Annotated in this window: 49 protein-coding genes and 1 tRNA gene (1 of these 50 running past the window's edge); 29 read left to right on the top strand and 21 right to left on the bottom strand. The window is 58.3% G+C overall.

What is annotated here, in order from left to right:
* The 4 genes from HMPREF2847_RS09350 to mptB all read right to left on the bottom strand — a co-directional run.
* Nucleotides 1–39 carry the beginning of a COX15/CtaA family protein gene (locus HMPREF2847_RS09350; protein WP_070547102.1) on the bottom strand. The gene continues 975 nt to the left of window position 1, outside the view, so only the first 39 of its 1,014 coding nucleotides appear in the window; its start codon is at nucleotides 37–39; its stop codon lies beyond the left edge, outside the window.
* Nucleotides 40–132: 93 nt separating this feature from the next.
* Entirely contained in the window at nucleotides 133–936 is an 804-nt protein-coding gene (locus HMPREF2847_RS09345) for an ABC transporter permease (RefSeq protein ID WP_070852239.1), read from the bottom strand.
* The gene (locus tag HMPREF2847_RS09340) at nucleotides 936–1,904 is read right to left on the bottom strand and encodes an ABC transporter ATP-binding protein (protein WP_070852238.1); all 969 of its coding nucleotides are present in this window, start codon (nucleotides 1,902–1,904) and stop codon (nucleotides 936–938) included. The genes HMPREF2847_RS09345 and HMPREF2847_RS09340 overlap by 1 nt, the downstream gene beginning before the upstream one ends.
* Before the next feature lie 25 nt (nucleotides 1,905–1,929).
* A complete protein-coding gene (mptB, locus tag HMPREF2847_RS09335; protein WP_070852237.1) occupies nucleotides 1,930–3,669 on the bottom strand; it encodes a polyprenol phosphomannose-dependent alpha 1,6 mannosyltransferase MptB in 1,740 nt (579 codons plus the stop codon).
* 186 nt (nucleotides 3,670–3,855) lie between these two features.
* Between mptB and HMPREF2847_RS09330 the strand changes: the two genes are divergently transcribed.
* The 7 genes from HMPREF2847_RS09330 (at nucleotide 3,856) to HMPREF2847_RS09300 (ending at nucleotide 10,309) form a co-directional block, all read left to right on the top strand.
* Nucleotides 3,856–4,554 (top strand): helix-turn-helix transcriptional regulator, encoded by a 699-nt coding sequence (locus HMPREF2847_RS09330; RefSeq protein WP_070852236.1) that lies wholly within the window; start codon nucleotides 3,856–3,858, stop codon nucleotides 4,552–4,554.
* Nucleotides 4,551–6,017 carry a Fe-S cluster assembly protein SufB gene (gene sufB, locus HMPREF2847_RS09325; protein ID WP_049170616.1) on the top strand — a complete coding sequence of 489 codons (1,467 nt, stop codon included), beginning with the start codon at nucleotides 4,551–4,553 and terminating at the stop codon, nucleotides 6,015–6,017. Before HMPREF2847_RS09330 ends, sufB begins: the two co-directional genes overlap by 4 nt.
* A gap of 5 nt (nucleotides 6,018–6,022) precedes the next feature.
* Nucleotides 6,023–7,213, top strand: a complete 1,191-nt coding sequence (gene sufD / locus HMPREF2847_RS09320; protein ID WP_070852235.1) for a Fe-S cluster assembly protein SufD — start codon at nucleotides 6,023–6,025, stop codon at nucleotides 7,211–7,213.
* A gap of 95 nt (nucleotides 7,214–7,308) precedes the next feature.
* Nucleotides 7,309–8,070 (top strand): Fe-S cluster assembly ATPase SufC, encoded by a 762-nt coding sequence (sufC, locus tag HMPREF2847_RS09315; RefSeq protein WP_070852234.1) that lies wholly within the window; start codon nucleotides 7,309–7,311, stop codon nucleotides 8,068–8,070.
* Nucleotides 8,063–9,316, top strand: coding sequence for a cysteine desulfurase (locus HMPREF2847_RS09310; protein WP_070852233.1), 1,254 nt, complete (start codon nucleotides 8,063–8,065; stop codon nucleotides 9,314–9,316). Before sufC ends, HMPREF2847_RS09310 begins: the two co-directional genes overlap by 8 nt.
* Nucleotides 9,317–9,336: 20 nt before the next feature.
* Nucleotides 9,337–9,852 (top strand): Fe-S cluster assembly sulfur transfer protein SufU, encoded by a 516-nt coding sequence (gene sufU / locus HMPREF2847_RS09305; protein ID WP_070852232.1) that lies wholly within the window; start codon nucleotides 9,337–9,339, stop codon nucleotides 9,850–9,852.
* Nucleotides 9,845–10,309 (top strand): metal-sulfur cluster assembly factor, encoded by a 465-nt coding sequence (locus tag HMPREF2847_RS09300; RefSeq protein ID WP_038625394.1) that lies wholly within the window; start codon nucleotides 9,845–9,847, stop codon nucleotides 10,307–10,309. Before sufU ends, HMPREF2847_RS09300 begins: the two co-directional genes overlap by 8 nt.
* A gap of 374 nt (nucleotides 10,310–10,683) precedes the next feature.
* Here the strand turns inward: HMPREF2847_RS09300 and HMPREF2847_RS09295 are convergent, their stop codons facing one another.
* Together HMPREF2847_RS09295 and HMPREF2847_RS09290 are read right to left on the bottom strand one after the other, a co-directional pair.
* Complete coding sequence (locus tag HMPREF2847_RS09295; protein ID WP_070852231.1) at nucleotides 10,684–12,147, bottom strand: amino acid permease; 1,464 nt, start codon at nucleotides 12,145–12,147, stop codon at nucleotides 10,684–10,686.
* A gap of 98 nt (nucleotides 12,148–12,245) precedes the next feature.
* Complete coding sequence (locus HMPREF2847_RS09290) at nucleotides 12,246–13,454, bottom strand: lycopene cyclase family protein (protein WP_070852230.1); 1,209 nt, start codon at nucleotides 13,452–13,454, stop codon at nucleotides 12,246–12,248.
* Between the two features lie 20 nt (nucleotides 13,455–13,474).
* Here HMPREF2847_RS09290 and HMPREF2847_RS09285 point away from each other — a divergent pair, with 20 nt between their 5' ends.
* Entirely contained in the window at nucleotides 13,475–15,106 is a 1,632-nt protein-coding gene (locus tag HMPREF2847_RS09285; protein ID WP_070852229.1) for an ABC-F family ATP-binding cassette domain-containing protein, read from the top strand.
* Here HMPREF2847_RS09285 and HMPREF2847_RS09280 read toward each other — a convergent pair.
* The 6 genes from HMPREF2847_RS09280 to acnA form a co-directional block, all read right to left on the bottom strand.
* On the bottom strand, nucleotides 15,103–15,861 hold the full coding sequence (locus HMPREF2847_RS09280; protein ID WP_224786551.1) for a response regulator transcription factor: 759 nt from the start codon (nucleotides 15,859–15,861) through the stop codon (nucleotides 15,103–15,105). The genes HMPREF2847_RS09285 and HMPREF2847_RS09280 overlap by 4 nt on opposite strands.
* A complete protein-coding gene (locus tag HMPREF2847_RS09275) occupies nucleotides 15,854–18,130 on the bottom strand; it encodes a sensor histidine kinase (protein ID WP_070852228.1) in 2,277 nt (758 codons plus the stop codon). The genes HMPREF2847_RS09280 and HMPREF2847_RS09275 overlap by 8 nt, the downstream gene beginning before the upstream one ends.
* A 45-nt stretch (nucleotides 18,131–18,175) precedes the next feature.
* Nucleotides 18,176–18,922: a glutamine amidotransferase gene (locus HMPREF2847_RS09270; protein WP_083327362.1), complete on the bottom strand. Its 747-nt coding sequence runs from the start codon at nucleotides 18,920–18,922 to the stop codon at nucleotides 18,176–18,178.
* A 48-nt stretch (nucleotides 18,923–18,970) separates the two neighbouring features.
* The gene (locus HMPREF2847_RS09265) at nucleotides 18,971–19,720 is read right to left on the bottom strand and encodes a glutamine amidotransferase-related protein (protein WP_070852227.1); all 750 of its coding nucleotides are present in this window, start codon (nucleotides 19,718–19,720) and stop codon (nucleotides 18,971–18,973) included.
* 142 nt (nucleotides 19,721–19,862) lie between these two features.
* On the bottom strand, nucleotides 19,863–20,429 hold the full coding sequence (locus HMPREF2847_RS09260; RefSeq protein WP_038625405.1) for a TetR/AcrR family transcriptional regulator: 567 nt from the start codon (nucleotides 20,427–20,429) through the stop codon (nucleotides 19,863–19,865).
* Nucleotides 20,430–20,652: 223 nt separating this feature from the next.
* Entirely contained in the window at nucleotides 20,653–23,439 is a 2,787-nt protein-coding gene (gene acnA / locus HMPREF2847_RS09255; RefSeq protein ID WP_083327373.1) for an aconitate hydratase AcnA, read from the bottom strand.
* 367 nt (nucleotides 23,440–23,806) lie between these two features.
* On the opposite strand from acnA, the gene HMPREF2847_RS09250 reads away from it, so the two are divergent.
* The 6 genes from HMPREF2847_RS09250 to HMPREF2847_RS09225 all read left to right on the top strand — a co-directional run bounded on the left by HMPREF2847_RS09250 (nucleotide 23,807) and on the right by HMPREF2847_RS09225 (nucleotide 30,752).
* Nucleotides 23,807–24,316, top strand: a complete 510-nt coding sequence (locus tag HMPREF2847_RS09250; protein ID WP_038625409.1) for an Rv1476 family membrane protein — start codon at nucleotides 23,807–23,809, stop codon at nucleotides 24,314–24,316.
* A gap of 629 nt (nucleotides 24,317–24,945) precedes the next feature.
* A complete protein-coding gene (locus HMPREF2847_RS09245; RefSeq protein WP_070852225.1) occupies nucleotides 24,946–26,565 on the top strand; it encodes a DIP1281 family NlpC/P60 protein in 1,620 nt (539 codons plus the stop codon).
* 54 nt (nucleotides 26,566–26,619) lie between these two features.
* The gene (locus HMPREF2847_RS09240; protein ID WP_049181028.1) at nucleotides 26,620–27,624 is read left to right on the top strand and encodes an AAA family ATPase; all 1,005 of its coding nucleotides are present in this window, start codon (nucleotides 26,620–26,622) and stop codon (nucleotides 27,622–27,624) included.
* Nucleotides 27,624–28,472 (top strand): DUF58 domain-containing protein, encoded by an 849-nt coding sequence (locus HMPREF2847_RS09235; protein WP_070560307.1) that lies wholly within the window; start codon nucleotides 27,624–27,626, stop codon nucleotides 28,470–28,472. Before HMPREF2847_RS09240 ends, HMPREF2847_RS09235 begins: the two co-directional genes overlap by 1 nt.
* 112 nt (nucleotides 28,473–28,584) lie before the next feature.
* On the top strand, nucleotides 28,585–29,577 hold the full coding sequence (locus tag HMPREF2847_RS09230; RefSeq protein ID WP_049190713.1) for a VWA domain-containing protein: 993 nt from the start codon (nucleotides 28,585–28,587) through the stop codon (nucleotides 29,575–29,577).
* A 116-nt stretch (nucleotides 29,578–29,693) separates the two neighbouring features.
* Nucleotides 29,694–30,752 carry a ferrochelatase gene (locus HMPREF2847_RS09225; RefSeq protein ID WP_070852224.1) on the top strand — a complete coding sequence of 353 codons (1,059 nt, stop codon included), beginning with the start codon at nucleotides 29,694–29,696 and terminating at the stop codon, nucleotides 30,750–30,752.
* A gap of 40 nt (nucleotides 30,753–30,792) precedes the next feature.
* Here the strand turns inward: HMPREF2847_RS09225 and HMPREF2847_RS09220 are convergent, their stop codons facing one another.
* Nucleotides 30,793–31,650 (bottom strand): hypothetical protein, encoded by an 858-nt coding sequence (locus HMPREF2847_RS09220; RefSeq protein ID WP_049181031.1) that lies wholly within the window; start codon nucleotides 31,648–31,650, stop codon nucleotides 30,793–30,795.
* A 65-nt stretch (nucleotides 31,651–31,715) separates the two neighbouring features.
* Here HMPREF2847_RS09220 and HMPREF2847_RS09215 point away from each other — a divergent pair, with 65 nt between their 5' ends.
* The 3 genes from HMPREF2847_RS09215 (at nucleotide 31,716) to HMPREF2847_RS09205 (ending at nucleotide 34,542) form a co-directional block, all read left to right on the top strand.
* Complete coding sequence (locus HMPREF2847_RS09215; protein ID WP_070549519.1) at nucleotides 31,716–32,570, top strand: DUF3097 domain-containing protein; 855 nt, start codon at nucleotides 31,716–31,718, stop codon at nucleotides 32,568–32,570.
* Between the two features lie 60 nt (nucleotides 32,571–32,630).
* Nucleotides 32,631–33,068: an NfeD family protein gene (locus HMPREF2847_RS09210; RefSeq protein ID WP_070852223.1), complete on the top strand. Its 438-nt coding sequence runs from the start codon at nucleotides 32,631–32,633 to the stop codon at nucleotides 33,066–33,068.
* Between the two features lie 91 nt (nucleotides 33,069–33,159).
* Nucleotides 33,160–34,542 (top strand): SPFH domain-containing protein, encoded by a 1,383-nt coding sequence (locus HMPREF2847_RS09205; RefSeq protein WP_070852222.1) that lies wholly within the window; start codon nucleotides 33,160–33,162, stop codon nucleotides 34,540–34,542.
* Between the two features lie 4 nt (nucleotides 34,543–34,546).
* Here the strand turns inward: HMPREF2847_RS09205 and HMPREF2847_RS09200 are convergent, their stop codons facing one another.
* On the bottom strand, nucleotides 34,547–35,119 hold the full coding sequence (locus HMPREF2847_RS09200) for a DNA-binding protein (protein WP_070852221.1): 573 nt from the start codon (nucleotides 35,117–35,119) through the stop codon (nucleotides 34,547–34,549).
* Between the two features lie 128 nt (nucleotides 35,120–35,247).
* The gene (locus tag HMPREF2847_RS09195) at nucleotides 35,248–35,919 is read right to left on the bottom strand and encodes a TVP38/TMEM64 family protein (RefSeq protein ID WP_070852220.1); all 672 of its coding nucleotides are present in this window, start codon (nucleotides 35,917–35,919) and stop codon (nucleotides 35,248–35,250) included.
* Between the two features lie 387 nt (nucleotides 35,920–36,306).
* Here HMPREF2847_RS09195 and HMPREF2847_RS09190 point away from each other — a divergent pair, with 387 nt between their 5' ends.
* From HMPREF2847_RS09190 to meaB, 3 genes are all read left to right on the top strand, one after another.
* The gene (locus HMPREF2847_RS09190) at nucleotides 36,307–38,199 is read left to right on the top strand and encodes a methylmalonyl-CoA mutase family protein (protein WP_070852219.1); all 1,893 of its coding nucleotides are present in this window, start codon (nucleotides 36,307–36,309) and stop codon (nucleotides 38,197–38,199) included.
* Nucleotides 38,200–38,207: 8 nt separating this feature from the next.
* Entirely contained in the window at nucleotides 38,208–40,427 is a 2,220-nt protein-coding gene (gene scpA, locus HMPREF2847_RS09185) for a methylmalonyl-CoA mutase (protein WP_070852218.1), read from the top strand.
* A gap of 66 nt (nucleotides 40,428–40,493) precedes the next feature.
* Entirely contained in the window at nucleotides 40,494–41,606 is a 1,113-nt protein-coding gene (gene meaB, locus HMPREF2847_RS09180) for a methylmalonyl Co-A mutase-associated GTPase MeaB (protein WP_038625439.1), read from the top strand.
* Between the two features lie 157 nt (nucleotides 41,607–41,763).
* Here the strand turns inward: meaB and HMPREF2847_RS09175 are convergent, their stop codons facing one another.
* Nucleotides 41,764–42,096, bottom strand: a complete 333-nt coding sequence (locus HMPREF2847_RS09175) for an ArsR/SmtB family transcription factor (protein WP_070852217.1) — start codon at nucleotides 42,094–42,096, stop codon at nucleotides 41,764–41,766.
* Between the two features lie 189 nt (nucleotides 42,097–42,285).
* Here HMPREF2847_RS09175 and cls point away from each other — a divergent pair, with 189 nt between their 5' ends.
* Complete coding sequence (gene cls / locus HMPREF2847_RS09170; protein ID WP_083327361.1) at nucleotides 42,286–43,779, top strand: cardiolipin synthase; 1,494 nt, start codon at nucleotides 42,286–42,288, stop codon at nucleotides 43,777–43,779.
* Nucleotides 43,780–43,858: 79 nt separating this feature from the next.
* On the opposite strand, the gene HMPREF2847_RS09165 is transcribed toward cls, so the two are convergent.
* Nucleotides 43,859–43,944, bottom strand: a tRNA-Leu gene (locus tag HMPREF2847_RS09165).
* A gap of 226 nt (nucleotides 43,945–44,170) precedes the next feature.
* Between HMPREF2847_RS09165 and HMPREF2847_RS09160 the strand changes: the two genes are divergently transcribed.
* Complete coding sequence (locus HMPREF2847_RS09160; RefSeq protein ID WP_070852216.1) at nucleotides 44,171–44,755, top strand: YbhB/YbcL family Raf kinase inhibitor-like protein; 585 nt, start codon at nucleotides 44,171–44,173, stop codon at nucleotides 44,753–44,755.
* 138 nt (nucleotides 44,756–44,893) lie between these two features.
* On the opposite strand, the gene HMPREF2847_RS09155 is transcribed toward HMPREF2847_RS09160, so the two are convergent.
* The 3 genes from HMPREF2847_RS09155 to HMPREF2847_RS09145 form a co-directional block, all read right to left on the bottom strand.
* Nucleotides 44,894–45,994 carry a quinone-dependent dihydroorotate dehydrogenase gene (locus tag HMPREF2847_RS09155; RefSeq protein ID WP_070852215.1) on the bottom strand — a complete coding sequence of 367 codons (1,101 nt, stop codon included), beginning with the start codon at nucleotides 45,992–45,994 and terminating at the stop codon, nucleotides 44,894–44,896.
* On the bottom strand, nucleotides 45,995–47,158 hold the full coding sequence (locus HMPREF2847_RS09150; protein ID WP_187401057.1) for a hypothetical protein: 1,164 nt from the start codon (nucleotides 47,156–47,158) through the stop codon (nucleotides 45,995–45,997).
* 108 nt (nucleotides 47,159–47,266) lie between these two features.
* Nucleotides 47,267–48,202 carry an aldo/keto reductase gene (locus HMPREF2847_RS09145; RefSeq protein WP_070432142.1) on the bottom strand — a complete coding sequence of 312 codons (936 nt, stop codon included), beginning with the start codon at nucleotides 48,200–48,202 and terminating at the stop codon, nucleotides 47,267–47,269.
* A 132-nt stretch (nucleotides 48,203–48,334) separates the two neighbouring features.
* On the opposite strand from HMPREF2847_RS09145, the gene HMPREF2847_RS09140 reads away from it, so the two are divergent.
* The 4 genes from HMPREF2847_RS09140 to metH are packed head-to-tail and all read left to right on the top strand — an operon-like array spanning nucleotide 48,335 to nucleotide 54,709.
* Entirely contained in the window at nucleotides 48,335–49,216 is an 882-nt protein-coding gene (locus HMPREF2847_RS09140) for an undecaprenyl-diphosphate phosphatase (protein WP_040361409.1), read from the top strand.
* Between the two features lie 18 nt (nucleotides 49,217–49,234).
* On the top strand, nucleotides 49,235–50,590 hold the full coding sequence (mshC, locus tag HMPREF2847_RS09135; RefSeq protein WP_070852213.1) for a cysteine--1-D-myo-inosityl 2-amino-2-deoxy-alpha-D-glucopyranoside ligase: 1,356 nt from the start codon (nucleotides 49,235–49,237) through the stop codon (nucleotides 50,588–50,590).
* A gap of 2 nt (nucleotides 50,591–50,592) precedes the next feature.
* Complete coding sequence (locus HMPREF2847_RS09130) at nucleotides 50,593–51,000, top strand: hypothetical protein (protein WP_070852212.1); 408 nt, start codon at nucleotides 50,593–50,595, stop codon at nucleotides 50,998–51,000.
* A 49-nt stretch (nucleotides 51,001–51,049) separates the two neighbouring features.
* Entirely contained in the window at nucleotides 51,050–54,709 is a 3,660-nt protein-coding gene (gene metH / locus HMPREF2847_RS09125; RefSeq protein WP_070852211.1) for a methionine synthase, read from the top strand.
* A gap of 7 nt (nucleotides 54,710–54,716) precedes the next feature.
* On the opposite strand, the gene HMPREF2847_RS09120 is transcribed toward metH, so the two are convergent.
* Nucleotides 54,717–55,622: a thioesterase family protein gene (locus HMPREF2847_RS09120; protein ID WP_070767488.1), complete on the bottom strand. Its 906-nt coding sequence runs from the start codon at nucleotides 55,620–55,622 to the stop codon at nucleotides 54,717–54,719.
* Nucleotides 55,623–55,778: 156 nt separating this feature from the next.
* Between HMPREF2847_RS09120 and HMPREF2847_RS09115 the strand changes: the two genes are divergently transcribed.
* From HMPREF2847_RS09115 to hisG, 3 genes are read left to right on the top strand one after another with little or no spacing between them, the layout of a single operon-like run.
* The gene (locus HMPREF2847_RS09115; RefSeq protein ID WP_083327360.1) at nucleotides 55,779–56,462 is read left to right on the top strand and encodes an HAD family hydrolase; all 684 of its coding nucleotides are present in this window, start codon (nucleotides 55,779–55,781) and stop codon (nucleotides 56,460–56,462) included.
* A gap of 22 nt (nucleotides 56,463–56,484) precedes the next feature.
* Complete coding sequence (locus HMPREF2847_RS09110; RefSeq protein WP_005510825.1) at nucleotides 56,485–56,748, top strand: phosphoribosyl-ATP diphosphatase; 264 nt, start codon at nucleotides 56,485–56,487, stop codon at nucleotides 56,746–56,748.
* 14 nt (nucleotides 56,749–56,762) lie between these two features.
* Nucleotides 56,763–57,608: an ATP phosphoribosyltransferase gene (gene hisG, locus HMPREF2847_RS09105; protein ID WP_070767490.1), complete on the top strand. Its 846-nt coding sequence runs from the start codon at nucleotides 56,763–56,765 to the stop codon at nucleotides 57,606–57,608.
* The last annotated feature ends 63 nt before the right edge of the window (nucleotides 57,609–57,671 follow it).

Below are 57,671 nucleotides of genomic sequence, written 5' to 3'. Positions count from 1 at the left end.
CAAAAACGATAGGGGCAAACTTCGATCTGCAGTATTCACATTAAGAAATTCTACCCATGCTGGCGGAAAATGGTAAAAAGCGAAACCCCTGCGTTGGGCTGCGCTTTTCTATGCAGATTCCCCGATAGATTCCTAGTCATTCGGCATATCAAAACGGAACCAGCGGACCGCCAGTGCAGCGCCAAGGACACCCCACACGATCAGCACCCCGACAGCTGACCAATGGACGGACATGGCCAATGCCGCGGAGATCACGTCGGTAAGCGCGACGGACGGCAAGAGGTGCAGCAGTACAGAGCTGATGCCATCTAGCGACGGTGCGACGGCCACATAAGTAGTAGCACCAATAAGGAGGAACCAGATCAGGTTGGCGAGACCTAGGATTAGCTCGGCCCCCAACGTGCCGCCCATGAGCAAGCCCAATGAAGTAAAAACGAACGTTCCCAGAAGCATCCCCACATAAGCCAACAGCCAGCCGCCAATCGAGAGCTCTGCGCCAAGAGCGAGCCCCACGAGGCTGAACAGTATGTATTGCAACGTGACAGTAGTGCAGACCGACACAATCTTGCCTGCAATAATGCCCCACGGTGGCACGCCTGAGGCACCGATGCGCTTCAGGGCTCCGTAACGACGGTCAAAGCCCACGGCAATTGCCTGCCCCGTAAACCCTGCAGACATGACGGAAATCGCCAGCACCATGGGGAAGATGCGCTCGAGCGGATCATCGAGTTCCAACACAGGCACCATCACCAGGCCGATGAGCATCGCCAACGGGATAATGATGGTGAGGAGCATTTGCTCACCGTGCCGCCAGAAGAGCTTCGTCTCCAACCACGCCTGCGACATGACCAACGTTGCCATGTCCGAACGCTGCGGCGCCGGGGCGAAAGTGTCCTTAGCAAAGCGGGAGGCATCAGACCTCGGTGCGGTAGTCATTAGCTCCTCATCTCCGTTCCAGTGATCTGCAAGAAGACATCTTCAAGCGATTGTGTCGCCTTATTCAACGAGGTGATCAACACCTCTTGTCGCTCGCAACTCTGCGCCAAGACAGTCAGGGCGCGCGGTGAAGCCTCACCAATCAGTGAGAACTCTCCACCGCCAGAACGCTGCAGACGCTGCGAAAGACCAGACTCGCTAAAGCTGCGGTTAACCTCTTCGAAGTCAAGGCTGCCTCGAACGCTGACCTTCATAGCAGTGCTTGACGACGTCCCATGGAGCGCCGATGCGCCTGCGCTAGTGATTTCCTCGGTGGTGCCGGCCACAACTAAATGGCCTCGGTCGATAATCGCAACGTCGTCGGCAAGCGATTCAGCCTCGTCCATCAGATGCGTTGTCAGGACTACGGTGACTCCATCCCGGCGCAGCGACGAGATGAGATCCCAGACGGCTAGACGGGACTGGGCATCGAGGCCTGCTGTCGGCTCGTCGAGGAACACCAGCTCCGGACGTCCGACCAGGGCGCATGCGAGCGACAGTCGCTGCTGCTGACCACCCGAGAGCCTGCGGTAGTTCGTCTTACGATGGCGTTCTAGGCCTACGACTTCAAGGAGCCAATCAGTGTCCAGTGGATTTGCGGAGTAACTGGCAACGAGGTTCAGCATTTCGCCAACGCGAACACCGGGGTAGGCACCTCCGCCCTGGAGCATGATGCCAATGCGGCTGCGCAGTGCTGTGGTTTGAGTGACCGGGTCGAGATCGAGAATGCGAATTCGCCCTTCATCCGGCTTGATGAAGCCCTCACACATTTCAACGGTTGTGGTCTTACCAGCGCCGTTGGGGCCGAGAAGCGCAAGAACCCTACCTCGATCCAGGGAAAGCGAAAGGTCTGATACAGCCTCAACGTCATCGAATTTCTTCGTTACGTTCTCAAGGCGCAGAGCAGGAGAATTGGCAGCGTTATTCACGGTTAGTCAGTCTAATCTCACAGTTTTAATGAAGGCGAAATACCTTAGATCGCGTCGAGTACGCCAAGATGACGAGCATGACTGCGACGAAGAATACCAACGCCAGTAGGTAAATCTGAGCGACGGTGCCCGGAGGCAACCCCAGGCCGCGTGGTAGTACTACAAAACTGAAAATTGCCGAGTACAGAACCACGGCAATGCGAAATTGTACCCGGTTGGCCCAAGCGGACAGCGGCACGATGGCCCATAGCAGGTACCAGGGGTGCACGACGGGGAAGAGGATTACTAGAGCGAACATCGCCAGGCCGTAGCCGCCGAGCGGGTGAATGCGACCACGGAACGTCGCTAACAGCATGCGTAGGAGCCAGGCAGCCACTAGCGCTACACCAATGCCGCGGGTAAACAGCAAAGCACTGTCGCTGATATCGCCGAGCCCCAGGAGCCTCCCGAAGAAACCAGCGATGATCCCGAGCAGGGTAGTTAGCGACATCCAACTGCGCACCGTCGCGGCGCCACCTTGCGCGGTGATCCAACCAAAGCCCAGACCAGTTCCTAAGGAAACAACGACTGCCGTGACGACGGTTATTGCGCCCGTCACTACTGCGGAAAGAGCAACGGCCTTCCAGGTGCTGCCGAATTTTCTGGCCAGCCACATGCCGGCAAAGCCGAGCGCCACGAAACCGGTAACTTTAACCATTCCGGCGAGGCTGATGAGCACAATACCGCCTACATACAGTGCCCATGATCTTCCTCGGCTTTGGTTCTCGTGTCCGATTGGTCCGGGTTCTGGCAGCTCATCGGGCTCCATCGATTGCGCAGGACCGTGGATAGCGCGTAGACACAGCTCGAGGCCAACGAGCAGGAGTGCAAGCAGCAGGGCCTCGTTGTGGATACCCCCCACCAGGTGCAGCAATACCAGCGGATTGAGCGTGCCCAGCCATAGGGTGAACTGAGAGCTAACTCCGCAGCGGCGACCAAGCTGCACCAGCGCCCAGGACACCACGAGAAGCGAAACGATGGCGACGAGTCGGTGTAGAAAGACGGAAGCAATCACCCCGTCGCTGGTTATCTTGGCGATACCCCATGCCACTGCGAGGGCTGTGGGGCCGTATGGGCTCGGAGAGTGCGACCAAATCAATGGCACCGATCGGGCCAGTGGGTCGTTGGCTCCCAATAGGTCCACAGGTCCTGCGAGATAGGGATCCATACCCCGCTCCACAATTGCAGCCTGCGCCAAATAGGAGTAGATATCCTGCGTAAACAGGGGAGCGGTAAACACCAAGGGCAATACCCATGCGGCGTAGGTGCGTATGAGCATCGGAGTGGTCACCGCGGTGACGCGAGTCCGCGCACCGGCCAGAACGAAAGCTCCGACACCCAACCAGGCTGTGACTAACATGCCAATCCCCACGAAGGTGACGATTGTCGTTGCCACCAACATTCGACCGAGGATTAGACCGAGTGGTGTACCCCAAAACTCATTTCCAACCACCGGTGTCGCGCCTGCGCCAATCCCGGCGACCATAATAAACACCGACCCGAGAGCACCCAGCCAACGCAGCCAGGTGAAGCGTCGGAGTTCGCGGTAATTGATGCGGTGTTGGAGCGGCTGTTCTGAGCCTTGGTGGAGGGTTGCCGACCTGGAACCGGCCAGACCAATTTTCGGAATGGCGTCACGCACCCCGAGAGCATCGTCGAAGGTGGACGAGCGGCGCAAGGCGGGTCGGTTAGTTTTCACAAGGTCACATAGTAGACGATTCGACACGCCGAAAGGGCGTTCTAATCAGCGACGTTGCATTGATATTTAAATGCGTTGGACTTTATGCACCAATTACGACACAATTGTGTTGTCTAATACACCAGCGGCGCAAGTGGGATATTTGCCTCGCTGAGCCACCTAGACACCTTTTTATAATCCAGCAGTCCAATCGCAGGAGGTGACTCACCAGTCATGGCTGATCGGAAGCCGACCGTCAATGACGGTGATACGCGCAAGCGCATTCTCCAATTGCTTCTGGAACACAACCCGGCGTCCGCGACTTCTATCGCTGACACCCTGGGACTATCCGCTGCAGGAGTCCGTCGCCATATTGACATTCTGGTGGACGAAGGTCTCGCCGAAACCGCTCCGGCACCCAGTACTGGCCCCCGGGGTCGAGGCAGGCCAGCAAAGTCCTACCGCCTGACAGACCGGGGCCGCGCTAGATTCGGACACGCTTACGACGATCTTGCTAGCGCAGCTCTGACCGCACTGCGCAAGGCCGGCGGTGAGCAGGCAGTTGCCCAGTTTGCCCGTCAGCGCATTGATGACATTCTGCTCGGCGTCACCCCTGTGGGGCAGAACGCGGAGAAGGAAGAGGTCGTAGAGGCCGTCGTCGATGCTTTCCGACGGGCCGGATACGCGGCAACTATCAACCAGAACACTGGCGGCGTGCAGATTTGCCAGCACCATTGCCCAATTAGCCACGTAGCCTCCGAGTTTCCGGAGCTCTGCGCGGCGGAGCATGAAGCCGTTAGTAAATTATTAGGGCAGCACACCCAACCGTTGGCGACTATCGCTGATGGAAACGGTATCTGCACCACAAATATCCCACTCACTCCCGTAACAAAGACACTTACTGAATTGCCACATGAAAGGAGCGGACAATGACCCTCGCCCATGAGAACTCCACCGACGTGGCTGAATCCACGAAGGCTGCCACTCCGCAGACTGACGAAGAGATTATTGAGTCCATTGGTGCCTACCAGTTCGGTTGGCACGACCCGGATACCGCTGGCGCTTCCGCGAAGCGCGGCCTATCTGAAGCGGTCGTTCGCGATATCTCGGCTAAGAAGAACGAGCCTGAGTGGATGCTTGAGCGTCGCTTGAAGGCTCTGGAAATCTTCGACCGCAAGCCGCTGCCCACCTGGGGCGCGGATTTGTCGGGCATCGACTTCGACAACATTAAGTACTTCGTTCGCTCCACCGAGAAGCAGGCCCAGACCTGGGAAGACCTTCCGGAGGATATTAAGAACACCTACGACAAGCTCGGCATTCCGGAAGCGGAGAAGCAGCGCTTGGTCGCCGGTGTCGCCGCTCAGTACGAATCTGAGGTTGTCTACCACCAGATTCGCGAGGATTTGGAGAGCCAGGGCGTTATCTTCCTGGACACCGATACTGCGCTGAAGGAACACCCGGAGCTATTCAAGGAGTACTTCGGCACCGTTATTCCTGCTGGCGACAACAAGTTCTCTGCGCTTAACACCGCAGTGTGGTCGGGCGGTTCCTTCATTTACGTCCCAAAGGGCGTCCACGTGGACATCCCGCTGCAGGCATACTTCCGTATCAACACGGAAAACATGGGACAGTTCGAGCGCACGCTCATTATTGTCGACGAGGATGCCTACGTGCACTACGTCGAGGGCTGTACCGCTCCGATTTACAAGTCTGACTCGCTGCACTCGGCTGTTGTGGAGATCATCGTGAAGAAGGGCGGCCGCTGCCGCTACACCACAATTCAGAACTGGTCGAACAACGTCTACAACCTGGTTACCAAGCGCACCAAGTGCGAAGAGGGTGCAACCATGGAGTGGATTGACGGCAACATCGGTTCCAAGGTCACCATGAAGTACCCGGCAGTGTGGATGACTGGTCCGCACGCCAAGGGCGAGGTGCTGTCCGTTGCTATGGCTGGCGAGGACCAGTTCCAGGACACCGGCGCCAAGATGGTGCACATGGCTCCGCACACGAGCTCCAACATCGTGTCCAAGTCCGTGGCCCGCAACGGTGGCCGCGCTGCCTACCGCGGTCTGGTGCAGGTCAACAAGGGCGCTAAGCACTCACACTCCAACGTCGAGTGTGACGCACTGCTGGTCGACACGATTTCGCGCTCGGACACGTACCCGTACGTGGATGTCCGCGAGGACGACGTCACCCTCGGCCACGAGGCAACGGTTTCCAAGGTCTCTGACGATCAGCTTTTCTACCTGATGAGCCGCGGCATCGAAGAAGAAGATGCAATGGCCATGGTCGTGCGTGGCTTTGTCGAGCCCATTGCCAAGGAGCTCCCGATGGAATACGCCCTCGAGCTCAACCGCCTCATTGAACTGCAGATGGAAGGTTCGGTCGGTTAATACCTATGACTACGACGATTAACAACGAAAACCAGGCTGCTCATAGCCGCCGCGTGCTGGCGAACAAGGGCGACGTTTTCTCATCTTTCAACGTGGAGGACTTCTCCGTGCCGCATGGCAAGGATGAGGAGTGGAAGTTCACACCGCTGCGCAAACTTCGCGGTCTCCACAACGGCACCGCCGCCGATCCGGTTGCAGCCTCGATTTCGGTCGAGACTGCCGGTCAGGATGGTGTCGCTGTGGACGTCGTCAAGCGTGACGACGAACGCCTTGGCCGCGCCGGTACCCCGACGGATCGCGTGGCAGCACAGGCGTACTCCAACTTCGACGATGCACACATCGTGACCTTCGCGAAGAATTCGGTTTCCAAGGAACCGGTCGTCATTGACATCGATGGCCCGGGCGAGGACAACGTTTCCTATGGCCATATCGTCATTGATGTGCAGTCCCACGCCGAGGCCGTCTGCGTGATTAACTACCGTGGCAGCGGCACGTTCGCGGACAACATTGAGTTCGTAATCGGCGACGGCGCCAAGCTGAGCGTCGTGACCATGGTGAACTGGAACGAAGATGCAGTTCACGGCTCTGCTCACCATATTCGCGTCGGCCGTGATGCCACGCTGCGCCACACCGTCGCGACCTTCGGTGGCGAGGTTGTCCGTATCGTTCCGCGCGTTGCATTCACTGCTCCGGGCGGCGACGTCGACCTGCTGGGCGTGTACTTCGCCGATGGCGGTCAGTACTTCGAAAACCGCATGCTGGTAGACCACGCTGTGCCGAACTGCCGCTCCAACGTCATGTACAAGGGCGCGCTGCAGGGCGAGCCGAATGTCGCTCATCGTGAGGCCCGCACCGCGTGGGTGGGAGACGTGCTCATTCGTGCAGAGGCCACGGGCACCGATACCTATGAGCTGAACCGCAATCTGCTACTCACCGAGGGCGCGCGTGCCGACGCAGTTCCGAACTTGGAAATCGAAACCGGTGAAATCGCTGGTGCTGGTCACGCTGCTACCGTTGGTCGCTTCGACGAGGAACAGCTGTTCTACCTGCTCTCCCGCGGTATCCCCGAAATGGCAGCCCGCCGTCTGGTGGTTCGCGGCTTCTTCAGCGAGGTCATCAACCTGATTCCGGTCGAGTCCGTTCGCGAGAAGCTTGAGCAACTCGTTGACGAAGAGCTCAACACCGCTGGCTTCTAACCGCTTATCTTCTTTCTCACCCTATTTCCGCCCTGTCACCCCGGTAGCACCGGGGGAGCAGGCCACTTACACCGATTAAAGGAAAAGATTTCACTATGAGCACTTTGGAAATCCGTAACCTCCACGCGCAGGTGCTGCCGACCGACGAGTCCGCTGAGCCCAAGGAGATTTTGAAGGGCGTCAACCTGACGATCAACTCTGGCGAGACCCACGCTGTGATGGGGCCGAACGGCTCCGGTAAGTCCACCCTGAGCTACACCATCGCAGGTCACCCGCGTTACGAAGTCACCGAAGGCGAGATCCTGCTCGACGGCGAGAACGTGCTGGAGATGAGCGTCGATGAGCGCGCTCGGGCTGGCCTCTTCCTGGCGATGCAGTACCCGGTTGAGGTCACCGGCGTGTCCATGTCCAACTTCTTGCGCTCTGCAGCAACCGCTGTCCGTGGCGAAGCTCCGAAGCTGCGCCACTGGGTCAAGGAGGTCCGTGAGGCAATGGCTGACCTGGAGATCGATTCGTCGTTCTCCGAGCGCTCCGTAAACGAGGGGTTCTCCGGTGGCGAGAAGAAGCGTCACGAGATTCTGCAGCTCGACCTACTGAAGCCGAAGTTCGCCATCCTGGACGAGACCGACTCCGGCCTTGACGTCGACGCTCTGCGCGTCGTCTCCGACGGCATTAACCGCTACCAGAACGAAAACGACGGCGGCATCCTGATCATTACTCACTACCAGCGCATCCTGAACTACGTGAAGCCGGACTTCGTCCACGTCTTCCACGATGGTCGCTTCATCACCTCCGGTGGCCCGGAGCTCGCAGACGAGCTGGAAGAGCACGGCTACGAGAAGTTCATCAATGCCTAACGCCGAACTACTCAGCCCATCACTCCGCGAGGACTTTCCGATTCTGTCGCGCACTGTCCGTGACGGAAAGCGGCTGGTCTACCTGGACTCCGGAGCGACCTCGCAGCGCCCGAAACAGGTCATCGATGCTGAGGTGGAGTTTCTAACCCACCACAATGCCCCGGTGCACCGCGGTGCCTACGAGATTGCTGAGGAGGCCACGGACGCCTACGAAGATGCCCGCGAAGCCATTGCAGGCTTCATCGGCGCTGACTACGACGAACTGGTCTTCACCAAGAACGCCACCGAAGCGTTGAACACAGTGGCATTCGTGCTTGGCGACGACCGCGCAGGTCAGTACCAGGTCGGCGAAGGTGACGAGATTGTCGTCACTGAGCTGGAGCATCACGCGAATTTGGTGCCGTGGCAGGAGCTGGCTCGTCGCACTGGTGCCACACTGCGTTGGTATGGCGTGACTGAGGACGGCCGCATTGACATGGACTCGCTGGAACTCAGCGAAAAGACCAAGGTTGTGGCCTTTACCCATCAGTCAAACGTCACCGGTGCAGTCACCGATGTGAAGGAGATGGTGCGCCGTGCTCGCGAAGTCGGCGCGCTGGTAGTCCTCGATGCCTGCCAGTCGGTGCCGCATATGCCTGTCGACGTCAAGGATCTCGATGTGGACTTCCTGGCGTTCTCCGGCCACAAGATGCTCGGCCCCAACGGGGTCGGTGCGCTCTACGCTCGCCGGGAACTGCTGGAGGCACTGCCACCGTTCCTCACTGGCGGCTCGATGATTGAGGTCGTCACCATGGAGAAGACCACCTTCACAGCGCCTCCGCAGCGCTTTGAGGCGGGAACCATGATGACTTCTCAGGTCGTCGGCCTTGGTGCTGCGGTGAAGTACTTGGATGCCATCGGTATGGATAAGGTGGCGGCTCATGAGCACCGCCTGACCGCGCTCGCGCTGGAAAAGCTGCAGGAAATTGACGGCGTGACCATCATCGGTCCGACTACCCCAGAACAGCGTGGCTCTGCCGTGTCCTTTAAGGTCGAGGGCATTCACCCGCACGATCTTGGCCAGGTTCTCGACGACCAGGGCGTGTGCATCCGCGTCGGACACCATTGCGCGTGGCCGATTCACCAGATTCTCAATGCACAGTCGACCGCCCGGGCATCCTTCTACATCTACAACACGGAAGAGGACGTTCAGGCGCTTGCCGACGCAGTGCGCCACGCCCAGAAGTTCTTCGGTGTCACCCCGTAACTTTAAGAAAGGAGAGGGACATGAAGCTCGAGCAGATGTACCAGGAAGTCATCCTGGATCACTACAAGCATCCGCAGCACGCGGGTTTGCGGGAGCCTTTCAACGCGGAAGTGCACCATGTCAACCCGTCGTGTGGCGATGAACTCACGCTTCGCGTCACCCTGAACGACGACCTCACCGTCGTCAATGACGTCTCCTATGACGCCGTGGGCTGTTCTATCTCACAGGCCTCCACCTCAGTTATGGCTGAGGAGATTGTCGGCAAGACTGTCGACGAGGCCATGGCCAAACTCACCGAGTTCGAGAAGATGGTCACGTCCCGCGGCAAGATTGAAGGCGACGAGGACATTATCGGCGATGGCATTGCCTTCGCTGGTGTCTCTAAGTACCCTGCCCGCGTGAAGTGCGCACTTCTCGGTTGGAAAGCTTTCCAGGCCGCAACCGCTGAGGCTCTGGCCAACGCCGCTGAAGGCAACGGCGTTGGTACCGCGACTGTAACTGTTACCGCTGACGAGGAAGGCCACCAACATGACTGAACCAAACGCTATTGACGCCACCTCGCCCGCACAGCCTGACGCTGTCGACGAGGACACCATGACCACTGGCGCTCCAATCGATGAGGGGGATGCGTACGAGTCCATCACCGTCCCGCCGGCGCCGGAGCAGACCGAAGCCGATAACAAGCTCGCCATCCAGGTTGAAGAGGCTATGTACGAGGTTGTTGACCCGGAGCTCGGAGTCAACGTCGTGGACCTGGGCCTGGTTTATGACATCTGGATTGAAGAAGGCGACATTGCCGCTATCTTCATGACACTCACGTCCCCGGCCTGCCCGCTGACCGATATGCTCACCGACCAGACTGCCTCTGAGGTCATGAAGGTCGAGGGTATCCGCGACTTCCGCCTCAACTGGGTCTGGTCCCCGGCATGGGGCCCACACATGATTACCGAGGAAGGCCGCGAGCAAATGCGCGCTCTCGGCTTCTCGGTCTAGACGATCAGTGACAGCGGTGATTAGGGAACCGCTACGTTAAAAGTGCTTGGCGACGAGCTCCTGGCTCGGTCAGCTAGGCACTTTTTCGTTTGTTTCTGAGTTACTGACTGCGTTTATGTCAAATATGGCCCGAAAAATTGCCTGAAAGCGTCATAAACTCGCACAGTTTCACATGTGCAGCCCGTATTCTCACGTGTGGCCCATATTTTTTTTAGGGTTGTCCGATTTAGAGTTAAAAAGCGACCCCACCTGGCGCTAAAAGAGTGCCAAGCGGGGTCGCTATTGTCTTCGACTGCTAATCCGAGTCGTGAGAGTTCGATGCGAGATGCATTAGCTATTCACAACTATTCACAACTATTCACAGCCATTCGCAGCTATTCGCGACTCATGTCTGCGGTGGCCGGGTCAACGAGCTTAGAGCCCGTGGCCTTCTTATGGATGAACCACAGCAGGACGAAGACCGGAATACCCAGGTACGGAGTGAGGATAGCGAAGATATTCTCGCCAGTGCGAATCGGGTCAAGTGCCTGTCCGGCCACCACAAAGAAGCACATAATCAGTGCCAGCACAGCACCTGCGGGGAAAAAGTTCGCCTTGTAGGGAAGCGAATCCAACGGGATATTCTGGGCCTTCAGACACTTGCGGAAGCGGTAGTGGCTGAAAGAGATACCAAACCAGGTGATAAAACCCGCGAGCGCAGAGAGCGTCAGCAAGAAGGTGTACGCCGCACCATCGCCTACCAATGAAGTAATGAAGCCAGCCATACCGATGACAGCGGTGGCGATCAGAGCGCGCAGCGGAACGCCGTGCCCGGAAAGCTTGCCGAAGTAACGCGGAGCCTGTCCCTGGCGAGCCAGGGAAAACAGCATACGAGTGGACACATACATACCGGAGTTACCCGCAGACAACACCGAAGTCAGAATGACGGCGTTCATCAGGCCAGCGGCAATCGCGATACCTGCGCGTTCAAAGACCAGAGTGAACGGTGAAATGGAAATGTTGTCCTCAGCCGCGTTCAGAAGATTCGGGTCAGTGTACGCAATAAGGAAACCAATAACAGCGATGGCACCGATGTAGAACAGCAGAATACGCCAGAAGATAGTACGAATCGCGCGGGGAATTGTGCGCTCAGGATCCTCAGCCTCACCTGCTGCTACACCAACCATCTCGGTGCCCTGGAAGGAATAGCCGGCTACGACGAAAACGGCCAGCAGTCCCATTCCGCCGTTGACGAATGGGGCATCGCCCGTGGTCCAGTTTTCAAAGCCGGGGGAGGACCCACCCAAGATGCCGAAAATCATGCCGACACCAAGAACGAGGAAGACGATAACGGTAATGACCTTGATGGTCGCAAACCAGAACTCACCCTCGCCGAATGCACGTGCGGACAGGGCATTCAGCCCGAATAGAATCGCGAGGAAGAGCGCGGACCAGACGATTGAAGGCACATCCGGGAACCAATAGCGCATCACCAGTGCAGCAGCGACGAGCTCTGCGGCCACAGTAATCGCCCAGTTAAACCAGTAGTTCCAGCCCATGGCAAAGCCGAAGGATTCTGAGACGTATCGGCGACCGTACTCCTGGAAGGAACCGGGCACTGGCAGGTAGGCGGCCATCTCGCCGAGAGACTGCATAACCAGCCACACCATGATGCCGATAAGGGCGTAAGCGATGAGCGCACCGCCTGGACCGGCCTGCGAAATGGTCGCACCGGAGGCAACAAACAGGCCCGTGCCAATGGCACCGCCAATGGCAATCATGTTCAGGTGGCGAGCTCTCAGCCTGCGCTGAAGCTTATGGTTGTGTGAGGAATTCTCCTCAGATTGCGTCGAAGTCATTCACTTATCATAAGCGTTTCCACTCCGGTGAATGCAAAAACCACACCGCTTTAATTGTTGGTATCACCCCACAAATCGGCTGATGAATATGCTCCCCGTCAACGATTTCTCCATCTCCCAGGTCCCCGCATAAACCCTGCGATGAGCTTTCCGCACGTTCGCGGACTCTTTTTCAGCAAAGGCACTGCCACTTTCGCCATAGCGCGAAGCGTCGTCAGTGGGGATGTCCCTATCAAATAGGCAAACACGTCCTTCTCCGGCAACGAAAAGAACGCCCGAAAAAACGCACCCGTCTGTCGTGCATCGAACCCCAGCAGCGCCGCGAGTCCACGTTCGCGTAGCCATCGCTGCAATCGCATGCTTAACGACGTCCCCAGCGTCCGGCTTCCCTTCTTTTCCATATCGGCCAAGAAGCGGTCGACATCTTCGATAACCGAACCCACCGAGTAACCAGTGGCAGGATGCATCCAACCACCAGCAAAGCCGAAGAGAGTGCCCATGGATGGTCCACTGTGCGTGAAGTTACCGCGGCGAGAGGGAAAGTTTGCCAGTAGGGGAAAGGACACCACTTCTTCGTCAATGGCCAGATCTTCCGAGAGCTCCAGGGACTTCAACCGTGCTTTTTGGCGTCTCCGCAACAGCTCTAGAAGTACGGAGTCATCGGCCTTACCGCCGGTGCCGACTGCCGCACCGGTTTCGTCGAGATGCCCGGCAACCATAGGAGTCGGAGTAGCGAGGATGGTCTCTTCAATGAGGAAGGTCCTGTCATCCAAGAAAATGCGATAGGAGAAACTAGCCGGCTCTGTCTCTGGGGCATTCAGGTCTGCTGGAGTGAAGTCTATGAGGACTGCGCGGCGGTGGGCGCTAGGGACGTCGTCAAGCGAAAAGATGTGCCCGATGGCGAGCTGCCGTACCTGCCCACCTCGCCCGGCTGCGGCGTGTGTGCGCCCGGTGGTGACAATCGTGATGTCCGTACCCGAGGTTTCGGAATCGGTGAGCACGCGGCGTTCGATGCGGAAACCGCCAAGTGTTTGCAGGCAGTCCTTGTTAACAACGCCGTAAGCGCGGGTGAGCCGACGTTCGGTGCCGTCGACAAGAATGACGCTGGGTTGAAAAGTGGCGGCGAGGAAATCGCTGGGCAACCAGTCGGGGAGTTGGTCGCACCAGAGACCAATCGTCGAGGGCAGTGTGCCACCGGCGGGGTCGTAAGCAGTGACGTCCCAGCCGCGAGCGGATGCGCGGTGGGCGGCGATTCTTCCGGCGGGCCCGAGGCCGACGACGGAGGCGGTCACGGGAAATGAAGTCATAACTGGTAGGCTACTCGTTCGTGATTGTGACCCATGACCTTGAAGTCCGAGTCGGCGCCCGTACCCTGCTCACTGCGCCGGGTGAGCAGCTGCGCGTCCAGCCGGGAGACCGGATTGGACTCGTCGGGCGAAATGGTGCTGGCAAAACGACGACTATGCGTATCCTCTCCGGCGAAACTGAGCCCTACGGTGGCTCCGTAGTGCGCTCTGGCTCGATTGGTTACCTGCCACAGGACTCACGCGAAGGCAACATCGACATCTCCGCCCGCGACCGTGTGCTGTCGGCGCGAGGCCTTGACCAAATCCGCCGGAGCATGGATCGCCAGCAGGAGATCATGGAGACCGCGACCACTGACACGAAGCGCGATGCGGCGATTCGGAAGTTTTCGCGTCTCGAGGAGCGCTACCACGATCTCGGCGGCTACGAGGCGAACGCTGAGGCAGCCCGCATTTGCGACGCGCTGGGGTTGCCGGAGCGTATACTCGACCAGCCTCTGAAGACGCTCTCGGGTGGTCAGCGCCGCCGTGTCGAACTTGCTCAGATTCTCTTCGCCGCTACCGAAGGCTCAGGCAAGTCCGCCACGATACTGCTTCTCGACGAGCCGACGAACCACCTCGATGCGGATTCGATTACCTGGCTCCGCGAATTCCTCAGCAAGCATGAGGGCGGCTTGATTATGATCTCGCACGATGTCGAGCTGCTCGAGGCCGTGTGTAACAAAGTCTGGTTCCTCGACGCGGTGCGCGCCGAAGCTGATGTGTACAACATGGGCTGGAAGAACTACCTGTCGGCACGCGCGACCGATGAGGCTCGACGTCGCCGCGAGTTCGCTAACGCGGAGAAGAAGGCCAGCGCACTGCGCAAGCAGGCCGAGAAGCTAGGTGCGAAGGCGACGAAAGCCCGTGCGGCCAAGCAGATGGTGGCTCGTGCTGAGCGTATGATGGATAGTCTCGACGAGGTCCGCGTCGAGGACAAGGTCGCCCACATTTCCTTCCCAGAGCCGGCGCCCTGTGGCAAGACTCCACTCAACGCCACGGGACTGACCAAGATGTATGGCTCGTTGGAAGTCTTCGCCGGTGTGGATCTTGCGATTGACAAGGGTTCCCGCGTGGTTGTCCTCGGTTTCAACGGTGCTGGTAAGACGACGCTACTGAAGCTACTCGCCGGTGTGGAGCGCACCGATGGCGAAGGCGGCATCGTCTCCGGCCACGGCCTGCGCATCGGCTACTTCGCCCAGGAACATGACACGATTGACCCGGACAAGACTGTCTGGGAAAACACCGTCTACGCCTGCCCTGACGTCAACGAGCCGGAACTGCGGAGCCTACTCGGTGCCTTTATGTTCTCCGGCGATAAGCTGCAGCAGCCAGCGGGTACCCTCTCCGGTGGTGAGAAGACACGTCTAGCGCTGGCGACGCTGGTTAGCTCCCGCGCAAACGTCCTGCTTCTCGACGAGCCCACTAACAACCTCGACCCTCAGTCCCGCGAACAGGTGCTCGACGCACTGCGTACATACACCGGGGCCGTCGTACTGGTTACCCACGATCCAGGTGCGGTCAAGGCGTTAGAGCCCGAGCGCGTCATCGTGCTTCCCGACGGCACGGAAGACCTCTGGAGTGACGACTACATGGAAATCGTCGAGCTGGCTTAAGACGGATCCATTGGCCCAGGCAGGTAACCGTCCTGCTGGGCGAGCCTATACATCTCCGACTTGTTAAGGCTGTTCTCGGCCCGGCCAGCTGCCGCATACTTGGCTCGAATGCGGCCCAAGTAGTCCAACACGGTGTTCGGTGTCAGCCCTGTCATCGACGCGACTCGCTTCGTCGACTCACCGGAGGCGTAGAGCTCGAGTACCTCACGCTGGCGTTCTGACAAATCGACAGAATCGAGCAGGGGATCAGAGTCAACTACCGATGCCCATTCCGTAGTCAGCGCGCCCTTGCCAAGCGCCGCCAGCCGTACTGCAGACACGACTGTCTCCGGGGTTTCCGATTTCTGAACAACCCCCATCACTCCGGTACGCACTGCCTTTCGGACAAGGTATGGGCTTTCAGCTGACGAGAGAATGAGCACATGGTCGGTGACCAATTCCAGCGAGAGCACGTTCTGCGCTGGATCTGAATTATCCGCCAGCCGCAGATCCAGCACGACCACATCCAGGCGATCATCAGTGCCCACATCAGCCAGTAGTGCCGGCACAGTTTGATAACAGCCGACGAGCTCAAAGTCTGGCTCTGCAGACAGCAGGGTTTCGAGCCCCTGCAGCGTCAAGGCATGATCATCAATCGCAGCAACGCGAAGCAAACGATCCGACTGCACGCTGTAATCTCCGATGTTGTCGGAGTCAATTGCAGCCGAGACGTCGATGGAAGCATTGCTCATTCCCGCAATGTTCTCCCTAGTCACGTGACATCACTATCCTCTCACCGGCTTCATCAAACCTTTGCACTCCATTGTCATCAGAAATGGATGCAAATGCACGTCTGCCCGGGGGCAATAGACGAATTGTTACCGATCCTTCTTCGGCGTTATCGATCGCTTCGAGGAAGCTCGGCATCAACTTAGCCACCGCGGAATCATCGTCGACAAGCGGAATACGGCGCACATCGGTGCTACCGGAAACGGCCTGCGTGTGATTGCGGTCATCGAGGAGCCGGACATGAACGCCTCTGGCCCGCGCGTCCCACACAGCTTGGTGAAGTGACCCGACATTTAGATGTGGCGAACGTAGAACGTCTCGGAGAAGCTGCTCTGTGAGACGCGCACGCAACTGCAATCGCGGGGTCGGTTTATCCAAAACTGCAGCGGCGCTAAATATGGGACCGACCCGACGCTGCAGCCATTCGTAGTTGCTCTGGCTGCTGATTTCGTACTCTTTGGCAGCACCGGCAGCGTACAGCGCACGATTATAATCCTGAATAGACTGCGGAACGGTACGCATAAAGAAGCGGACCATGATGGACGTCAAAATTCCAGCGACCAGCATCACGGAGCGAACTAGCAGGTCGACTCCAGAGATACTGATGTGGGTGGAATCCGAGGGGGCGAAGGGGAAGAACTTGAGTATCTCCACCAGGATTGCGCCACCGAGCACTGAATTCAGTGCAACCCAGGGTCGGCCGCGGATGGCGAGCAATGCAGACGCAAAAGAAATTAAGCTAAAGTGCCAGAAATACGACCATTCCAAATTGTTTGGAATGGGCTGGTAAAGGCCAACCCCAGCTAATACAACAATTGCGACACCAATTACAAATGCGCGATTCAACGGCAATTGTGAATGGCGGCCATACATAATCAGCCCGAGAAGACCGATCGCTAATGCCAGACTGATTTGCCCTGCGGTGATAAATAATTGTCCATTACTGACTAGAACCATGAACAATACACCGACGATTGCGCCGTAGAACTGCCAGGAAAAAACAATTGACATTCCCATGAGGTCATACAGCGATGTCGTATGAGCCGAGGAATCGACTACATCTTCCTCTTCTACAGGAGAGGTATTACCGTGCCATTTGAGAATAACCTGAGTACCTTTCCCAGGCTTTGATTTAACGAGGGCATCTCCACCGCGGAGGGCCTCCATTCGCCCTTTAACGCTCAACCGAATACCTGCACGATGCGGGTCAATTCCCTCGGGGTCGAACCCGCTGCCATCGTCACGAAAATCAATGGAGACCTCGCCAGAGTCAACACGAATGTGGCACTTCTTTTCCGCCGTAGTACCTGCATGACGCTTGGCATTATTTGCCACCTCAGTTGCAGCTAATAGGAACGTGTTAGCAACTTCTCCTGGGAGACGAACTGGACCGCCTTCTTCGCTGGTATCTAGCGTTACCGAAATGTCAGAGCTCACCGACAGCAATTGCGCCCGTACAGCCTCCGCAAAAGTTCGACCGCTTACTGTTTGCCGAGGCGAGAAAAACAGCCCAGTCTGCTCGTCTAGCGAGAAGTCAATCTTAGAGCCCTTACCAATTGCAGACAGTGCGGCTAATACATAGTCATGAACATAGGCGTTGAAGCTACTCATTGCCTCTCCGCGGACACGCATACGCTCCGCTCTCTCATTGACCTTCCGAGAATTCTCGTAGGTGTAGTCAATAAGCCTTGCGACGGGTTGTGCAGAGCCCGCGATAATCACAAATGGAAAAGTGTTGATGAGATTGAATCCGACATCCGACAACATGTCGAGCCAAAAAGTGTGCCCCAGCAACCATGAATTAATGACGGCAATCAGTCCGGGAACAAATACCATCACGGACAAACTGATGTGGAGTGGCACCGTCAGCGCAAATGCAGCGAGGGCCAAACCTGAAAATGGGCTATACCAGAGTGCATTTCCAATGGAGTTATGAGGCAGATCCCAATAGGTTGAAACCAACATCAGGAAAACCAACATGATGTACATCGGTACACGCAGTGCGGCAATAAGGCCTCGCCGCGTATTATTGACCACCGCCCAAATCAGCAACATATCGCTGAGAATGAATATGAGCAGTGATGCAAAAGGGAACCAGTGGCTCATAAAGTTTTCTAAGGGGACAGAACGAATAGCCGATTCAATCTGCCACAAAAATCCGGTGACGGCAATAATAATCGCACCGGATCGCAGCACAGACATTTCAATTGATGGTGACTGTCCGGCAAGTGCCGAATCGGGATTCCACCTCTCCATGCGACAATCACATTCCTTTTGCTTATTGCCACTAGATAAAACTAATCAGCCTCTACAAGCGGTATGAAGCCGGACGAAATTCTGAAGAATTCGTCCACTTCGTGCAACATCCAACTGCCGCGCGGCCGATACCGCTTCAAGATCTGTTCCTGGTAAATAGTATCCCTGATTGGCGTAAATCAGGAGACGCTGGGCAAACGTGTTGGCATCTAATTCCGGGTGGAACTGCGTCGCATATGCATTGTGGCCCAACCGGAACATCTGCACTGGACAGTCCTTTCCAGTTGCCAGCAATGTAGCGTCGCCAGGAAGCTCTTCGATGGCCTCCTTGTGGCCTACGATGGCGTGAAAACGGGCTGGCAAACCTTCAAGAATTGGGTCTGTTTCTCCATCCGGCGTTGCAGCTACTTCGATTACAGCTGCCTGCTCCCCGTGCTTGCGGGAGACCCGGCCATGACCAGCAGTACCGAGCAGGCCGACACCATAACAAGCTCCGAAGAAGGGGAAATCTCGCTCGAGCACTTCTGCCAGCAAATCCTCAAACCAGGTCTCGACCTCCTTTTGTAGATAGCTCTTATCGTCGTCGGAGGCGTTAAAGGGACCTCCGCCAACGATTACTCCTGAGTAGTTATCAAGATTTAGATTGGCCGGACGAGACTGTTCCAGGCGAATTTGATGCAACTTTGCCGGCGCCAACCCACATCTCCTGGCAAATGAGAGATGTTCTGCGTGAGCTGCGGCATCTTCGCCGCGCGTGGAAAGCAAGAGGAAGGGCTTGGCGGAGGTAGACATATGTGGGAAAAGAATTTCGTAAAAAAGGGGAGCTGGAAGGGACAGAGATTACTGCACCATTAGCATGCTCGGATTGGCAGCATGCGTACATACGTGCATAAATCGGGGGATGATTGACGCAACGGCCTGGAGGTTTACATCAGATACCTTTAGTCGAATCGCGTCGACTTCCTCCGGGTCAAAGTAACCGACGTCGGTGTAGAAAGACATTCTGCGGAGCAGTCCGTTAGCATTCATCTCCGGATGAAATTGGGTAACCCAGTTATTCGACCCGATCGAGTACATCTGCACCGGACAGGTTGGGCCTGTGGCAAGCAAAGTTGCATGATTGGGAAGCTCCGCAACGGATTCCTTGTGGCCAGTCAACGCATAAAAAGCCGGAGGTAACACCGAAGCTATTGGATCCTGAGTAGCAGCTTCGGTGAGCTCTACCCGGGTAGAACCCGCTACTTCGCCGTGACGCAGGTTAACCAAACCACCCGAAGTAAAGGCCGTGTAGCTAGCGCCGTAGCAGATAAGCAGTGCGGGGACAGGACTCCTAAGTACGTCGTAAAGCACATCGTGCGAATACTTCTGCAGACCCGAATGCTCTAGGTCGGTGACGTTAAATGGGCTGCCACCGACGAATACTCCGTCATAGGAGGTCAGGTCGGGTAACTTAGCGCCGACAGCGTCGATGGTAAACAGATCCAACTGGCTGGGCTCAAGCCCGGTGGAATCCAGAAAGTCCTGGTACTCGGCTTGCCCCGCGCCATCTGCGGGGCGGAGCGCCACCAACAAAAACTTACCCACACTCATAAATAGACAGCTTAGTCCATATTTAGTGAAATCTATGCATCTTCACCGGTCAAACGAGATAAATCCACGATAGAAAGCCGAAACCCGCTCCCGTTTTAGGGGAGCGGGTGGTACGGAACGCTTTCAGGCCTAGCCTAAGTGGCTAGTCCTTGCGCCGTAAGCTGTCTTCAACTAAATCAAGCACGGAATCCAATTCGTCGACAGTGCGACCAGATGCCAGACGAACGATGATGCCATCGAGCATCAGCTCGAGAAAAAGCTGCATCGTGCGAACCGAATAATCCGACCGTAGAGAGCCGGATGAAGATGTCTGGGTCAATCGGTGGGCAACAGCGTCATCCAATTGATCCTGATGGCCCAACCATTGGCCCTTAAACTCCGGGTCGCTGCGAAGGCGACGGGCAATCTCAAGGCGAGTTCCCAGCCAGCCATGCTTGTCTGGGTTCGCCACGATATCACGCATTACTTCCACTAATCCGGAAGACTCCGCGACTTCCGCCATATTTGCGGCATCTTCTTCGGCCAATGCTAAGAACAGACCTTCTTTGGATCCGAAGTGATGGAAAATAGCACCGCGAGACTTACCGGTAGTGGCCTCCAAACGAGAGACCGTTGCGCCGTCGTAGCCGAATTCTGCAAAGCACTGCCGCGCGCCGTCGAGAATTTCGTGCCGCCGTTGAGCTAAATCCTGGTTACTCACTTTTGGCATAAGGAAACTCTTTTCTTGCCGGCGACGCCCAGGGGGCATATTTCACTGCATGACGTGGCAACGCCGTTCCTATACGTCCCAAGCCTCATTTTGGTTGGGGTAGAGAAACCCGAGGCCGGCAGGGCGCTAGTCCGTGGGGTATGAATCCGCGGGCTAGCGCAACCTACCGGCCTCTAGAAGCGCTGCTTACAACAAGCCCTAGCGCGCACGAGTCAAAGGGAAACTAGTTGCCCTTGATCATGTTGCGCAGGACGTACTGCAGAATACCGCCGTGGCGGTAGTACTCAGCCTCACCAGGGGTATCGATGCGGACCACAGCGTCGAAGTCGAAGGACTCGCCGTTTTCCTTGGTAACCGTGACCTTGACGGTCTTCGGAGTGGAACCGTTGTTCAGCTCCTCCAGACCGGCAATGTCGAAGGTCTCAGTGCCATCGATGCCCAGGGACTTCCACGACTCACCCTCCGGGAACTGCAGCGGGACAACGCCCATACCGATGAGGTTCGAGCGGTGAATACGCTCGAAGGACTCAGCGATGACAGCCTTGACGCCCAGCAGCAGGGTACCCTTAGCTGCCCAGTCACGGGAGGAACCGGTGCCGTATTCCTTACCACCAACAACGACCAGCGGAGTGCCAGCCTCCTTGTAGTTCATGGCAGCGTCGTAGATGAATGCCTGCGGGCCACCCTCCTGGGTGAAGTCGCGAGTGTAACCACCGGTGACGCCGTCAAGCAGCTGGTTCTGCAGACGGATGTTAGCGAAGGTACCGCGAACCATGACCTCGTGGTTACCACGACGAGAACCCAGGGAGTTGTAGTCCTTGCGCTCAACGCCCATGGAGTCGAGGTACTGAGCAGCCGGGGTGCCCGGCTTAATGGAGGATGCCGGGGAAATGTGGTCGGTGGTCACCGAGTCACCCAGAGCTGCGAGGACGCGAGCACCCTTGATGTCGGAAACCGGTGCCGGCTCCATTTCCATCTCGTCAAAGTACGGTGCCTTGCGGATGTAGGAAGACTTGTCGTCCCAAGCGAAGGTCTTACCCTCCGGGGTCGGCAGGTTCTGCCAGCGCTCGTCACCAGCAAAGACGTCCTTGTAGTCCTCGTCGTAGAGCTCGGAGGAGATGGAAGCCTCGATGGTGGCCTCAATCTCTTCAGTGGACGGCCAAATATCACGCAGGAAGATGTCGTTGCCCTCTGCGTCCTGCCCCAGAGCGTCGGTCTCGAAGTCGAAGTCCATGGTACCGGCAATAGCGTAAGCGATAACCAGGATCGGGGAGGCCAGGTAGTTCATCTTCACGTCAGGGGAGATGCGGCCTTCGAAGTTACGGTTACCGGACAGAACTGCGGTAGCAGCCAGGTCGGCCTCGTTGATGGCAGAGGAAATCTCAGCCGGCAGCGGACCGGAGTTACCGATACAGGTTGCACAACCGAAGCCGGACAGGTAGAAGCCCAGAGCCTCGAGATCCTTCCACAGGTCAGCGCGCTTGAAGTAGCCGTTGACAACCTGGGAACCCGGAGCACAAATGGTCTTGACCCACGGCTTTGCATGCAGGCCCTTCTCGACAGCCTTACGTGCCAACAGACCAGCGCCAACCATGACCGACGGGTTGGAGGTGTTGGTACAAGAAGTGATGGAAGCGATGGCGACCATACCGTGGTCGAGCGTGTACTCGCCGCCCTTCGGGGAAGTGACGGTAATTGGGGAGCTCGGGCGACCTTCAGCGCTGTCAGCAGCGGACTCGCCGTGACCCTCGCGGGACTCGTTGTAGTCTGCAGCCAGCTCGGAAGTCGGTGCGGAAGCCTTGACAGCGCCCTTGATCTCGCCGTCGGAGTAGTTGTGCAGGTCCTTACGGAACTGTTCCTTGGCGGAAGCCAGCTCGATGCGGTCCTGCGGACGCTTTGGACCAGCGATGGACGGAACGACGGTGGACAGGTCCAGCTCGAGGTACTCGGAGTACTCAGCCTCCGGAGTGTTCTCGTCCAACCACATACCCTGAGCCTTGGCGTAAGCCTCGACGCGCTCCAGGGTCTCCTTGTCGCGGCCGGTCAGGGCCAGGTACTTGACGGTCTCATCGTCGATCGGGAAGATTGCGGCGGTGGAACCAAACTCCGGCGACATGTTACCGATGGTCGCACGGTTGGCCAGCGGCAGCTTGGAGACGCCAGCGCCGTAGAACTCTACGAACTTGCCGACGACGCCGTGCTGGCGCAGCATGTCGGTAACGGTGAGCACAACGTCGGTTGCGGTAACGCCCGGCTGAATGTCGCCAGTCAGCTTAAAGCCAACGACGCGCGGAATGAGCATGGAAATCGGCTGGCCGAGCATTGCAGCCTCAGCCTCAATACCACCAACACCCCAGCCCAGGATGCCCAGGCCGTTCTGCATGGTCGTGTGGGAGTCAGTACCAACACAGGTGTCCGGGTATGCCAGGCCGTTGTTCTCGAAGACAACGCGAGCCAGGTACTCGATGTTGACTTGGTGGACAATACCGGTTCCCGGAGGAACAACGCGGAAGTTGGAGAATGCACCAGTACCCCAGCGGAGGAACTTGTAGCGCTCATCATTGCGCTGGTACTCAATCTCGACGTTCTTAGCCAGAGCGTCTTCGCTACCGAAGGCCTCGATGATGACCGAGTGGTCGATGACCATCTCGGCCGGGTTCAGCGGGTTAACCTGATCCGGGTCGCCGCCGAGAGTCTTAACAGCCTCACGCATGGTAGCCAGGTCAACAACACAGGCGACGCCAGTGAAGTCCTGCATAATAACGCGAGCAGGGGTGAACTGAATCTCGATCGACGGATCAGCGGAAGGAACCCAGTTGGCGACAGCCTTGATGTGCTCCTCAGTGATGTTGGCGCCATCTTCGTTGCGCAGCAGGTTCTCACCGAGAACCTTCAACGAGTAAGGCAGCTTCTCCATACCCGGCACAGCATCAAGAGCGAAGTAGTCATAAGACTTGTCTCCGACCTCAAGCTTGCGCAGGGCGTTGAAAGAGTTCTTGCTTTCAGCCACAGTCAGCTCCATTTCTATTCGGGTGAATTGTCGCCTTAGCTGAAGAGACCGGCACTCGAATTTCGGCCCTCCACAAGGCATAGGTGCGATCACGCCGCCCCTTATCAACCAATTAAAGCAATAATCACGATGCGGGGCACACGAGCCCACGCACACGTTTTTAAGGAAGCGTTACCGTCCTTGCATCAACAATAACAGTACGAACGTTCTGTATGTAGATTACCCGCGGCGCGCCGAGTCAAGCTACCCCCGTTCACGTCCAAGACAGGCCATTATAGAGGGGACAAACGAAGCAGCATCTCCGCCAAATTGGGGCGCGTGGAAACCATTCTCACGCAAAACAGGAGCACGATACGGAAGGCAGTTAATGCATACGCCAGCAGATTCACAGGCAGCGAAAGAAACCGTCGAAAAGGCGGTCGCTCAGCTACGCACCGACAACATCGTGACAAATAACCCACAGCTCCGAGAAGCGGTCCAGCCAATTGTCGACGATGCCGCAAATCGGGGGGTTCCCAATTTCAATATCATCTACCTGGATAGCGAGAAGATTTACCCCGTTTCCGAACAAAAGAATACGGACATCTTTTCCTTTGCCCGCCAAGTGGCAGACCAAGTCGGCGGAACCACTGTTGTGCGCACGCCAGGCAATGTGGCCACCGCATCTGCCGATTTTCCCCGCGCAGCTATTGAACGCGCCGACCACGCAATGATGGAGACCCCGCGAGACTATCCGGCGGGCCTAGATGCCTACTTGCACGAACTTACTAACTACGTCGTTCCATGGACTCTTTACAGCCTGATCGCAGGCGTAGTTATCGTCGCACTCTTCGTTGGACTGACGTTCTACTGGCTACGTACACGCCCAACCACCTAAGGGGTCGCTTTACGACGGGCATTGAAGCTTATCAGCCCCACCGAGTAGATTCACCGCCCCGGTTTTCCATCCCCAGGCAAGAGATAGGGTAAGTGCCCCACAAACTGGTAGCAGCGAAGAAACCAGGCTCCACCTAAATTGGATAACACTGTTGCAGTCATCGTAATGATGTCAACGACTTTACATAGGTCAAGCATCATCGCTTGACCTTTTTTCATGCGCGTTACCCCGAATAACTACCTGCAATGCTTCGGCACGCCGACAGGCTATCGAATAGTGACATAATTCACACGCAAAACTAGGGTCCGACATAACCGCAGGCCACGACGTATAACGAAACGGTTACGAAGCAGGGGACGGTTGGTAATTTTGTTACTTATGTTTTTTTAGAGCTTTTTGACCCGTAAAGTGCTCCGTGATGCCAATAGTGGACTCAAGGGTCCAGTATTGACCAAAGAAAACTCGCGGGAGCGCCGCTGTTGCTTTTGGCTCCGGTTTCGGTTCGTCATTTTTCGAAGTTCCACCCAAGACCTGGAGGCAACAACGTGAAGATATCCAACGATGGGGAAGTCGCTGGTGTCGGACCTGAGGCGTGAACGCACCCATAGGAGAAATGTAGGAGTAACGCGGTGCCGAGTAATCGCAAAGTCCGTTCATCATATTGGACTCGTCCAATTGCCGGTATTATCACGGCGGGTCTTTTGGCGACGAACACCCAGGTTGCAGTTGCACAGCCACTAAATCCGAGTGACGCCCAGATTCGCCAAGCGCGCGAGGCGGCCTCTAACGCCGAGTCGTACTTGCAGTCCCTGGTCGCCGAGGTGACTTCTAGCGAGCGTCGAGTATCTGACCTCGAGCTACGCATGGGCACTCTCCGCGAGGATGTCAACAAGGCCATGGTGGACCTTGAAAACGCCCGGGATGCCGCTAACCGTGCACGCGACGCGGTCAACGAGGCTCGCGCTCAGCTCGACCATTCTCGTACTGAGCTCGCTAGTGCACAAAAGCAGTTCGACGAACTGGCACGGACAATCATGCGCCAGGGACGTTCCAGCGGCTCGATTCTTGAGGGCGCGCGAGACGCATCCGATGCTATTAATCGCCTGTCCGCGTTGCGTCGCGAAGCCGACCGTCAAGAGCAGACCGTTGACTCTCTGGATAAGAATCGAACTGAGGCTGCCAACCAGGAGTCGGCACTTCGCAAGAAGAGTGACGAGGCTCAGCAGGCGGAGGCCACCGCAAACCAGCGAAACACCGATGCTCAGAACGCTTACTCCGAGGCAAACCAGGAGCTTCAAAAGGAGCAAGTTGATTACCAGCAGGCGCAGGTTGACCGCGACGCCGCAAAGGCATCTTTGGACGCAGCTCGTAACGCGGTCAACGAGCTGAATTCCCAGCGCCAGAATTATGAGAACGAGCAGGCCCGCAAGGAAGCGGAAGACGCCGCTGCCAAGAAGGCCGCTGAAGAAGCTGCAGCTAAGACTCGTGCCGAGGCCCAGGCGAACCAGACCGAAGAGGATTCCTCGTCTGAGTCCACAGATGAAAGCAATAGCTCGACTGGTTCTAACAGCTCTACCGACTCGACTGGCTCCACCGGCTCGACAGGTTCTAACAGCTCCACTGGTTCTACGAGCTCCACGGGTTCTAACAGCTCCACTGGCTCGACTGGCTCCACCAGTTCCTCTGAGACGACCGAATCTACCGGCTCCTCTGAGTCCACCGAGACTTCGGAATCGTCTAGCACCGGCAGCTCGTCGTCAAGCGGCACCCCAGCACAGACTGTGGCGCCGAAGAATCCGGAGACCGGTCAGAGCACCTCGGGTTCTTCCAGCCAGAAGGTTGAGACTGTCATCGCACGCGCGATGGGGCAGCTCGGTGTCCCATACGCATGGGGTGGTGGCAACGCCAACGGCCCTACCAAGGGAATCCGTGACGGCGGAGTAGCTGACTCCCACGGCGACTACAACAAGATTGGTTTCGACTGCTCGGGACTGACTCTGTACGCCTACGCGGCTGTTGGCATTGACCTACCTCACTACACCGGCTACCAGTACCAGCGCGGAAAGCACTACCCGGCATCTCAGATGAAGCGTGGTGACCTGCTGTTCTGGGGCCCGAATGGTCACGGCCACGTCGCTATCTACCTGGGCGATGGCAAGATGATTGAGGCACCACAGTCCGGTTCTGTGGTTAAGATCTCGCCAGTCCGTTATAACGGAATGACACCGAACGTTGTCCGCCTCGTCTAGTTTCTAACGACGTGTTCTACAGGTCGGGCGACCGACCTAAAGAAGGGTTTCTCTGTGACCTACCCAACGCCCACTGACCACACGGACCTCGAGCGCGCATACGCGGAGCTGGGGAAGGTTGTGGTTGGCCAGGAGCACCTGATCAAGCAGCTCTTTATCGCTATGCTCGCAGGAGGTCATGTCCTGCTCGAAGGTGTTCCGGGTGTTGCGAAAACTCTGGCAGTGTCTACTTTTGCCAAAGTGATGGGTGGTTCCTACTCCCGCATCCAGTTCACTCCGGATTTGGTGCCATCGGATATTGTCGGCACCCGAATTTTCCGCCAGGACACCTCGGAGTTCATTGTCGAGCCCGGCCCGGTCATGTCCAATATCGTGCTCGCTGATGAAATCAACCGCGCACCGGCGAAGGTGCAGTCGGCACTGCTGGAAGTCATGGCAGAGCACCAGGTGTCCATCGCAGGGGAGTCCACGCCAGTACCGGAGCCGTTTTTGGTCCTGGCCACGCAAAACCCAATTGAAAACCAGGGTGTCTACCCACTGCCGGAGGCTCAGCGGGATCGTTTTCTATTCAAGGTCCTCGTGGGTTACCCCACTCCGGCGGAAGAGCGGGAGATTGTCTACCGCATGGGAGCCACCCCTCCAGTCGCGCAGCAGATTCTCACCCCAGAGAGTGTCCGGGAACTGCAGCGCGCTACCCGCGAAGTCTTTGTCCACCACACACTGATTGACTACATCGTGGCCGTCATCGAACTCACCCGTAATCCGATGCGGGCGGAATTGAAGGATGTCGACCGCTGGCTTTCCTATGGCGCATCGCCGCGTGCAACTCTTGGTGCTGTCGCGGCTGCCCGCGCCCACGCGCTGTTTTCCGGTCGCGACTATGTCGTGCCGGACGATGTGGTCTCCGTGCTTCCCGACGTGCTGCGTCACCGCCTGGTCCTGTCCTATGAGGGCCTGGCCGATGGCGTTACTCCCGAACGGATTATCGACATCGTGTTGTCTCACGTGCGCCTTCCCCAGGGCGCGGGCACTGGCTCCGATGAGGGCACTGCCTCCTAATGTCAGCTCGTGAAGACGATCTTGCACGCGTCCTGGCGTACTTAGAGCTAACTGTTACGCGTAAGCTCAACGGGCTTTTGCGCGGCAGCTTTCTTTCCACCGCTACTGGAGATGGCTCTGAGCCGCTTGGCTCCCGCGAATATGTCATCGGCGATGATGTTCGCCAGATGAACTGGGCAGTGACAGCCCGTACTGGAGTGCCTCACGTTCGCACCTCCGAGGCCGAGCGCGAGCTGGAGTGCTGGATCGTCGCCGAACCCGCCGCACGTTTGTCCACGGGCTTGGCCGATACCACCAAACGACATCTGCTCACCGCCGCTGCCGGCGCGGTAACGATGCTTAACGACGCCCCGGGGTCCCGAACTGGATTAATCGCCGGTGGCACTCCAGTGCCCGCGGGCCAGGGCCGTGCCCACAGCTTGATGCTGCTCAAGCACTTGGCTGACGCGACCGCTGAGCACAATCTCGCCGCGGATATTGACACAGTAATGACCCAGGCTCCGCGCGCTGGATTATTGGTTGTCATCTCGGACTTCCTTGGATCACTCGATTGGGCGCGACCGCTGCGCGTTGCCTCGGCCTCGACAGAGATTATGGCAATCCGCCTGGTCGATCCAGCCGATGAAGCCTTACCCGGCGATGGCCCGGTGGTCATGGCGGATTCAGCAACTGGTGAAACCATTGAACTCAACATCAACGACAAAACCCGCGCCGAGTACGCAGCTCAGGCTAGTGCCCACCACGAGCGTGTAATCAATGAACTGCGCAAATGCCGTGCTCGCGTTATTACCTTGCGTACGGATTCCGATTGGGTACTGGATTTTGCCCGACAAATTGGCCAACATTAGCGTCTGAGTAACCGCTTGTTAGTGCTATTTTTAGGCCACCGACTAACCGGCTATAGCCACTGGTTTATACGCGACTGTTTAGGCGACTGGATGTGAGGAAACTGATACCGCGATGACGTTCCTAAACTCAACTTTTGCGCACCCAGGTTGGCTGCTCGCGCTCGCTCTGCCTCTCGTGGCAGCCGTGGCCTATTGGATCAGCACTAAGCAGCGAAAGCAACGTGCCATTGCCTTTGGCAACTTCACCATCGTTGGGTCACTGGGGAATAAGTCGTCGGCACGCCTACGCCATGTCGTGGCTATCAGTGCGCTGTTGTCTCTAGTTCTGGTCATCATTTCGTTGGCCGGCCCGATTTCGGAGACCAAAGTCGCCCGCAACCGAGCGACGGTCATGCTGGTAGTCGACGTTTCGCTGTCCATGTCGGCCACGGATGTTGCGCCCGACCGCATCACTGCCGCTAAAGAAGCCGGCCAAGAGTTCGTGGAGAACCTTCCCGACGACCTCAATATCGGCCTGGTGACGTTCTCTGGCCGCGCTCGCACTGCGGTCAGCCCGACTACCAACCATGACACCGTGAATCGAGCCCTTCAGGCTGCTGAGTTAGATCAAGCGACTGCTACCGGTGATGCCATCGCTGCCGCGCTCGATGCCATCAATCAGTTCAGCGACTCAGTCCAGGGCGGGGGAGAAGGCGCCCCACCAGCGACAATTGTGCTGCTTTCCGACGGCAAACAGACCGTCCCGCAAGAGCTCGACGATCCCCGCGGCGCGTATACCGCCGCCGCCGAAGCCGCCAAGGCCGGGGTGCCTGTCAACACGATTTCGTTCGGTACCGCGCAAGGCGCAATCACGGTTCAGGGCGAGTTAATTCCAGTGCCTAACGACGACGATTCGCTGCGAGAAATCGCACGTCGTACAAAAGGTGAGTTCTTCAGCGCCGGTTCCCTCGAGCAGCTCCGGGATGCATATGGCTCGCTGGAGGATGATATCGGTTACGAACTCAAGCGGGCCGAGAATCCGAGGCCCTATCTGATTGCAGCCTTCGCGATGCTGCTAGTGACCGTGGGCTCACTGCTGGTGACCAATCGTCGAATTCCGCAATAGGGCCGGGTTAGGGTGCCGTCGTAAAGCAATTGGATGGAACCCAGCAGGCAGGAGACCATGGGCATTGAGCAGTCGTCTTATGGTGTCCTCAGACTGCGCTACTAACATGGTTGCCTATGTCTTCTGATAATTTTGACGCTATTTTGTTGTTGTCTTTCGGAGGTCCCGAAAAGATGGCCGATGTGCGTCCCTTCCTGGAGAATGTCACCCGCGGCCGCGGAATTCCGCCGGAGAGGTTGGACGAGGTCGGTGCTCACTATGCGCACTTCGGCGGCAAGTCCCCGCTCAACGATTTAAACCGCGAAATTGTCTCCAACCTTAAGGCTGAGCTCACTCGCCGTGGCTATGACTTGCCTGTTTATTTCGGCAATCGCAATTGGCATCCGATGGCTGAAGACACCGCGGCAAAGATGGCTGATGACGGCGTTAAGCGAGCGCTCGTTTTCGCCACTAGCGCCTGGGGCGGATACTCCGGCTGCCGCCAGTATCACGAAGACATTGCTCAGATGCGCGAATCTCTGGGCGACCGTGCTTTTGACATGGAGAAAATTCGGAGCTTCTACGATCATCCGCTCTTTATAGAAGCCTATGCAGATGCCGTGCGTGAGGCGTTTGCCAAGCTACCGGATGACCGTCGTGACGAGACCCGGCTTATTTTCACCGCTCACTCTATTCCGGTCTCTGCGGACAAGGCATCTGGACCGGTAGAGCTCGGCGGAAATCTTTACTCTCGCCAGGTCAACGAAGCAGCGCGGCTCGTCGCCGATGCAGTCGGTATCACCAACTTTGACGTCGTTTGGCAGTCCCGCTCTGGCCCGGAGCACGTGCCGTGGTTGGAGCCTGACATCGTCGACCACGTTGAAGCGGAGGTCACCCAAGGCCTTCGATCCGCAGTAGTGTGCCCGATTGGCTTCATCTCGGACCATGTTGAGGTCGCCTGGGATTTGGATGCTGAGCTACAGGATGAAATGGCTCATCACGACATAGTCATCGAGCGTGTCGCAACACCTGGCCCGACGGCTACTTTCACTGACATGCTCGTGGAGCTCATCGAAGAGCGCATCGCAGATGCCGAACCCCGCCGCCTGGGAAGTGAACCGCTACTCGGCTCGGCCTGCAACGGCGCCCCCTGCGCCGCATCCTGTTGCACCCCGGCAAAGCGCCGCCCACACTGATTCCCTTGGCCTCAATTGGACCGCAGGGCAAGGCAAACCTCTAGCGGGTCCACTCCTGAATCGCGTATTCCACCGCGCTCATCCGCGCCTGCCGAATCTTTCGCCACAGCGGGATGAGCTGCGCGTCAAACGCGGCGCTGCCGTGCCCCGACTCGCTGCCCTGTGCCACCGCCAGAATCGACGACACCCGATCAGCTCTGGCGAGCACTCCCAGTGCACGGCGTGGCACATCATCCGGAACAAAAGCCATGTCCAGATGATCATCAAGCATGCCGACCATCAGCCGGGGATCCACCTTCGGGGTACCACTGCTTGACGACGTCAGCGGTGAACGCGGCATCGCCGCAATAGTGGCAGCCGCAACTCGCGCCGCATCCGCCAGCTGCAAATCCGCCTCGCCAGGGGAGAGATAAGCCGGCTCCGGGATGTGTCCTTCGAGCGTATACCAGTGCCACTGCAGCAGACCGGGCACCGGCGATGTCACTGGTACGAGCGCATGGTTCCAACCCGGCTCCGCATCCGCAATCACAATGGCTGAGCCTGCTGCGCGTGCGGCCTCAGCGGCGTCGGTTCCCGCAGGCAGTGCAGGTGCGTCACCGGGTCCGGAGAGAATAAGGCGGACGAGGGGACGATGGTCACTGTGCCAATCTCCCGCGTCAGTAACTGCTCGAAGAAGGCGGAGCATGTCGCTTCGATCGAGATCAGCGTCGCAATCGATGACATTCGGAACCATGGCGTCGGCAAGCACGAATGTCCCCGGAACTGACGTGGGCCCGCCGAGCGAGTCAAGAGCATCGAGGAGATGATCGTAGTTTTCCAAACCCGACAACCATGCGCCCAGCCAAAGGGCGATGTGCTGAGTTGGACTCCAGACCTGGTCGAGAACACTGCGCTGCATAGTGCAGCTCATCCTAGTGCAGTGTGTCGCCGGTTCCGTAACCCATGCTGTTAATCTCAGTATCCATGAGCTTTCAAGACCCGTATCGCAATCAGGACGTGTTTGCTGGCGCACGTGGCCACCGCCGTCGTATCCCGCAGCCGGCACGCGAGGTAACAGCAGAAAATGGTGTTGTCGTCGAGGCGTCCTATGACGGATTCGTCGGTGCGATTATCGGGTTAGAGAAAACTTTTGACGGCTGGTGCGTTCGGCTGGAGGACCGCCACGGAAAGTCGCGGCTGTTTCCCATGCACGAGCGCGGTTTTCTCATCGATGGCAAACCTGTGACTCTGGTACGGCCGAAGGCACAACCAAAGAAGCCCTCGCAGGATCTGTCGGCATCGGGCTCGCGCAAGGTCCACAACGTCAAGGCTAAGGTTGCTCTACCCAGCCGTATCTGGGTCGAGGGTATTCATGACGCGGCAATTGTCGAGAAAGTATGGGGCCACGATCTGCGTGTTGAGGGCGTAGTCGTCGAGTATCTGGAGGGCTTGGACAATCTCCCGGAACGCTTGGCCGAATTTGGTCCAGGTCCGAAGCGCCGCGTCGGAGTCCTGGCAGACCACTTGGTGGAAGGCAGTAAAGAAAGCCGCATGACTCAGCAGCTCGGCCCGCATGTGATGGTCACTGGCCACCCATTTATCGATGTCTGGCAGGCGGTCAAGCCCTCGTCGGTAGGCATTGAAGAATGGCCGGAAGTTCCTTACGGGGAGGACTGGAAGACAGGAATCTGCCGTCGCTTGGGCTGGGGAGACGACCCCAAGGAGGGCTGGCGACGCGTCTACGCAGGTGTACACACCTACCGTGATCTGGAGTCGGATTTGATTGGTGCAGTTGAGCGCCTGGTCGACTTCGTCACTGAGCCACATATGCAGTACTGATCCCGAAATACTGGCTCCACTCGCCCCACATTTGTTCTGCAAAGTAGGTAGGGTGAGGGCGTGATTTCTCTCCTTTGGCTCGGAGCAAGCCTCCTACTGGTTCTCGGTGAACTCGCGGTCGGAGATTTAGCACTGTTAATGCTCGGAGGTGGTGCGCTGGCAGCGTCCGGTGCGAGCCAGCTTGGAGCGCCGCTTTGGCTGTCAGTGGTTATCTTCGCCGTTGTGTCCGCCGCACTTGTGCTGACAGTTCGCCCTGTGTTGCGCAGGAAGATGGCAAAACCGGACAAGTCCGCCGAACTGGAGTCGCGTCCGGAACTGCTAGCGGGCCGTCATGCTGAGGTCATCGAGCCAGTTTCCTCGTCAGCGGGTCTGATTAAGGTCAACGGCGAGTTGTGGAGCGCGCGCAGTCTTCTGACTGCACAGACCTTCGATGCGAAGGAAAGAGTCACGATTGTAGAGATTTCGGGCAATACCGCAGTAGTGGACAAGCTGCTCTGAGCAGTCAACTCACTTAAAGGGCGCTCGGAGCACTCTTAGTTACTGACCATCAAATAACTGACCACACAGTTTCTAGCTACGAGGGAATACCATGGAAGGCTTTATCATCCTCGTCGTTTTCATTCTCGTGGTTGTTACCTTGGTTCTCAAAGCGATTGTGCTGGTCCCTCAGGGTGAAGCGGCAATCGTAGAGCGACTGGGACGATACACGCAGACACTGAATAGCGGCCTGAACTTCATCATCCCGATTATTGACCGAGTGCGCGAGAAGGTTGATACCCGTGAGCGTATGGTTACCTTTCCGCCACAGGCAGTGATCACCGAAGACAACCTGACTGTGGCTATCGATACCGTCGTGACCTTCCAGGTCAACGAACCGGATCGGGCGATTTACGGTATCGACGACTACATCTTCGGTGTCGAACAGATCACTACCGCAACGCTTCGCGACGTCGTGGGTGGTCTGACCCTGGAAGAGACACTGACTTCCCGTGACTACATCAACCGCCGTCTGCGCGGCGAGCTGGACGAGGCCACTGCCAAGTGGGGTCTTCGTATCGCTCGTGTGGAGCTGAAGGCTATTGAGCCGCCACCGTCGATTCAGCAGTCAATGGAAAAGCAGATGAAGGCCGATCGCGAGAAACGCGCCATGATTCTGACTGCGGAAGGTACCCGCGAAGCCGATATTAAAACTGCTGAGGGCCGTAAGCAGGCACAGATTCTGGCCGCCGAGGGTAACAAGCACGCAGCAATTCTGGCTGCTGAAGCTGAGCGTCAGGCAACCATTCTGCGCGCTGAGGGTACTCGCGCCGCTACCTACCTTGAGGCACAGGGTAATGCTCGCGCTATCCAGAAGGTCAACGCCGCTGTCAAGGCTTCACAGTTGACACCTGAGATCCTTGCCTGGCAGTACCTGGAGAAGCTACCTGAGCTGGCAAATAAGGACGGCAATACTGTTTGGATGATTCCGTCGCAGTTCGGTGACAGCCTCGAGAGCTTCGCTAGGGCTTTCGGCAAGAAGGATGCCGACGGCGTGTTCCGCTATGAGCCTCCGGCCGTGAGCCGAGAGACCAAGGAAGAAGCTGAGCAGGGCCGCGATGAGAACTGGTTCGACATGTCGACCAACCCGGAGTTGGCTCGTGCGGTTGCCGCGGCGAACGAGGTCGCTAACCGCCCGGTTGATGATCCGGTAGCTGCAGCAACTGGTAATGCCCCTGAGAGGAAGAAGAACCGCCGCGCTGAGTCGGCTCAGCCCGCTCAGCCTGAACAGTTGGGTGGCCAGAACCGCCCGGCAGCGGTTGAACCTGCAACACCGGATGCACCGGCTGCACCGTCAGTTCCCTCCGGCAAACGTGACCTGTACTCGGCTCCTGGTACCGGTAATACCACTGCAGGCGGCGGTGCCCACTCCACCGATCGTCCAGATTTTTCAGGATGGTCACGTGACCCTTACGCCCCAGAAAATGGGCAGTAAGTTTTTATAACTCGTCAGCTCGCTGAAGCAGGTGGACGGCCAGGTCCCACCCGGCCAGCTCCGCCTGCCAGCCAGCTGCTGCGAGGCGCTGATTGACGGCCTGCTTAGAAACTCCCAATTCTTCCGCGGCCTCCACCTGTGAATAACCAGCGCGAACCAAACCAGTTGCCTCGCGCCCTTCGGGGGACCTGCGAGAGATAACGTGGTGCAGCAATGTGAATGCTGCACCAATATCCTCGGAGTAGTCCTTACCGCGCGGATTGTTAGTCCGAATGCGGGTTTTTACCGTGCCAGCTCTGCCTCCCTTACCGATGACTGAGCTCGATGCCCGATGCGCTTGCTCAATGTTGTCCTGAGGACAAACACCGATACCTACTGCCCAGTCACCTGCGGCCAATAGCGCCAGCACAAGCGTGGTGACTCCCACAGCATTATCAGGAGCTGCGCGAAGCTCTTCGATACCTGCAACCTCAACAGTTCCTACGCCTTCCAGGCCGGAAAGTGCCTGCGCAGAGGCCTGAACGTGATCTGCCCTGCGAGTAGATCGACCGCGATACCTGGCAAAGACTGAGTACATACGTTCTAGTCTAGCCCCACCCCTTGACAGTTGGGCTAAGACACGTTCATTGCCTCTGCAAACTCACGGGCAACCAACACCAGCCCGCCGAAAAACTCACGTCTAGTTCAAGAGCGCTAAGCGGTGTTTTAACGTTTCGAAGAACCGGTTACGACAGGGAACTTGGCGTCCGCAAGAAGCCCCAGCAGGCCAAGCACGAGCAGAATTCCCGTGGCCACCGCAAAGCGCACGTCGAAGCCGACCAACAGCGCGTCGCCAAGCAAAACGACGGCGAGTGTGTTCGGCGCCGAACCTAGGGCAGTGGCGATGATATACGGCACGATGCGTATCGACGACAGCCCACAGGCGTAGTTGAGAAACGAAAATGGCACGCCAGCAATCATGCGCAAGCTGAGCACTGTGAGCCAGCCGCGTTGTTCCAACCGATGGTCGAGACTGAGGAGACGGCGGTTGGTCAGGTGCGTGCGAAACCAGTCGCGTCCCAAAAACCGCACAATACAGAGGGAGAGAAGGGCAGACACCGTGGTCGCAGTAATTGCGAGCAGGAAACCGAGCATTGGTCCGAAGAGGATTCCGGAAGCCAAAGTGAATACGGTGCGGGGGATTGGAAACTGAGTCAGTGCAACGTATGCGAGAAAGTAGAGGAGAGGGAACCAGTCACCGGCATCGATGGACCACTGCCGGATGGTAGCGACGGTGGGAACATCGACGTACAGCGTGACGACGACCCCCACACCTACGGCTAGCACCAGCAGAACCTTTTTGAGTGTAGGGGTAATTCGCACATCGGATACGTTCACCCATTTGAGGTTACCGGGGATTGCGGAGAAGCGTGTGACCTGCGAGTTGGAGGCCCTGCAAGGAGGGCGATTCAGTGGCTAAAGGCGTTTGCCCTTTATTTCACTAGGATGGGAGTCAAGGTCACTATGCCTTGGCTCGAGCACTTGACGTGCCCGTCAGCACAAAACCGAACGTAAGGGTATTGCACAAGTAGCTGAAAAGTTCAGTGCACGGACACTCGGGTGAGTCTTAGCGTCTGACTAGTGGCTCTTATTGACTATTGGAGGAAGCCAACGCCTTTAGATCCCTTTTCGTCGCGGAGAATTCGGAAATTGTCGCAGCCGAATATCCTCGGCCATGGATTGATGGGGGGCGTTGCTTAGAACATGTAAGGGAGAAGGTCTGTCGTGACTGACCGAACGACCCCCGAATCACCTTCCACGCTGCCGTCAAACTTCGAGGAATTGCAGAATTCCTGGTATCAGGGCGTGGCCAAGGTATTCGCGCGGGTGCACAAGCAAGACGTTGCAGATGTACCGCTCGATATTTGGAAACGACTGATTCAGACCACCTACGACGGTGTCGATGTCCGTCCGCTCTACACCCGCGCGGATGAGCATGCGGAAAGCCCAGCTCCGGGTCAGTTCCCATTCGTCCGTGGCGCAAAGGTCACTTCGGACAACACCAACGGTTGGGGCGTTCGAGAGACTTTCGGTCGCCAGTACCCGGGTGAGGAAGCCCTTGACCCAAAGGCCGTCAACGAGGCTCTGCTGACTGCCCTGGAAAACGGCACCACGGACATCCGCCTGGACTTCACCGGCTCCCTCGAAGCCGCTGACGTGCCAGCTCTGCTTAACAACGTCTACCTCGACCTTGCTCCGATTGCCGTACATGCTGGTAAGAAGACTGCACAGGTTGCGGAAGCACTGACGTCCTACATCGAGCAGGCAAACCCGACTAATCCGGACAACATCGCAGTAGAGCTTTCTGCAGCTCCGCTGACCTCTGCTTTTGCCGGTATTGATGATGTTTCTCTCGACGAGGCCATTCAGCTGGCCGTCAAGGCAGCTAAGCAGCCGGGCGACGTCCGCGCCCTGCTTGTCGACGGCGTTGTTTTCTCCAACTTGGGCGCAAACAACATCCAGGAGATCGGCTACAGCCTCGCCGTTGGTGTCGCCTACCTGCGTGCGCTGACTAAAGCGGGCTTGAGCGCTGAAGAAGCGCTCGGCCAGATTTCTTTCCGCTTTGCCGCTACCGACGACCAGTTCGACACCATTGCGAAGTTCCGCGCCGCTCGCGTTCTGTGGGCCCGCGTTGCTGAGGTCATCGGTGCCCCTGAGTCTGGCCGCGCTCCGATGCACGCCGTGACAGCCCCAGTCATGTTTAGCCAGCGCGATCCGTGGGTCAACATGCTGCGTGTAACTGTCGCCTCCTTCGCCGCAGGTGTCGGCGGTGCTTCCTCAGTTGAGGTTCTGCCGTTTGATTACGCAGTTGTCGGCGGCATGCCGAACGTCTCCAAGACTTTCAAGGCTCGCATCGCTCGCAACACCAACCTGTTGCTGCTGGAAGAGTCTCACCTTGGTTACGTCGCCGACCCAGCAGGTGGCTCCTATTTCGTCGAAGACCTGACCGAGGAAATGGCTGACAAGGCGTGGGAGATCTTCTCCGGCACTGAGGCCGCCGGCGGTTTCACCTCCGCAGAGGCCGGTATTCGCGCCGCCCTGGACGCTACCTGGGAAAAGCGCCGCGCCGATATCGCACATCGCCGCACCAAGGTCACCGCTATCAACGAGTTCCCGAACCTGGCTGAAGCCCCACTGGCTCCCGAGGCTCGCCCGGAGGGCGATCCGATTCGCCGTTGGGCACGCGACTTCGAGGCGCTGCGCAACCGCTCCGATGACTTCCTGGCTGAAAAGGGCAACCGTCCGCTGATTGCCATGCTGCCGCTGGGTCCGCTGGCCAAGCACAACATCCGCACTGGTTTTACCTCCAACCTGCTGGCTTCCGGCGGTATCGCCGTCGCTAACCCCGGCCAGGTTGTGCCGGGCGAGGCCGGTTTCGAAGAGGCAGTGAAGGCCTCTCCGATTGTCGTGCTGTGCGCAGCCGACAGCGAGTACGAGGCCTCGGGCCAGGACGCTGTCAAGGCCGCCCGCGCCGCAGGCGCTAAGCAGGTCCTGGTGGCCGGCTCCGAGAAGAGCTTCGCTAATGCCGCTGAAGACGCTCGCCCCGACGGATACCTGAACATGACCATCGATGCTGTCGCGGAGCTGTCCCGACTGCTGAACGAACTGGGAGCGTGAAGGAAGTAATGACCACCATCCCAAATTTCGCTGACATCTCCCGCAACACCGACGACGCGGCAGCTGCCACCAACAAGGCAGCTGCCGCGGAAGCTGGTGAAGTGTGGACCATTCCAGAAGGCATCGACGTCAAGCGTGTCTACGATCGCGCTGACCGCGACGCCGCAGCTGCCGAGGGCCACCCGGTAGATTCTTTCCCGGGTATCGCCCCATTCATGCGCGGGCCGTACCCGACCATGTACACCAACCAGCCGTGGACTATTCGCCAGTACGCTGGTTTCTCCACCGCAGCTGAATCCAACGCCTTCTACCGTCGCAACCTCGCGGCCGGACAGAAGGGTCTTTCGGTCGCTTTCGACCTGGCGACCCACCGCGGTTACGACTCGGACAACCCGCGTGTGTCCGGCGACGTCGGTATGGCCGGTGTGGCAATTGACTCGATTTACGACATGCGTGAGCTCTTCCAGGGCATTGACCTGGGCGGTGTCTCGGTGTCTATGACCATGAACGGCGCTGTGCTGCCGATTCTGGCCTTCTACATTGTCACTGCTGAAGAGCAGGGCGTTTCGACTGAGCAACTGCGCGGTACGATCCAGAACGACATTCTCAAGGAGTTCATGGTTCGTAACACCTACATTTACCCGCCGAAGCCCTCGATGCGAATCATCTCTTCGATCTTCGAGTACACCTCGGCAAAGATGCCGAAGTTCAACTCGATTTCGATTTCTGGCTACCACATTCAGGAAGCCGGCGCGACGGCCGACCTCGAGCTCGCTTACACGCTTGCCGACGGCATCGAGTACCTGCGGGCCGGTATTGACGCTGGCCTGGAAGTTGATAAGTTCGCTCCGCGTCTGTCCTTCTTCTGGGGCATCTCGATGAACACCTTCACCGAGATTGCCAAGCTGCGTGCAGGCCGTATCCTCTGGTCCGAGCTGGTTGGCAAGTTTGGCCCGAAGAACCCGAAGTCGCAGTCCCTGCGTACTCACTCGCAGACCTCCGGTTGGTCGCTGACCGCCCAGGACGTCTACAACAACGTCGCTCGTACTGCTGTTGAGGCTATGGCCGCAACGCAGGGCCACACCCAGTCGCTGCACACCAACGCCCTGGACGAGGCCTTGGCACTGCCGACTGATTTCTCGGCCCGTATTGCTCGTAACACTCAGCTGCTGCTCCAGCAGGAGTCCAACACCACGCGTCCGGTTGATCCGTGGGCTGGTTCCTACTACATCGAGTGGTTGACCAACGAGCTGGTCAAGCGTGCACGCCAGCACATCGACGAGGTCGAAGAGGCTGGCGGTATGGCACAGGCCACGATCGAGGGCATTCCGAAGCTCCGCATTGAAGAGGCGGCAGCTCGTACGCAGGCTCGTATTGACTCGGGGCGCCAGGCTCTCATTGGCGTGAATAAGTACCAGGTCGAAGAGGACGAAGCCATCGAGGTTCTCAAGGTTGAGAATTCCCGCGTGCGCCAGGAGCAGATTGACAAGCTGGCTCGCCTGCGTGCCGAGCGCGACGAGGAAGAGGTTCAGAAGGCACTGTCCGCTCTGACCGATGCTTGTCGTAACCCGGGTGAACCGGGGGACCTGGACAAGAACCTGTTGAAGCTCGCTGTCGACTGTGCTCGCGCCATGGCCTCCATCGGTGAAATCTCCGACGCCATGGAAGAGGTCTTCGGCCGCCACCAGGCCGAGATTCGTACCCTCTCCGGCGTCTACAAGGACGAAGTTGGCAAGGAGGGTGCCGTGTCTAACGTCTCCAAGGCCATTGCCATGGCCGATAAGTTCGAAGAGCAGGAAGGTCGCCGTCCGCGTATCTTCCTGGCCAAGATGGGCCAGGATGGTCACGACCGCGGCCAGAAGGTCATCGCGTCCGCCTACGCGGACCTCGGCATGGACGTTGACGTGGGGCCGTTGTTCCAGACTCCGGAGGAGGCCGCCAAATCGGCAGTCGACTCGGATGTCCACGTCGTCGGTGTTTCTTCGCTGGCCGCCGGACACCTGACGCTCGTGCCTGCTCTTCGCGATGAGCTGGCAAAGCTGGGTCGCGAGGACATCATGATTGTCGTCGGTGGTGTTATCCCACCGGGCGACTTCCAGGAACTCTACGATGCCGGCGCCGCGGCTATTTACCCGCCGGGCACTGTCATCGCTGATTCGGCAATCGACATGATGACCAAGCTCTCTGCCGAGCTGGGCCTCGACATTGCCGTTGACGAAGAGTCCTAATTAACTACCGCATACGCGCTGAGCTGAGCGTTCAGCTCAGCGCGTTGTCGGAATTGAGAAGTAGCGATGAACGAGTTTCTTGAAGAAAACCTGGGCACCCTCGTCACTACCGCTGGCACGGTCGTTGAGGGCAAGACAGCTGTGGCCCCCGAAGTCGTCCGTCGTGCGCGACGACGGATCGATGTTGACGACCTCTTTGAGGGCGTGCGGGCTGGAAACCGCACTAAGTTAGCTCGGGCAATCACTCTGTTGGAGTCGACTGCTCCGGCGCATAAGGTGCTGGCTCAGGAACTACTGGTGAAGTTGCTGCCATTTTCCGGAAAGGCTATGCGTGTCGGCCTTACCGGTGTCCCCGGCGTCGGTAAATCAACCACGATTGAAACCCTCGGGCTGAAGCTGATTGAGGAGGGCCACCGCGTTGCAGTGCTGGCCATCGACCCGTCATCGACGAAGTCCGGTGGTTCGATTCTGGGCGACAAGACCCGTATGTCCCGGCTCTCGGCCGCGGATGAAGCCTTCATCCGTCCGTCGCCTTCTGCGGGCACGCTCGGTGGTGTCGCCAAGGCAACCCGTGAAGCCATGGTGGTGCTGGAGGCCGCAGGCTACGACATTGTCATCGTCGAGACTGTCGGCGTCGGTCAGTCCGAGGTCGCGGTGGCACAGATGGTAGATACGTTTGCGTTTTTGGCACTCGCCGGCGCTGGCGACCAACTCCAGGGCATCAAGAAGGGTGTGCTGGAAATGGCCGACGTGATTTCTATCAACAAGGCGGACGGTAAGAACCTGCGCCCGGCAAAACGCGCTGCGCGTGACCTGATGACCGCCATGAAGATGGTGCGTTCCTCAGATCAAGTCTGGACTCCACCGGTGCTGACTATGTCGGCATTGGAAGACGACGGCATCGACAAGTTCTGGCAAGCCATCGAAGACCATGTCGAGGCTATGCACGAGAATCATCTCTTCGATGAAAACCGCGCTAACCAGCAGATTAAGTGGATGTGGTCCATGGTGCACGAAACGCTCTTGCAGCGACTCAACACCAACGAGGCTGTGCAGATAGAGAGCTCCCTGGTGGAAAAACAACTCCGCTCGGGGCAGCTCACACCGACGCTCGCTGCCCAGCGCATCATGGAGGCATTCGACAAAGGAAGGGCACCGAACGCCGGGCTCGACGATTAGGTCCTGAACAACGTAGCTCCCACCAGCGAGTTCAATTCCTAGCCGCGCGGGTGGGAAACTAGCAGCGCCAAAGACAAGCAACCCCACGATCACCTATCGGAGTCTGTCCGGTTGGGTCGCGGGGTTTTCGTCGTAAAGCGAGCGTATCCGTGTGCGCCTACTGACCGCGGTGATGGGGCGGATTGCTGTAGAGCGTGTGTTCGGCGAAGTGGAGAGCGTTGATCACCAGGTTGGTGAGGTGCTCGTCGGGCTGCGAATAGAAGCTAGACGTGCCCTCCTTGCGGGTCTGCACCATATTGGCCATGCGCAACTTCGCCAGGTGTTGAGAAATCGCGGGGATGGGGCGATCGAGCGCACTAGCGATGGCGGTGACGGTCATCTCCCCGTCACGAAGGAGTGACAGGATGGAGAGACGCGTCTTGTCCGCCATCAACTTCAGTACGTTAGTGGCAACGTCGAGCTCGGTGCTCGTAGGAGCCTTCTCAGTCATTTGGAGGGGTAAGTCCTTTCGAAGTCGACATGCCAAACACTTAGTATGTTCAATAAGGTGAACATTACTACGTATTGATATCAGTATTCAATTTCAGATGTCACAATAAGCTGTCGCAAAAGAGGGGAGGGGCGCTTCTAAGGGGCAGCGACCAAAGATACTGAAAATTGCTTCAGTAATATCATCTGCATGGATTGGTTGATGAGCACCTTCCCATGGCTGGTGGAGGACTTAACGTGGTGGCAAGTACTATTCTTCGCACTCGACTACACGATTAAGTTCATCGCGATTGGATGGGTGCCGGAAAACCGAAGCCCATCGGCTTCGACGGCGTGGCTGCTACTGATTCTGCTGATTCCATTTATCGGCCTACCTCTGTTCCTCTTCCTGGGCTCGCAGCAGATCACGGGCCGCCGGCACGAGGTACAGGCACTGGCACAGGAGCTCATTGCGGAACGTACCGAGCATCTGCCCGACGTACCGGACGATGCCGAGATAGAAGATGACGTTGTCAACGTATTCAAGCTCTCGCGTCAGCTCACGGGAATGCCGGCAATTGCCAGCGCGGAAAAGGGACTTTTCACCGAATTCGATGCCTCCATTGACCGCATGATTGAAACCATCGATGCGGCTCAGAAATCTATCCACGTGCAGTCCTACATCTTTGCACTGGATTCCAGCACGGAGCCTTTCATACAGGCTCTCGAGCGCGCGCACGACAGGGGACTAGAGGTCAAGGTACTGGTCGATCCAATTGGTTCGTGGAAATACCCCGGCTACTACAAGCTGAAAAAACGCCTGAACCAGTCCAAAATCTCCTGGCACCCAATGTTGCCCGTGAGCTTACTGAAGCTCACCTGGCGCCGCCTGGATCTGCGTAATCACCGTAAGCTCGTAGTGATTGATGGCGACATTGTATTCATGGGCTCGCAGAATTTGATTGAGCCCGAGTACCAGAAGAAAAAGAACCATAAGATTGGCCGCCGCTGGGTGGACACATGGATTGAGCTCGAGGGCGATATTGCGCTGGCCTTCGACGCAATTTTTGCGGTTGATTGGACCAGCGAGCTATACAAGACCCCAGATGCCACCAGGAACTATTCACTCCACACCACTGAGGTCAACGACAACTACAACGTGGTCCAGGTGCTGCCATCGGGTCCGGGCTTCAACACGGAGCCGAACCTGCGCGTGTTCAATAACATGATCTACCAGGCGCACGAGCGGATTATCGCCGTCAGCCCGTACTTCGTCCCGGACGAGTCCATGCTCATGGCACTGACCTCCGCCGCATATGGAGGCATCGACGTTCAGCTCTACGTTAACGAAGAGTCCGATCAGTTCATGGTCGGCCACGCGCAGCAGTCCTACTACCAGGCACTGCTAACCGCTGGCGTGAAGATTTACCGCTATCCGGCGCCTGCCGTCCTGCACTCCAAGTTCATGGTTATCGACGACCGCATGGCCATGTTCGGCTCGTCCAATCTAGATATGCGCTCCTTCGGCCTCAATTACGAGATCACGCTTCTCTCCGCCGCCGGTTCCATCGTGGACAAACTGATCGCGCTTGCCGACGAGTACCGCGACAAATCCCTCCTGCTCACCCAGGAGGAATGGAATGACCGCCCCCTTCGCCAGCGCTACCTGGACTCTGTTTTCCGCTTGACCTCGGCGCTGCAATAGGGCAGTACCATAGAGGTCCCCCAGAAAACACAAAAATCCCGAGAGCTGCATTTACTGCAGTTTCTCGGGATTTATCTTGTGTCCGGAGGGGGACTTGAACCCCCACGCCCGTTAATAGGGCACTAGCACCTCAAGCTAGCGCGTCTGCCATTCCGCCACCCGGACCGGGTAGGAAGCACTTCCGTGCTGACCTGTGATACTGTATCCCGACTACATAATGAAACACAAATTGGCAGGTCATCAGGGTATTAAGGTGCCAAACCTGGGTGTAATTACATCTCCGTTGTTAGCCCCGCATCCGCCTTGGATTCGCGCTGAGAATCCGGCATTGAGGATAGGTAGTCTGGCGAAGTCCCTGCAGCGCGCTCATAAAGTAGGCACACTGGTAGTTATGACTACGAATTCCAACGACACCACAAACAACGCTACAAATAACACTGCAAATGCTCCGGTTTTCCCGGGCCCGGATCCGTACGCACCGCTGAAGGATTTGCCAACCTTCGAGCTGTCCTCGCCAGATATCAAGGACGGCGAGAAGATTGCGGATGAATTCCGCGCTCCGTCGAATGTTTCCCCGCAGTTGGATTGGGCCAATCTGCCGGAGGGCACGAAGTCCATTGCCGTGACCTGCTTCGATCCGGACGCCCCGACCGCTTCGGGCTTTTGGCACTGGGCTGTGTTCAACATTCCAGCGGCCGAAAAGGGGCTACCACAGGGAGCTGGCTCCGAAGACAGCTCTAAGCTGCCAGACGGTGCTATCCAGCTTGTCGGCGACTCTGGCATGCGTGGTCACTACGGAGCTAACCCACCGGCGCAGCATGCCCCACACCGTTACATGTACGCGGTGCACGCGGTCGACGTCGAGAAGCTTGATGTTCCGGAAGATGCGACGCCGACAGTGCTTGGCTTCAACCTGTATTTCCACTCGATTGCGCGTGCCATCATCACGCCGTGGTGGGAGAACGTCGGGGAGTAGGGGTACGACGCCCACACCGGCAACTCAACCGACCGGGCACGCTACTCATACAGAAAACCCCGGGGCCAGCGCCTTCATGGCAGCAGGACCCGGGGTCGCGTGTTTATTGGATTAAAAAGCCTCAACGGCTCTCAGCAGTTAACCACGCCACGGCAGACCACAGCCGACAGCCTCCGAAATGGAGTAGAAGCCCTGAGCTCGAATCTGGCGAGCTAACCCTTGGTGAATGTCACGAATCCAGTCTGGACCGCCATAGATCAACGGTGTGTAGCCCTGCAGCAGGGAAGCGCCGTTGGCAATCCGCTCCCATGCCTGCTCAGCAGTCTCGATGCCGCCGACGCTGATCAGAACAAGTTTGTCTCCGACGCGCTCGTGCAGCAGCTTCAGTACCTCTAGTGACCGAGCTGCCACAGGTGCACCCGAGACTCCACCGGCACCCATCTCCGCGACTTCATCCGCGGGCGTACGCAGGCCCTCGCGAGAAATGGTGGTGTTGGTTGCCACAATGCCCGCCAGCCCCAGATCAACAGCCAGGTCAGCAACTGCAATGACATCCTCGTCGGAGAGATCAGGAGCAATCTTGACCAGCACCGGCGAGTCGGTCTCCTCAGTCACCGCTGCCAGAATCGGCCGCAGGGACTCTACCGCCTGAAGGTCGCGCAGACCCGGCGTGTTCGGTGAGGAGACATTGACAACCACATAGTCCGCCAAGCCTCCGAGCTGGCTGGCCGATTCTCGATAGTCATCGACGGCCTCTTCGAGCGGAGTTACCTTGGTCTTGCCAATATTGATACCGATGACGTCGTCGCTGCGACGCGCCCGCAGGTTCTCCGCTACAGCGGCGGCACCGGGGTTGTTGAAACCCATGCGGTTCAAGATGGCGCGGTCTTCCTTCAGGCGGAACAGACGCGGGCGATCATTGCCCGGCTGCGGCTTGGCAGTCACGGTTCCCAGTTCCGCGTAGCCAAAACCAATGGGCCCCCAGCAATCCGGGGCAATAGCAGCCTTGTCGAAGCCCGCGGCGAGCCCCAGCGGACGCGGGAAGTCCACACCGAACACGGTTTGACGCAGCACAGCATCGTCAACAACGAGTAGCTTGCTCACCGCCCGCTGAAGACTCTCCGACTTCTGCAGCCCCTTCAGGGTCTTCGAGATGGCCTCGTGAATCTGCTCCGGCGGAACCTGGAACATTGCCTTTAGCGCGAGTTGATAGGACTTGGCGCGAAGTTTCGAAGGCATCTACTTAGTCTCTCCCTCGGAGTCGTCTGCTCCCTTGGTGTCACCTGCACCGGTCGGTAGTTTATCGGCTGGCTCCCGAACCGACATCTCCTCACGAATTTTCTCTGCATCCTGCTTGAAATCAGCAATTGCCTTATCGACGTCCGCGGAGTCAAAAATCTGAGCCCCGTCACCGGTAGCCGAGAAGACGCCAATTTGGCCATCCTCGGTGGCGACAACCGACTGTGGGTCTGCAACCGTGTTGATGTCCGCGACCTTGACTGGGGTACCCGAGCTGATGTCGTAGCCAGTCAGCTTGTTCACCTTCGTCGAAGTCACCCAGACAATTCCGCGCGATTCGTCGACCGCTACCGCCCACGGCGCCTCCGGAGCCGGAGCTGCTTGGTGAAGTCGGATGATGTCGGTTGCCGTGTAAATCAGTAGCTGGTTGCCCTTGGTGTCTGCGGCAGCGATGGCATGGTCACCGGACGCTACCTTGCCGACGCCAATGCCCGCACGCAGCGCAGAGCCAGCACGAGACTCATCGAGCTTGAGCTCATGCACCGAGGTCTCTGGACGGTTAACTTCCAAAAGCTTGACGTCAGCGTCACTGTCCGCATCCGGAATCTCAACAAGCTGCGAGCCGTTGTTCGCGGCCTTAAAGTCACTGGCCAACTCACCGTCAGCGCCGAATACATCGATGACATTGCTATCCGCATGGGCACCGATGATGCGGCCGCCTTCCAGGCCAACTGCGGCGGAGTAGTTGGTACCACGACCAACGACGGCCGCTTCCGTGGCCTGGTCAGTAATGACATGGATGCCATCTTCACACGGCAGCAGAGCAGTGGGGCCGCCCGGCGCGAGTTCGCCGCACTTGGCGTCCAGCTTCGTCGAACGCTCGATTGGGTTATTCAGCGGACCGGCAAAGATCTTGTCCCCGGCCTTCAGGACAACTCGATCGCCGACCAGCACTGCATCAGTGATGCCCTCATCAATCTTCTTGGCTTTCCCGATGCCAGTATCGGGAGCAGCGGGTGAAGCGGCCGGCACTGGCGTGGCGTTGCCCATTCCGGCATCGATGTCTCCTTCCACATCGGAGGAGCACCCTGCCAGGACCACTGCGCTAGCGGAAAGCCCCGCTAGAAGGGAGGTTATGACACGTCGACGACTGTTTTCACTCACGCTATAGAAACTACCACCCCGGCCGGATTACTTTGTGGACGCCTCCAGCCGTGGGAAGTTCTCGCATTCGTTGCGCTTTATAAGCCTTTATAAGAATGCGGTTACTGATTACAGCGTGACGTCGTCAAGCGCGTTGCAAATCTGCGGTGGCAGCGTGAGTTGTTCGGCGGTGAGGTTTTCGCGTAGCTGAGCGCGGTCTCGAGCGCCAACGAGGATCGAGGTGACGCCCGGCCGATCGCGCGCCCAGGAAATCGCTGCGACGGCAGCACTGACGCCGAGCCCCTTGGCTGCGGTGGTCAGAGCACCTGCGACCGTGACGCCGCGTGTGTCAAGGTAGTCCTGTACCTCTGCGTCCGCGTGTTCGGAAGCAGCGCGGGAGTCCTCCGGAATGATGTGCTGGTATTTGGCGGTCAACACGCCTTGGGCCAGTGGGGCGCCACCGATAAAGCCGAGACCCAAATGCTCACAGGCGGGCAGCAGCTCAGCCTCAGGGCTTCGCTGGAGCAGCGAATACTCATGCTGTGCAAACACCGGAGCGATTCGATTCGCGGCGGCATGCGTCACCGCTGCTTGCCATCCGCTGTATCCACGCAGTCCGGCGTAACGTACTTTCCCCGTGCGTACAGCCCATTCCAGGGTGTCGGCGACCTCTTCCGGTGGGGTCAGCCCATCCCAGTAGCCGGGCGACCACAGATCAATGTGTTCGACGCCGAGGCGTCCGAGCGTATCGTCGAGGTCCTTTTGCAGTGTCTTACGCGAGCAGTCCACGCGCCTGCCGACGGGCCGCTCGGGGTGTATGCCAGATGCGACCGAAAGCACCAATTCGTCGGCAACGCCGCGCTTTGCGATGACTGCACCCAGCATGTCGGCAACAGTGTCGCCGCCGTGGAGTGGGGAAGCGTCGACAAGGTTGCCTCCGGCGTCGAGGAAGTCCGTCAGGATGCGTCCGGCCTCGTCTTGCCTGGTACCCGCACCCCAGGTGGCCGTACCCAGCCCCAAGGCGGAGACGCGTAAACCGCTGTTGCCCAGAATTCGTTGTTGCACGATTTTTACTTTAGGACACCTGCGTGCGGTCGCGGGAAAACTTCCGCGGGAGAGGTCTCGCTACGGCCGCGCCGAAACCTCGCTATAGCCACAACACAAATCGGACGAGTAGCCTATACACCCGTGACTATCATGACGACACTAAGCGCCTCAGCGGATACTGCTGCCGATACCGCCGGCACCGGTATGACCTGGGCGCAGACGATCATTCTGTCCGTAGTGCAAGGTCTGACGGAATTTCTCCCGGTGAGTTCCTCGGGGCACCTGCGGATTGTCTCTGAGCTGCTGTGGGGCCAAGACGCCGGCGCATCCTTCACCGCTGTAGTACAGCTCGGCACCGAATTGGCTGTGCTGGTGTTCTTCGCCAAGGACATCTGGCAGATTCTCACTGGCTGGTTTGCCGGCCTGTTCAATAAGGAAGCACGCGGTTTCAACTACCGCATGGGCTGGATGGTGATTGTCGGTACACTGCCGATTGCCATCATCGGCGTGCTGGGGAAGGATCTCATCCGCGACAACCTGCGCAATCTCTGGATTACAGCCGCTGTGTTGGTGCTTTTCTCCTTTGTCTTTATCGCCGCAGAGAAGTTCGGCCGTCGTGAGCGCAACTATGAAGAGCTGACCATGCGAGATGCCATCGTCATGGGTTTCGCGCAGTGTCTGGCGCTCATTCCGGGGGTGTCGCGCTCGGGCGGTACGGTGTCTGCCGGCCTGTTCTTGCACTTGGATCGAGAGGTTGCAACGCGCTTTTCCTTCCTGCTGGCTATCCCCGCTGTTTTCGCTGCTGGAATTTTTTCGCTTCCAGACGCGTTTGACCCTGCGGCGGGACAGGCCGCTAGTGGTGCGCAATTGGCCATCGGTACGCTGATTGCCTTCGTCGTCGGTTATGCGTCTATCGCATGGCTGCTGAAGTTTGTGTCGAACCACTCCTTCGCTTGGTTCGCCGCGTACCGCATCCCGGTCGGTTTGATTGTTATGGTGTTGCTCGGCTTCGGCACGATCAACGCTGTTTAGTGAGGTAGTGAGTATTTAATGCATTCGTGGCCCCAACCACAGGTTCCCAGTCTCGGCGAGGCGCGCTTCGATGTGTTCAACCGCGCCAGCAATGCAGGTACGGCGCTTTCGCTTGACGACGAAAGCTCAACATCGGTACCCCTACGCCTCTACGACACCGCGGATCAGAAGGTCTCCCAGGTGGAAGCGGGGCCAGAGGCGACTATGTACGTGTGTGGCATCACGCCCTATGACGCCACACACCTGGGACACGCGGCAACCTACCTCACCTTTGATCTGATTTACCGTCAGCTGCTGGACAATGGGCACTCGGTGCATTACGTGCAGAACATCACCGATGTCGATGACCCGTTGTTCGAGCGTGCGGAGCGCGATGGGGTGGACTGGCGCGAGCTGGGCACCTCGCAGATTGATTTGTTCCGCTCGGATATGGAAAACCTGTCGGTGATTCCGCCACGCGACTACATCGGTGCCATTGAATCCGTCGGCGAGGTCGTGGAAATGGTCGAGAAGCTGCTGGAAAATGGCTCGGCCTATCAGCTCACCAATGACGAGTACCCGGATGTGTACTTCCGCAAGAGTGCCACCGAGAACTTCGGTTACGAGTCCAATTACTCGGCAGAGCAGATGGCGGAGTTCTTTGCGGAGCGCGGTGGCGACCCGGATCGCCCGGGCAAGGAGGACCCGCTGGACGCGCTGGTGTGGCGTGCCGCTCGGCCCGGGGAGCCAAGCTGGGAGGCTCCATTTGGTGCGGGCCGGCCGGGTTGGCACATTGAGTGCTCGGCGATTGCTACCAACCGCTTGGGTAAGAGCTTCGACATTCAGGGCGGTGGCTCGGACCTGGCTTTCCCACACCATGAGTTCTCGGCGGCTCACGCTGAGGCCGCTACTGGTTGTGCACGCATGGCCAGCCACTACGTTCACGCGGGCATGATTGCGCTAGATGGCGTCAAGATGTCCAAGTCGCTGGGCAACCTCGTCTTTGTCTCTAAGCTGGTGGCCGCCGGCGTGGATCCGAGTGCGATTCGTATTGGCGTGTTCGCCAGCCATTACCGCTCTGATCGCGATTGGTCGGACGAGGTGCTGGAGGCGGCCAAGGCACGTCTCGAGACCTGGCGTGCGGCTTGCGCAGCTACTGGGACCGCCACCGATGAGAAGGCGGTGAGCGCGGCAGCGGCACTGGTTGCCGATGTGCGCGCAAGCCTGGGCAATGACTTGGATACGCCGGCTGCACTGGACGCTATCGATGCCTGGGCTGCGGAGTGGTCCTCGGCTACCGGCAACAAGGCAGAAGCTGGCGCAGTAATCGGCGCAGCGGGTGCCGGAGAGTTCGTTGCCACCGCGCTGGACGCGCTGCTTGGCGTTAAACTTTGATCATGAGCAACTCAGACATGTCTGCAGTCGAAGTAACGAAAGAGAGCATCGATAAACTAGTTGCCGATTTGCGCATGTTTGCCACCGGCAGCTACCTGCAGCCCGAGGAACGCGAGTTCTGGGAGCCACTTTTTGACGAAGCGGTAGCCGACCAGGTCGGGGAAGTTCTCCGTGAGGCCGCCGCTGGTATTGATCAGGCGGCGGAGCTGGCCGTCGATAAGCGAGAAGAAGCCGCGACGCAGGCGGTAGAGAACTGCCTACAGCGCGTGGCTGCGATTGAGCATGAGCACGGCGGCTCGATTTTTGACGAGGAGCTCGACGAGATTCTCGCCATTATCAATTCCGCAACGAAGGCTGTCGGCTTGGACCTGCCTTCGGTGAAGGCGGAAAGCTACTTCGAGATGGAATAACCAGCCCGATTATCGGCGCGGTTATGAAAGTAGACTAAGGTGTCTACTTATGACTGATCGCCACTCTTCCGAGTTCCTCACCGCACTGCACAGCCGTGTACTCATTGGCGACGGCGCCATGGGTACCCAGCTGCAGTCTTTTGACCTCGACGTTGACGCGGACTTCCTCGGCTACGAGGGCTGTAATGAGATTCTCAATGACACTCGTCCCGACATTATCGAGACGATTCATCGACGCTATTTCGAGGCCGGCGCCGACCTGGTCGAAACCAATACCTTCGGCTGTAACTTCCCGAACCTCGCGGATTACGACATCGAAGACCGTATCCAGGAACTAGCGCACAAGGGCACCGCAATCGCCCGGAAGGTCGCTGACGAAATGGGGCCGGGGCGCGAGGGCATGCGACGCTTTGTCCTCGGTTCGCTGGGCCCGGGCACGAAGCTGCCGTCTTTGGGGCACGCTCCGTACGCTCAGCTTCGCGACGCTTACACGGAGGCCGGACTCGGCATGATTTCCGGTGGCGCGGACGCGTTTTTGATTGAAACCTGTCAGGACTTGCTGCAGGTAAAGGCGGCCGTCAACGGTGTCAAGGCCGCCATGCATCAGACTGAGAAGAAGATTCCGATCGTCGTCCACGTGACTGTCGAGACCACAGGCACCATGCTGATGGGCTCGGAGATTGGTGCAGCCCTGGCAGCGCTGCAGCCGCTGGGTATCGACATGATTGGTCTGAACTGTGCAACGGGTCCGGACGAGATGAGCGAGCACCTGCGCTACCTGTCCAACTTCGCCTCCATCCCGGTATCGGTGATGCCGAATGCGGGTCTACCAGTGCTGGGCAAGAACGGTGCGACCTACCCGCTGACCGCCCCAGAGCTGGCCACTGCGCTGCGCGGATTTGTTGAAGAGTTTGGCCTGGCGATGGTCGGTGGCTGTTGTGGTACTACACCGGAGCATGTTTCCGCTGTTCGCGATGCTATTACCGGTGCTGGCGCCTACGCTGAGCAGGGCCCAGCCGTTAAGGCAGCGCGCCCCTCGACGGACCCGGATGCGAAGCCCATCGATGAGGTCGCTTCTCTGTACTCGGCAACCCCGCTGACGCAGACGACCGGCATCACCATGATTGGTGAGCGCACCAACGCCAACGGTTCTAAGGCTTTCCGCGAGGCCATGCTGGCCGGTGATTGGGAGAAGTGCCTTAACACCGCCCGAGGTCAGGTCACTGATGGCGCACACATGATTGACCTGTGTGTCGACTACGTGGGGCGCGACGGTCGCGATGACATGGCAACCCTGGCATCTCAAATCGCCACCTCGGTGACGTTGCCGGTCATGCTGGACTCCACGGAACCGGAAGTTCTTAAGACGGGCCTGGAGCACCTCGGTGGTCGCTGTGCGGTCAACTCTGTGAACTTTGAAGACGGCGATGGCCCTGAGTCGCGCTACCAGCGTATTATGCGCCAGGTTGTTGAGCACGGTGCTGCCGTGGTCGCTTTGACTATCGACGAAGACGGTCAGGCACGTACGAAGGATAAGAAGGTTGCGATTGCCGAGCGCCTCATCGCCGACATCACCGGCACTTGGGGACTGCGCGAGCAGGACATTATTGTCGACTGTCTGACTTTCCCGATTTCCACTGGGCAGGAGGAAACTCGCCGCGACGGCATCGAAACCATCGAAGCCATCCGCGAACTTAAGCGTCGCCACCCGAACGTGCACACCACGCTCGGCCTGTCCAACATCTCCTTCGGTCTGAACCCGGCGGCTCGCCAGGTACTCAACTCGGTGTTCCTCAACGAGTGCATCGAGGCCGGCTTGGACTCCGCCATTGCCCACAGCTCCAAGATCTTGCCGATGAACAAGATCGACGACAAACAGCGCGAAGTCGCTCTCGATATGGTCTACGACCGCCGTCGTGAAGCGGGACATCCTGACGGGGAGTACGACCCACTGCAGGTCTTCATGGAGCTCTTCGAAGGAGTCTCCGCCGCTGACGCTAAGGACGCCCGGGCCGAGAAGCTCGCCGCCATGCCGCTGTTCGACCGCCTGGCGCAGCGCATCATCGACGGCGAGCGCACAGGTATCGAAGCTGACCTCGATGAGGGCATGAAGGAAAAGGAACCCCTAGCGATCGTCAACGAGGACCTGCTGCGCGGCATGCAGACTGTTGGTGACCTCTTCGGTTCCGGTCAGATGCAGCTGCCATTCGTGCTGCAGTCGGCCGAGACGATGAAGGCCGCGGTGAGCTACCTCGAGGGCTTTATGGATGCCGAGGATGCCACGGGCTCCAAGGGCTCGATTGTGCTGGCCACGGTGAAGGGCGATGTCCACGACATCGGCAAGAACCTGGTGGAGATTATTCTCTCCAACAACGGCTACACCGTCCATAACCTGGGCATTAAGCAGCCGATCGCTACGATTTTGTCCGCAGCTAAGGAACTGGATGTCGATGCCATCGGTATGTCCGGCCTGCTGGTGAAGTCCACTGTGGTGATGAAGGACAACCTGCTGGAGATTAACTCCGCCGGTGATGCCGCCCGCTTCCCAGTGCTGCTCGGCGGCGCCGCGCTGACGCGTAGCTACGTGGAAGACGACCTGTCCGAGCTCTACCACGGCGATGTCTACTACGGCAGGGATGCCTTCGAAGGACTGCGCATCATGGATGAGCTGATGGCAGCTAAGAAGGGCCTCGGCCCAGACGAGAATTCGCCTGAGGTCATCGCCGCCCGCGAGAAGAAGGAAGCTCGCCGCGCCCGCCGTGAGCGCTCCAAGCGCATCGCCGCGCAGCGCGCCGCCAAGGCTGCCGCCGAAGCCCCCGAGGTGCCGGAGCGTTCCGACGTCGCCAGCGATGTCCCTGTTGCAACACCGCCGTTCTGGGGAACCCGCATCGTCAAGGGTCTGCCTCTCGACGACTACCTGACCACCCTCGATGAACGCGCCCTGTTCATGGGACAGTGGGGTCTGCGTGGCACCCGTGGCAATGAGGGCCCGAGCTACGAGGAGCTGGTCGAATCCGACGGTCGTCCACGCTTCCGCGCATGGCTGCAGCGCCTGCGTGCGGAAAACATTCTCCAGCATGCGGCTGTGGTCTACGGCTACTTCCCGGCAGTTTCTGAGGGCGATACCGTGCATGTACTGCCGCTGCCTGCAGAAGGGGAGCAGCCTGACCCCACAGCGGAGCCAGTGGTGTCGTGGACCTTCCCGCGCCAGCAGCGCGGTCGCTTCCTGTGTATTGCTGACTTCATCCGCTCGCGCGAAGATGCCATCGCTACGGGGCAGACCGACGTCATGCCGTTCCAGCTGGTGACCATGGGACAGCCCATCGCTGACTTCGCCAACGATATTTACGCCAAGAACGAATACCGCGACTACCTGGAGGTTCACGGTATCGGTGTGCAGCTCACCGAGGCGCTGGCCGAGTACTGGCACCAGCGCATTCGCTCCGAGCTCGCGTTCTCCGACGGCACAAGTGTTGGCGCGGAAGACTCCGACGATACCCAGGACTTCTTTGACCTGAAGTACCGTGGCGCTCGTTACTCCTTCGGCTATGGTTCCTGCCCGGATCTGACCTTCCGTCAGGGCATGATTGACCTGCTGCAGCCGGAGCGCATCGGCGTGGAACTCTCTGAGGAGCTCCAGCTGCACCCAGAGCAGTCCACCGATGCGTTCGTGCTCTACCACCCGGAAGCGAAGTACTTCAACGTGTAGCTTCGCGTTATCCTTGCGGTCGCACCAGCAAGGTCTGCATGCTGCGGCCAATGGGGCCGTGCACATCGTAGAGCTCGCCCGCAGTCATGCCGATTCCGTCCGGACCAATGGAACCGCGGGCGGCGATGCCAACCCAGCCGCCGTCTTCCGGCTGCGACTCCGATTCCGCCGACTGCTCCGATGGGCCAAGCTGGGGGAGTCGGTGCAGGTGAACCACTAAGTCGGTATTCATAAACGCCCACTGATGCGGGCTCAGCGTGGCTCCGACACCGTTGGCGGTATCAGCTACCTGCATGACTCGCTCCACCGCAGTCGGCTCCTCCCCGAGCACGATTGGGTATGTCGCGCGAACCCAGTGAATCTGCGTCTCGGCCAGCTCTTCCGTCGCACCTGCGCGGGCTTCAATCGATTCGATGTATCCGCCACTCCAGTCGTCGGTAAGCGGAATGTACTCGGCGCTGCATTCCTCAGGCCCGGGCACCTGCTTGTCGAATGCACGCTCAATATCCCGCGTATCCGCAGTGGCCATCATCCACGCGGACGCGGTGGCAACGGGCCGCCAGGCACCCTTGACGTCGGCAAGCAATTCGGCTTCGACCTTGGCGATCTGCCGCCCCGGGCGCGAGACCCATGACCGCGCGCGCAGCTCCGTGTACGGTACAGCCGACAACAGATCCACGGCGATGCGAGTAATACGCATTCTCTCGCTTTCCAGGCGCCTGCGCTCCAACATGCGTGTCAGCAGCGCCGACGGTGGCGCACCGTGCTGAAACGGCCCCCACGCCCCGTAAGTGAAGCTGGTGGGCATGAAGCGCTCGTAGCTGAGCTCGCCTTCGGTGACCGCGCCGAGCGGAATAAAGTACGCCTCGGGCTGGTCGATTGCCTGGGCGAGTGAATCTTCAGTGGTTGTCATAGCGAGTCGATGCCTTTCATTCGCGCGGGGACACGTTCATGCGGTGGTTGCATGCAGCACCGCGACATACTTTCCTTTCTAAAACTCTAAACCCAAATCCGGCGGCTTTGCTGACATAATCGCCAAATGCTTGTTTGCCTGGCATAGTCGCATGGTGTGAAAGCAATTTTGTGGGACATGGACGGCAGCCTCATCAACACGGAACCCCTGTGGGAGATTGCCACGTACGACCTCTCGGAATTCGTAGGCCGTCGCCTGACTCCGGAGTTGCGCATGCAGTGCGTCGGCAACACGCTCTGGGACACGCTGTCGATTTGTGCTGATCATGCGGGACGCACGCTTGACGACGAGCTGTTTTCCTCGGGCTCCCAATTCGTCGAAAACCGCTTCACAGAATTGGTTCTAGAGCATGGGGTGGAGTGGCGCCCGGGTGTGCCGGAGATTTTGGACCAGGCCCGAGCTGTTGACATTCCGGTGGTGTTGGTGACCAATACTCGCCGACACGTGGCGCAACCCTGCATTGATGTCATGGGGGAGCAGCACTTCGCGGCAACAGTGTGTAGCGATGAGGTGGCCAACGGCAAGCCGGCACCGGATCCGTACTTGCGTGGCGCAGAGCTCGCCGGATTTGCGCCAGAGGACTGCCTGGCTATCGAAGACTCCTCAACGGGGGTGCGCTCTGCACTCACTGCGGGATGCACGGTGGTGTGGAATCCAATGCCGGATGTGAGCGTTTCGCAAGCTGATGTGAAGACGCTAGTACCCCCGGCGCGCTTCATTTCGAGCAATTTGGATACCTCGAATTTGGGCTTATTGCGGGCTGCTTTCGCGGGCGAGTAGACGACATGGAACAATAGACCAGGTGAAGAACTTTGATGACCTGTTTGCAGAGCTGAAGGAAAAAGCACAGTCGCGTCCCGAGGGATCGGGCACAGTCAAGGCACTAGACGCTGGTGTGCATTTCCAGGGCAAGAAAATTGTCGAAGAAGCCGGTGAGGTCTGGCTTGCAGCTGAGCACGAATCTGACGAAGCCCTCGCAGAGGAGATTTCGCAGCTGTTGTACTGGCTGCAGGTGGTCATGGTCGGTCGCGGGCTGAGCCCCGAGGATGTTTACAAGTACCTGTAGGAGAAATCAACACCATGCTGCGTATTGCCGTGCCCAACAAGGGATCGCTGTCCGAGGCGGCAGTCGAAATCCTGAAGGAAGCTGGTTACCCGGGTCGAGGCGACTCCAAGAGCCTGACCATCCACGACGAAGCCAACGACATTGAGTTTTTCTTCCTCCGCCCGAAGGATATTCCCATCTATGTTGGCAACGGTCATCTGGATTTGGGCATCACCGGCCGCGACCTGGCCGCTGACTCGCTGGCTCCGGTCGATGAGGTTCTGAATCTGGGCTTCGGCGCCTCGACTTTCCGCTACGCCGCCCCAGCCGATGAGGAGTGGACCGTAGAAGCTCTGGAGGGCAAGCGCATTGCCACCTCGTACCCGAATCTGGTGCGCGAAGACCTGAAGGCTCACGGCATTAACGCCACCGTCATTCGCCTTGATGGTGCAGTGGAGATTTCCATCCGCTTGGGAGTTGCCGACGTTATCGCCGACGTTGTCTCCACCGGCCGCACGCTGCGTAAGCAGGGGTTGAAGCCATTCGGCGATGTTTTGGTCAGCTCTGAGGCAGTTGTTGTCGGACGCAAGGGTGTGGAGGTCACCGAGGAGCAGCAGGTGTTCCTGCGTCGTATGACCGGCATTCTGCATGCCAAGACGTACTTGATGATTGACTACAACATCCGTGCGTCTGCGCTGGAAGAGGCATCCAAGCTCACCCCGGGTCTGTCTGGCCCGACCGTGTCGCCGCTGGCTAACGAAGATTGGGTAGCAGTTCGCGCGCTAGTCCCGAAGGCAGAGGCCAACCCGCTCATGGATGCCCTGGCGAAGATTGGTGCCGAGGCAATCTTGGCCTCGAATATCCGCATCGCGCGTATCTAGTGGAAGCTTGACCTGCTCGAGGGGTGAGGTGGGGGGGTGTCCCTATGTTTTTGTCAAGTGCCA

The organism is Corynebacterium sp. HMSC074C03, assembly GCF_001838285.1.
GTDB classification, from domain to species: Bacteria; Actinomycetota; Actinomycetes; order Mycobacteriales; family Mycobacteriaceae; genus Corynebacterium; species Corynebacterium amycolatum.
The sequence above is the reverse complement of the archived record's forward strand: the minus strand, read 5'-3'. Positions and strand labels throughout refer to the sequence as shown.

Coding starts and splice junctions, on each gene's coding strand:
- HMPREF2847_RS09310 (WP_070852233.1), top strand. CDS start 8,063: ATGCCTAACGCCGAACTACTCAGCCCATCACTCCGCGAGGACTTTCCG.
- HMPREF2847_RS09265 (WP_070852227.1), bottom strand. CDS start 19,720: ATGAGTGTGGGTAAGTTTTTGTTGGTGGCGCTCCGCCCCGCAGATGGC.
- hisG (WP_070767490.1), top strand. CDS start 56,763: ATGCTGCGTATTGCCGTGCCCAACAAGGGATCGCTGTCCGAGGCGGCA.
- HMPREF2847_RS09225 (WP_070852224.1), top strand. CDS start 29,694: ATGTCTTCTGATAATTTTGACGCTATTTTGTTGTTGTCTTTCGGAGGT.
- meaB (WP_038625439.1), top strand. CDS start 40,494: ATGAACGAGTTTCTTGAAGAAAACCTGGGCACCCTCGTCACTACCGCT.
- HMPREF2847_RS09235 (WP_070560307.1), top strand. CDS start 27,624: ATGTCAGCTCGTGAAGACGATCTTGCACGCGTCCTGGCGTACTTAGAG.
- HMPREF2847_RS09345 (WP_070852239.1), bottom strand. CDS start 936: ATGACTACCGCACCGAGGTCTGATGCCTCCCGCTTTGCTAAGGACACT.
- HMPREF2847_RS09290 (WP_070852230.1), bottom strand. CDS start 13,454: ATGACTTCATTTCCCGTGACCGCCTCCGTCGTCGGCCTCGGGCCCGCC.
- HMPREF2847_RS09120 (WP_070767488.1), bottom strand. CDS start 55,622: ATGACAACCACTGAAGATTCACTCGCCCAGGCAATCGACCAGCCCGAG.
- cls (WP_083327361.1), top strand. CDS start 42,286: ATGGATTGGTTGATGAGCACCTTCCCATGGCTGGTGGAGGACTTAACG.
- sufU (WP_070852232.1), top strand. CDS start 9,337: ATGAAGCTCGAGCAGATGTACCAGGAAGTCATCCTGGATCACTACAAG.
- HMPREF2847_RS09295 (WP_070852231.1), bottom strand. CDS start 12,147: ATGACTTCGACGCAATCTGAGGAGAATTCCTCACACAACCATAAGCTT.
- HMPREF2847_RS09270 (WP_083327362.1), bottom strand. CDS start 18,922: ATGTCTACCTCCGCCAAGCCCTTCCTCTTGCTTTCCACGCGCGGCGAA.
- HMPREF2847_RS09130 (WP_070852212.1), top strand. CDS start 50,593: ATGAGCAACTCAGACATGTCTGCAGTCGAAGTAACGAAAGAGAGCATC.
- HMPREF2847_RS09160 (WP_070852216.1), top strand. CDS start 44,171: ATGACTACGAATTCCAACGACACCACAAACAACGCTACAAATAACACT.
- HMPREF2847_RS09140 (WP_040361409.1), top strand. CDS start 48,335: ATGACGACACTAAGCGCCTCAGCGGATACTGCTGCCGATACCGCCGGC.
- HMPREF2847_RS09275 (WP_070852228.1), bottom strand. CDS start 18,130: ATGGAGAGGTGGAATCCCGATTCGGCACTTGCCGGACAGTCACCATCA.
- HMPREF2847_RS09205 (WP_070852222.1), top strand. CDS start 33,160: ATGGAAGGCTTTATCATCCTCGTCGTTTTCATTCTCGTGGTTGTTACC.
- mshC (WP_070852213.1), top strand. CDS start 49,235: ATGCATTCGTGGCCCCAACCACAGGTTCCCAGTCTCGGCGAGGCGCGC.
- sufD (WP_070852235.1), top strand. CDS start 6,023: ATGACTACGACGATTAACAACGAAAACCAGGCTGCTCATAGCCGCCGC.
- HMPREF2847_RS09155 (WP_070852215.1), bottom strand. CDS start 45,994: ATGCCTTCGAAACTTCGCGCCAAGTCCTATCAACTCGCGCTAAAGGCA.
- sufB (WP_049170616.1), top strand. CDS start 4,551: ATGACCCTCGCCCATGAGAACTCCACCGACGTGGCTGAATCCACGAAG.
- HMPREF2847_RS09300 (WP_038625394.1), top strand. CDS start 9,845: ATGACTGAACCAAACGCTATTGACGCCACCTCGCCCGCACAGCCTGAC.
- HMPREF2847_RS09260 (WP_038625405.1), bottom strand. CDS start 20,429: ATGCCAAAAGTGAGTAACCAGGATTTAGCTCAACGGCGGCACGAAATT.
- HMPREF2847_RS09200 (WP_070852221.1), bottom strand. CDS start 35,119: ATGTACTCAGTCTTTGCCAGGTATCGCGGTCGATCTACTCGCAGGGCA.
- metH (WP_070852211.1), top strand. CDS start 51,050: ATGACTGATCGCCACTCTTCCGAGTTCCTCACCGCACTGCACAGCCGT.
- HMPREF2847_RS09230 (WP_049190713.1), top strand. CDS start 28,585: ATGACGTTCCTAAACTCAACTTTTGCGCACCCAGGTTGGCTGCTCGCG.
- HMPREF2847_RS09250 (WP_038625409.1), top strand. CDS start 23,807: ATGCATACGCCAGCAGATTCACAGGCAGCGAAAGAAACCGTCGAAAAG.
- sufC (WP_070852234.1), top strand. CDS start 7,309: ATGAGCACTTTGGAAATCCGTAACCTCCACGCGCAGGTGCTGCCGACC.
- HMPREF2847_RS09175 (WP_070852217.1), bottom strand. CDS start 42,096: ATGACTGAGAAGGCTCCTACGAGCACCGAGCTCGACGTTGCCACTAAC.
- HMPREF2847_RS09330 (WP_070852236.1), top strand. CDS start 3,856: ATGGCTGATCGGAAGCCGACCGTCAATGACGGTGATACGCGCAAGCGC.
- HMPREF2847_RS09220 (WP_049181031.1), bottom strand. CDS start 31,650: ATGCAGCGCAGTGTTCTCGACCAGGTCTGGAGTCCAACTCAGCACATC.
- scpA (WP_070852218.1), top strand. CDS start 38,208: ATGACCACCATCCCAAATTTCGCTGACATCTCCCGCAACACCGACGAC.
- HMPREF2847_RS09215 (WP_070549519.1), top strand. CDS start 31,716: ATGAGCTTTCAAGACCCGTATCGCAATCAGGACGTGTTTGCTGGCGCA.